Source organism: Cytobacillus firmus DS1, assembly GCF_000565285.1.
Lineage (GTDB): Bacteria > Bacillota > Bacilli > Bacillales > Cytobacillaceae > Cytobacillus > Cytobacillus firmus_A.
Genome location: NZ_APVL01000020.1, coordinates 1 through 55848, shown reverse-complemented (window position 1 = coordinate 55848; position 55848 = coordinate 1). Strand labels below are relative to the sequence as shown.

Annotated in this window: 72 protein-coding genes and 2 other annotated features (1 of these 74 only partly in view); of the genes, 70 read left to right on the top strand and 2 right to left on the bottom strand. The window is 43.7% G+C overall.

Annotated features, from left to right (window positions below):
• The 68 genes from PBF_RS20305 to PBF_RS19965 form a co-directional block, all read left to right on the top strand.
• Positions 1–459, top strand: the end of a protein-coding gene (locus PBF_RS20305; protein ID WP_035332335.1) for a PIN/TRAM domain-containing protein. 630 nt of this gene lie to the left of the window's left edge; only the last 459 of its 1089 coding nucleotides appear in the window; its start codon lies off the left edge, out of view; it ends in the stop codon at positions 457–459.
• Positions 460–827: 368 nt separating this feature from the next.
• On the top strand, positions 828–1514 hold the full coding sequence (gene ispD / locus PBF_RS20300; protein WP_035332333.1) for a 2-C-methyl-D-erythritol 4-phosphate cytidylyltransferase: 687 nt from the start codon (positions 828–830) through the stop codon (positions 1512–1514).
• Between the two features lie 14 nt (positions 1515–1528).
• Positions 1529–2014 carry a 2-C-methyl-D-erythritol 2,4-cyclodiphosphate synthase gene (gene ispF / locus PBF_RS20295; RefSeq protein WP_035332332.1) on the top strand — a complete coding sequence of 162 codons (486 nt, stop codon included), beginning with the start codon at positions 1529–1531 and terminating at the stop codon, positions 2012–2014.
• Between the two features lie 86 nt (positions 2015–2100).
• On the top strand, positions 2101–3558 hold the full coding sequence (gltX, locus tag PBF_RS20290) for a glutamate--tRNA ligase (protein ID WP_035332331.1): 1458 nt from the start codon (positions 2101–2103) through the stop codon (positions 3556–3558).
• Positions 3559–3604: 46 nt separating this feature from the next.
• Positions 3605–3833 (top strand) — a binding site (T-box leader).
• A gap of 106 nt (positions 3834–3939) precedes the next feature.
• Complete coding sequence (gene cysE, locus PBF_RS20285) at positions 3940–4608, top strand: serine O-acetyltransferase (RefSeq protein WP_035332329.1); 669 nt, start codon at positions 3940–3942, stop codon at positions 4606–4608.
• On the top strand, positions 4589–5992 hold the full coding sequence (gene cysS, locus PBF_RS20280; protein WP_035332328.1) for a cysteine--tRNA ligase: 1404 nt from the start codon (positions 4589–4591) through the stop codon (positions 5990–5992). Before cysE ends, cysS begins: the two co-directional genes overlap by 20 nt.
• 3 nt (positions 5993–5995) lie before the next feature.
• Positions 5996–6421 (top strand): Mini-ribonuclease 3, encoded by a 426-nt coding sequence (locus PBF_RS20275; protein WP_035332327.1) that lies wholly within the window; start codon positions 5996–5998, stop codon positions 6419–6421.
• Positions 6418–7161 carry a 23S rRNA (guanosine(2251)-2'-O)-methyltransferase RlmB gene (gene rlmB, locus PBF_RS20270; RefSeq protein WP_035332324.1) on the top strand — a complete coding sequence of 248 codons (744 nt, stop codon included), beginning with the start codon at positions 6418–6420 and terminating at the stop codon, positions 7159–7161. Before PBF_RS20275 ends, rlmB begins: the two co-directional genes overlap by 4 nt.
• A 2-nt stretch (positions 7162–7163) precedes the next feature.
• Positions 7164–7673, top strand: coding sequence for an NYN domain-containing protein (locus PBF_RS20265; RefSeq protein WP_035332323.1), 510 nt, complete (start codon positions 7164–7166; stop codon positions 7671–7673).
• 70 nt (positions 7674–7743) lie between these two features.
• A complete protein-coding gene (gene sigH / locus PBF_RS20260; protein ID WP_009336536.1) occupies positions 7744–8400 on the top strand; it encodes an RNA polymerase sporulation sigma factor SigH in 657 nt (218 codons plus the stop codon).
• A gap of 99 nt (positions 8401–8499) precedes the next feature.
• On the top strand, positions 8500–8643 hold the full coding sequence (gene rpmG / locus PBF_RS20255; protein WP_035332321.1) for a 50S ribosomal protein L33: 144 nt from the start codon (positions 8500–8502) through the stop codon (positions 8641–8643).
• Positions 8644–8778: 135 nt separating this feature from the next.
• Positions 8779–8961, top strand: coding sequence for a preprotein translocase subunit SecE (gene secE, locus PBF_RS20250; protein WP_035332319.1), 183 nt, complete (start codon positions 8779–8781; stop codon positions 8959–8961).
• A gap of 132 nt (positions 8962–9093) precedes the next feature.
• Positions 9094–9627, top strand: coding sequence for a transcription termination/antitermination protein NusG (gene nusG, locus PBF_RS20245; RefSeq protein WP_035332317.1), 534 nt, complete (start codon positions 9094–9096; stop codon positions 9625–9627).
• A 211-nt stretch (positions 9628–9838) separates the two neighbouring features.
• Positions 9839–10264, top strand: a complete 426-nt coding sequence (gene rplK, locus PBF_RS20240; RefSeq protein ID WP_009336545.1) for a 50S ribosomal protein L11 — start codon at positions 9839–9841, stop codon at positions 10262–10264.
• Between the two features lie 111 nt (positions 10265–10375).
• Positions 10376–11119: a 50S ribosomal protein L1 gene (gene rplA, locus PBF_RS20235; protein WP_319003814.1), complete on the top strand. Its 744-nt coding sequence runs from the start codon at positions 10376–10378 to the stop codon at positions 11117–11119.
• Between the two features lie 50 nt (positions 11120–11169).
• Positions 11170–11309, top strand: a sequence feature (ribosomal protein L10 leader region).
• A gap of 35 nt (positions 11310–11344) precedes the next feature.
• Entirely contained in the window at positions 11345–11845 is a 501-nt protein-coding gene (gene rplJ / locus PBF_RS20230) for a 50S ribosomal protein L10 (RefSeq protein WP_035332314.1), read from the top strand.
• A 57-nt stretch (positions 11846–11902) separates the two neighbouring features.
• On the top strand, positions 11903–12268 hold the full coding sequence (gene rplL, locus PBF_RS20225; RefSeq protein ID WP_035332312.1) for a 50S ribosomal protein L7/L12: 366 nt from the start codon (positions 11903–11905) through the stop codon (positions 12266–12268).
• Between the two features lie 479 nt (positions 12269–12747).
• Positions 12748–13350 (top strand): class I SAM-dependent methyltransferase, encoded by a 603-nt coding sequence (locus PBF_RS20220; protein ID WP_035332310.1) that lies wholly within the window; start codon positions 12748–12750, stop codon positions 13348–13350.
• Between the two features lie 375 nt (positions 13351–13725).
• Complete coding sequence (gene rpoB, locus PBF_RS20215; protein WP_035332308.1) at positions 13726–17280, top strand: DNA-directed RNA polymerase subunit beta; 3555 nt, start codon at positions 13726–13728, stop codon at positions 17278–17280.
• A 130-nt stretch (positions 17281–17410) separates the two neighbouring features.
• Entirely contained in the window at positions 17411–21010 is a 3600-nt protein-coding gene (gene rpoC / locus PBF_RS20210; protein ID WP_035332306.1) for a DNA-directed RNA polymerase subunit beta', read from the top strand.
• Positions 21011–21166: 156 nt separating this feature from the next.
• Positions 21167–21415, top strand: a complete 249-nt coding sequence (locus tag PBF_RS20205) for a 50S ribosomal protein L7ae-like protein (protein ID WP_035332304.1) — start codon at positions 21167–21169, stop codon at positions 21413–21415.
• A 103-nt stretch (positions 21416–21518) separates the two neighbouring features.
• Entirely contained in the window at positions 21519–21941 is a 423-nt protein-coding gene (rpsL, locus tag PBF_RS20200; RefSeq protein WP_035332302.1) for a 30S ribosomal protein S12, read from the top strand.
• A 42-nt stretch (positions 21942–21983) separates the two neighbouring features.
• Positions 21984–22454 carry a 30S ribosomal protein S7 gene (gene rpsG, locus PBF_RS20195; RefSeq protein ID WP_009336565.1) on the top strand — a complete coding sequence of 157 codons (471 nt, stop codon included), beginning with the start codon at positions 21984–21986 and terminating at the stop codon, positions 22452–22454.
• 51 nt (positions 22455–22505) lie between these two features.
• Positions 22506–24584 (top strand): elongation factor G, encoded by a 2079-nt coding sequence (fusA, locus tag PBF_RS20190; protein WP_035332301.1) that lies wholly within the window; start codon positions 22506–22508, stop codon positions 24582–24584.
• Positions 24585–24703: 119 nt separating this feature from the next.
• Positions 24704–25891 carry an elongation factor Tu gene (gene tuf, locus PBF_RS20185; protein ID WP_009336569.1) on the top strand — a complete coding sequence of 396 codons (1188 nt, stop codon included), beginning with the start codon at positions 24704–24706 and terminating at the stop codon, positions 25889–25891.
• Between the two features lie 495 nt (positions 25892–26386).
• On the top strand, positions 26387–26695 hold the full coding sequence (gene rpsJ / locus PBF_RS20180) for a 30S ribosomal protein S10 (protein WP_009336571.1): 309 nt from the start codon (positions 26387–26389) through the stop codon (positions 26693–26695).
• 40 nt (positions 26696–26735) lie between these two features.
• Positions 26736–27362, top strand: coding sequence for a 50S ribosomal protein L3 (rplC, locus tag PBF_RS20175; protein ID WP_035332300.1), 627 nt, complete (start codon positions 26736–26738; stop codon positions 27360–27362).
• 28 nt (positions 27363–27390) lie between these two features.
• Positions 27391–28014, top strand: a complete 624-nt coding sequence (gene rplD / locus PBF_RS20170) for a 50S ribosomal protein L4 (protein WP_035332298.1) — start codon at positions 27391–27393, stop codon at positions 28012–28014.
• Positions 28014–28298 carry a 50S ribosomal protein L23 gene (gene rplW / locus PBF_RS20165; protein WP_035332296.1) on the top strand — a complete coding sequence of 95 codons (285 nt, stop codon included), beginning with the start codon at positions 28014–28016 and terminating at the stop codon, positions 28296–28298. Before rplD ends, rplW begins: the two co-directional genes overlap by 1 nt.
• A 30-nt stretch (positions 28299–28328) precedes the next feature.
• Positions 28329–29159 (top strand): 50S ribosomal protein L2, encoded by an 831-nt coding sequence (gene rplB, locus PBF_RS20160; RefSeq protein WP_035332294.1) that lies wholly within the window; start codon positions 28329–28331, stop codon positions 29157–29159.
• 60 nt (positions 29160–29219) lie between these two features.
• On the top strand, positions 29220–29498 hold the full coding sequence (gene rpsS / locus PBF_RS20155) for a 30S ribosomal protein S19 (RefSeq protein ID WP_009336580.1): 279 nt from the start codon (positions 29220–29222) through the stop codon (positions 29496–29498).
• A gap of 18 nt (positions 29499–29516) precedes the next feature.
• Entirely contained in the window at positions 29517–29858 is a 342-nt protein-coding gene (gene rplV / locus PBF_RS20150; protein ID WP_009336582.1) for a 50S ribosomal protein L22, read from the top strand.
• A 3-nt stretch (positions 29859–29861) separates the two neighbouring features.
• The gene (rpsC, locus tag PBF_RS20145) at positions 29862–30518 is read left to right on the top strand and encodes a 30S ribosomal protein S3 (RefSeq protein WP_035332293.1); all 657 of its coding nucleotides are present in this window, start codon (positions 29862–29864) and stop codon (positions 30516–30518) included.
• Position 30519: 1 nt separating this feature from the next.
• On the top strand, positions 30520–30954 hold the full coding sequence (rplP, locus tag PBF_RS20140) for a 50S ribosomal protein L16 (protein WP_009336587.1): 435 nt from the start codon (positions 30520–30522) through the stop codon (positions 30952–30954).
• Positions 30944–31144: a 50S ribosomal protein L29 gene (rpmC, locus tag PBF_RS20135; protein ID WP_009336588.1), complete on the top strand. Its 201-nt coding sequence runs from the start codon at positions 30944–30946 to the stop codon at positions 31142–31144. Before rplP ends, rpmC begins: the two co-directional genes overlap by 11 nt.
• Before the next feature lie 21 nt (positions 31145–31165).
• Positions 31166–31429, top strand: a complete 264-nt coding sequence (gene rpsQ / locus PBF_RS20130; protein WP_009336589.1) for a 30S ribosomal protein S17 — start codon at positions 31166–31168, stop codon at positions 31427–31429.
• Between the two features lie 41 nt (positions 31430–31470).
• On the top strand, positions 31471–31839 hold the full coding sequence (gene rplN / locus PBF_RS20125) for a 50S ribosomal protein L14 (RefSeq protein ID WP_009336590.1): 369 nt from the start codon (positions 31471–31473) through the stop codon (positions 31837–31839).
• A 37-nt stretch (positions 31840–31876) separates the two neighbouring features.
• The gene (gene rplX / locus PBF_RS20120) at positions 31877–32188 is read left to right on the top strand and encodes a 50S ribosomal protein L24 (protein ID WP_035332291.1); all 312 of its coding nucleotides are present in this window, start codon (positions 31877–31879) and stop codon (positions 32186–32188) included.
• Positions 32189–32214: 26 nt separating this feature from the next.
• Entirely contained in the window at positions 32215–32754 is a 540-nt protein-coding gene (gene rplE / locus PBF_RS20115; protein WP_009336592.1) for a 50S ribosomal protein L5, read from the top strand.
• 25 nt (positions 32755–32779) lie between these two features.
• Entirely contained in the window at positions 32780–32965 is a 186-nt protein-coding gene (rpsN, locus tag PBF_RS20110; RefSeq protein WP_009336593.1) for a 30S ribosomal protein S14, read from the top strand.
• Positions 32966–32994: 29 nt separating this feature from the next.
• The gene (gene rpsH / locus PBF_RS20105; RefSeq protein ID WP_035332289.1) at positions 32995–33393 is read left to right on the top strand and encodes a 30S ribosomal protein S8; all 399 of its coding nucleotides are present in this window, start codon (positions 32995–32997) and stop codon (positions 33391–33393) included.
• A 31-nt stretch (positions 33394–33424) separates the two neighbouring features.
• A complete protein-coding gene (gene rplF / locus PBF_RS20100) occupies positions 33425–33961 on the top strand; it encodes a 50S ribosomal protein L6 (protein WP_035332287.1) in 537 nt (178 codons plus the stop codon).
• A gap of 32 nt (positions 33962–33993) precedes the next feature.
• Positions 33994–34356 carry a 50S ribosomal protein L18 gene (gene rplR / locus PBF_RS20095; protein WP_035332285.1) on the top strand — a complete coding sequence of 121 codons (363 nt, stop codon included), beginning with the start codon at positions 33994–33996 and terminating at the stop codon, positions 34354–34356.
• A gap of 24 nt (positions 34357–34380) precedes the next feature.
• The gene (gene rpsE, locus PBF_RS20090) at positions 34381–34881 is read left to right on the top strand and encodes a 30S ribosomal protein S5 (RefSeq protein ID WP_009336597.1); all 501 of its coding nucleotides are present in this window, start codon (positions 34381–34383) and stop codon (positions 34879–34881) included.
• 13 nt (positions 34882–34894) lie between these two features.
• Entirely contained in the window at positions 34895–35077 is a 183-nt protein-coding gene (gene rpmD, locus PBF_RS20085; RefSeq protein WP_009336598.1) for a 50S ribosomal protein L30, read from the top strand.
• Positions 35078–35109: 32 nt separating this feature from the next.
• Positions 35110–35550, top strand: coding sequence for a 50S ribosomal protein L15 (gene rplO, locus PBF_RS20080; RefSeq protein ID WP_035332284.1), 441 nt, complete (start codon positions 35110–35112; stop codon positions 35548–35550).
• A complete protein-coding gene (secY, locus tag PBF_RS20075) occupies positions 35550–36845 on the top strand; it encodes a preprotein translocase subunit SecY (RefSeq protein ID WP_035332282.1) in 1296 nt (431 codons plus the stop codon). Before rplO ends, secY begins: the two co-directional genes overlap by 1 nt.
• 58 nt (positions 36846–36903) lie before the next feature.
• Complete coding sequence (locus tag PBF_RS20070; protein WP_035332280.1) at positions 36904–37554, top strand: adenylate kinase; 651 nt, start codon at positions 36904–36906, stop codon at positions 37552–37554.
• A complete protein-coding gene (gene map, locus PBF_RS20065; protein WP_035332279.1) occupies positions 37551–38297 on the top strand; it encodes a type I methionyl aminopeptidase in 747 nt (248 codons plus the stop codon). Before PBF_RS20070 ends, map begins: the two co-directional genes overlap by 4 nt.
• A gap of 16 nt (positions 38298–38313) precedes the next feature.
• Complete coding sequence (locus PBF_RS20060; RefSeq protein WP_035332277.1) at positions 38314–38646, top strand: KOW domain-containing RNA-binding protein; 333 nt, start codon at positions 38314–38316, stop codon at positions 38644–38646.
• A complete protein-coding gene (infA, locus tag PBF_RS20055; protein ID WP_009336604.1) occupies positions 38628–38846 on the top strand; it encodes a translation initiation factor IF-1 in 219 nt (72 codons plus the stop codon). The genes PBF_RS20060 and infA overlap by 19 nt, the downstream gene beginning before the upstream one ends.
• Positions 38847–38881: 35 nt before the next feature.
• On the top strand, positions 38882–38995 hold the full coding sequence (rpmJ, locus tag PBF_RS20050; RefSeq protein WP_000868344.1) for a 50S ribosomal protein L36: 114 nt from the start codon (positions 38882–38884) through the stop codon (positions 38993–38995).
• A gap of 23 nt (positions 38996–39018) precedes the next feature.
• The gene (rpsM, locus tag PBF_RS20045; RefSeq protein ID WP_009336605.1) at positions 39019–39384 is read left to right on the top strand and encodes a 30S ribosomal protein S13; all 366 of its coding nucleotides are present in this window, start codon (positions 39019–39021) and stop codon (positions 39382–39384) included.
• A 22-nt stretch (positions 39385–39406) separates the two neighbouring features.
• A complete protein-coding gene (gene rpsK, locus PBF_RS20040) occupies positions 39407–39796 on the top strand; it encodes a 30S ribosomal protein S11 (protein WP_035332274.1) in 390 nt (129 codons plus the stop codon).
• Between the two features lie 173 nt (positions 39797–39969).
• Positions 39970–40914: a DNA-directed RNA polymerase subunit alpha gene (locus tag PBF_RS20035; protein ID WP_035332273.1), complete on the top strand. Its 945-nt coding sequence runs from the start codon at positions 39970–39972 to the stop codon at positions 40912–40914.
• Between the two features lie 76 nt (positions 40915–40990).
• Positions 40991–41353, top strand: coding sequence for a 50S ribosomal protein L17 (gene rplQ, locus PBF_RS20030; protein ID WP_035332271.1), 363 nt, complete (start codon positions 40991–40993; stop codon positions 41351–41353).
• A 756-nt stretch (positions 41354–42109) separates the two neighbouring features.
• The gene (locus PBF_RS20020; RefSeq protein ID WP_035332267.1) at positions 42110–42949 is read left to right on the top strand and encodes an energy-coupling factor ABC transporter ATP-binding protein; all 840 of its coding nucleotides are present in this window, start codon (positions 42110–42112) and stop codon (positions 42947–42949) included.
• Positions 42925–43794, top strand: coding sequence for an energy-coupling factor ABC transporter ATP-binding protein (locus PBF_RS20015; RefSeq protein WP_035332265.1), 870 nt, complete (start codon positions 42925–42927; stop codon positions 43792–43794). The genes PBF_RS20020 and PBF_RS20015 overlap by 25 nt, the downstream gene beginning before the upstream one ends.
• Positions 43791–44588: an energy-coupling factor transporter transmembrane component T family protein gene (locus PBF_RS20010; RefSeq protein WP_035332263.1), complete on the top strand. Its 798-nt coding sequence runs from the start codon at positions 43791–43793 to the stop codon at positions 44586–44588. Before PBF_RS20015 ends, PBF_RS20010 begins: the two co-directional genes overlap by 4 nt.
• 12 nt (positions 44589–44600) lie before the next feature.
• On the top strand, positions 44601–45359 hold the full coding sequence (gene truA / locus PBF_RS20005; RefSeq protein ID WP_035332262.1) for a tRNA pseudouridine(38-40) synthase TruA: 759 nt from the start codon (positions 44601–44603) through the stop codon (positions 45357–45359).
• A gap of 212 nt (positions 45360–45571) precedes the next feature.
• The gene (gene rplM, locus PBF_RS20000; RefSeq protein WP_009336613.1) at positions 45572–46009 is read left to right on the top strand and encodes a 50S ribosomal protein L13; all 438 of its coding nucleotides are present in this window, start codon (positions 45572–45574) and stop codon (positions 46007–46009) included.
• A 20-nt stretch (positions 46010–46029) separates the two neighbouring features.
• On the top strand, positions 46030–46422 hold the full coding sequence (gene rpsI / locus PBF_RS19995) for a 30S ribosomal protein S9 (protein ID WP_009336614.1): 393 nt from the start codon (positions 46030–46032) through the stop codon (positions 46420–46422).
• 354 nt (positions 46423–46776) lie between these two features.
• Positions 46777–47619 (top strand): pyrroline-5-carboxylate reductase, encoded by an 843-nt coding sequence (gene proC, locus PBF_RS19990; protein WP_035332260.1) that lies wholly within the window; start codon positions 46777–46779, stop codon positions 47617–47619.
• Between the two features lie 35 nt (positions 47620–47654).
• Positions 47655–48773 (top strand): glutamate 5-kinase, encoded by a 1119-nt coding sequence (gene proB / locus PBF_RS19985; protein ID WP_035332258.1) that lies wholly within the window; start codon positions 47655–47657, stop codon positions 48771–48773.
• Positions 48774–48792: 19 nt separating this feature from the next.
• A complete protein-coding gene (locus PBF_RS19980; protein WP_035332256.1) occupies positions 48793–50061 on the top strand; it encodes a glutamate-5-semialdehyde dehydrogenase in 1269 nt (422 codons plus the stop codon).
• Between the two features lie 444 nt (positions 50062–50505).
• The gene (locus PBF_RS19975; protein ID WP_035332254.1) at positions 50506–50949 is read left to right on the top strand and encodes a YbaK family protein; all 444 of its coding nucleotides are present in this window, start codon (positions 50506–50508) and stop codon (positions 50947–50949) included.
• A gap of 103 nt (positions 50950–51052) precedes the next feature.
• Entirely contained in the window at positions 51053–51775 is a 723-nt protein-coding gene (gene cwlD, locus PBF_RS19970; protein ID WP_035332253.1) for an N-acetylmuramoyl-L-alanine amidase CwlD, read from the top strand.
• A gap of 121 nt (positions 51776–51896) precedes the next feature.
• Positions 51897–52955: an Mrp/NBP35 family ATP-binding protein gene (locus PBF_RS19965; RefSeq protein ID WP_035332251.1), complete on the top strand. Its 1059-nt coding sequence runs from the start codon at positions 51897–51899 to the stop codon at positions 52953–52955.
• 48 nt (positions 52956–53003) lie between these two features.
• Here the strand turns inward: PBF_RS19965 and gerD are convergent, their stop codons facing one another.
• Positions 53004–53645 carry a spore germination lipoprotein GerD gene (gerD, locus tag PBF_RS19960; RefSeq protein ID WP_035332249.1) on the bottom strand — a complete coding sequence of 214 codons (642 nt, stop codon included), beginning with the start codon at positions 53643–53645 and terminating at the stop codon, positions 53004–53006.
• Positions 53646–53792: 147 nt separating this feature from the next.
• On the opposite strand from gerD, the gene PBF_RS19955 reads away from it, so the two are divergent.
• Entirely contained in the window at positions 53793–54425 is a 633-nt protein-coding gene (locus PBF_RS19955; protein WP_035332247.1) for a KinB-signaling pathway activation protein, read from the top strand.
• A gap of 94 nt (positions 54426–54519) precedes the next feature.
• Here PBF_RS19955 and pdaB read toward each other — a convergent pair whose 3' ends face one another.
• Positions 54520–55272 (bottom strand): polysaccharide deacetylase family sporulation protein PdaB, encoded by a 753-nt coding sequence (gene pdaB / locus PBF_RS19950; protein WP_035332245.1) that lies wholly within the window; start codon positions 55270–55272, stop codon positions 54520–54522.
• Positions 55273–55418: 146 nt separating this feature from the next.
• Between pdaB and PBF_RS19945 the strand changes: the two genes are divergently transcribed.
• Positions 55419–55649 carry a hypothetical protein gene (locus tag PBF_RS19945; RefSeq protein ID WP_035332242.1) on the top strand — a complete coding sequence of 77 codons (231 nt, stop codon included), beginning with the start codon at positions 55419–55421 and terminating at the stop codon, positions 55647–55649.
• Positions 55650–55848: the final 199 nt, after the last annotated feature.

Here is a 55848-nt window from a genome sequence, read left to right as displayed (position 1 = left end):
CGCAACCGAGGCAGACGGGGTCTGGATATATTAAACCGGATCCAAAAAGAGCTTTCGATCAATGTGGAAATTTATGAAGGCGATTTTGAAGAAATTCAAGAGGTGGACAGCAAGCTGGTAAAGCTGGCTAAGTTAACGAATGGCGTTGTTGTAACCAATGATTTTAACTTAAACAAAGTTTGTGAACTGCAAAAAGTGGCAGTCCTTAATATTAATGACCTGGCTAATGCTGTGAAACCGGTTGTGCTTCCAGGAGAAGAAATGAAGGTACAGGTAATAAAAGACGGCAAGGAACAGAATCAGGGGATTGCATATCTGGACGACGGCACGATGATCGTGGTGGAAGAAGGCAGAAATTATATTGGCAAACATATTGACGTGCTTGTCACAAGTGTTCTGCAGACATCAGCAGGAAGAATGATTTTTGCAAAACCCAAGCTTCTCGAAAAAGCTTTATAATGTATGATGGAAAGTAGGACAGAACGTGCAGGGAGATTGATTTCCCTGCCTTTTTGCCTGCTTTTTTAACAAATAAGAAAGAATAAAATTTTAAACGTCGATAACTGTCTAGCGCAAGCAGCCTACCCCCTCGAGGTCACAAGCATGTCTTGTTGCGGCTCCTAGGGACTCGGGGTCATAAGCCGTTTCCTTTCAGAAGGAAGAACGCCGAACCGTCTTATGCCTGAGTCCCGCAGGACAAGGAAGGCTTCGTCAGCATAATCATCGCACGACCCAAAGCGACAGCTTTTGGGAGGACGTGGCGTTCTTAGTCTGCGTTCCTTCGTGAGCAAGGCGCTTGCGCTTTTCTAAAAAGAGGAGTCAAGAATATGAATTATCAAGCGATTCTCCCGGCAGCCGGCCAGGGGAAACGAATGGGAGCAGGAAGGAATAAGCTTCTTCTGGAAATTGGGAATGTCCCTGTGTTTATACATACGTTAAGAGTGTTTGAGAGTGACCCGGAGTGCACGGGTATTGTCCTGGCCATTAACCAACAGGATGAGGAAGAAATGCGCGCTCTCTTAAAAAAGCATCATATTACGAAAGTGGCTGCTATGGTAGAAGGCGGGAAGGAAAGGCAGCATAGCGTCTATAATGCGGCCAAAGCGGCTTCGGGTGAGGAAGTAGTGCTGGTTCATGACGCTGCCCGCCCTTTTATTACCCGGGATTTACTGCAGCCTCTGGTGAAAGCAGCGCGGGACGAGGGGGCAGCTGTTCTTGCAGTGCCGCTGAAGGATACCGTTAAAAAAGCTGACGGGCATTTAATCACAGAAACACTTGAACGTTCCTGCCTGTGGGCTGTTCAAACTCCACAGGCCTTTCGTGTTTCTTCCTTGCTCGAGGCACACCGCAAGGCCGAGGAAGACGGCTTTTTAGGAACAGATGATGCGAGCCTCGTGGAGCGGTTAGGCAAAGAAGTGGTGATTGTTGAGGGAAGTTACGATAATATTAAGCTGACTACGCCGGAAGATATTTATTTTGCGGAAGCAATTATAAAGAAAAGAAGTCATATGTAAAGGGGATTGTTATCATGTTTCGGATTGGACAAGGTTTTGATGTTCATCAGTTTGCTGAAGGACGCCCGCTGATTATCGGGGGTATTGAAATACCATATGAGAAAGGGCTCTTAGGGCATTCAGATGCAGATGTCCTGCTGCATACAGTGGCAGATGCCTGCCTTGGTGCCATTGGAGAAGGGGACATTGGACGGCATTTTCCTGATACCGATCCTGAATTCAAGGATGCCGATTCGGCAAAGCTGCTGCAGCATGTGTGGAGAATCGTAAAAGAAAAAGGGTATGAGCTGGTTAATGCAGACTGCACCATCATTGCCCAGAAGCCGAAGATGGCTCCTCATATCGGTGAAATGCAGGAGCGGATTGCAGAGCTTCTGGAAACAGATAAAGAAAATATTAATGTGAAAGCAACCACTACAGAAAAGCTTGGTTTTACAGGACGGGGAGAGGGAATCGCCTCCCAGGCCGCTGTTTTGCTGAAAAAGAAAGAGAACCGTTAAAATTACCTTTCAGAAGAAAAACCTGAGTGTTAAAATATAGCTTACGATAAACTTAATAGATTTAAGATTTTAAGGAGGCAATCAGTATGTCAAATGAAATCCGCGTCCGCTACGCTCCGAGTCCGACTGGGCATTTACATATCGGAAATGCGAGAACGGCGCTTTTTAACTATTTGTTTGCAAGAAGCAAAGGCGGAAAGTTCATCATCCGCATTGAGGATACAGATAAGAAACGGAATATTGAAGGAGGCGAGGAAAGCCAGCTTCATTATTTAAAATGGCTTGGCATGGATTGGGACGAAAGCATTGACAGGGAAGGCGAATACGGCCCGTACCGCCAATCTGAAAGAAATCATATCTATGAAACCTACTACAAGGAATTGCTCGAAAAAGGGCATGCCTATAAATGCTATTGTACGGAAGAGGAGCTGGAAGCAGAACGTGAAGCTCAATCTGCAAAAGGCGATACCCCTGCTTATTCAGGAAAATGCCGCAATCTGACAGAGGATGAAAGAGCAGCACTTGAAGCTGAAGGCAGAAAGCCGAGCATCCGCTTCCTGGTGCCAAAAGGCAAGATGCTGACATTCAATGACATGGTAAAAGGGGAAGTGTCATTTGAGTCTGATGGATTTGGCGATTATGTCATCGTCAAGAAAGACGGCACGCCTACCTACAACTTTGCGGTAGCAGTGGATGACCACCTGATGCAAATTTCTCATGTCCTGCGCGGAGATGACCATATTTCCAATACGCCTAAGCAGCAGATGATTTATGAAGCATTGGGCTGGGACCTTCCGGTGTTTGGCCATATGACCCTGATTGTCAATGAAAGCCGCAAAAAACTGAGCAAGCGCGACGAGACGATTATTCAGTTCATTGAACAATATGAAGAGCTCGGCTATTTGCCAGAAGCACTCTTTAACTTTATTGCTCTTCTTGGCTGGTCTCCTGCAGGGGAGGAAGAGATTTTCTCCAAAGAAGAATTCATCGATATCTTTGATGAAAACCGCCTTTCAAAATCTCCGGCCCTTTTCGATAAGCAGAAGCTTGAATGGATGAATAACCAGTACATCAAGAAGCTTGATCAGGAGCGATTGGTGTCCATTTCAGCCCCTCACCTGGTGAAGGCAGGGAAAATCAGCGAAAACTGGCAGCAGGAAAACGAAGAATGGGTTAAAAGCCTGATCACTCTTTACCAGGAAAAAATGAGTTTTGGGGCTCAGATTGTTGAGCTTTCAGAACTGTTCTTCACAGAGGAAATGACCGTAGATGAAGAAGCGAAGGAAGTTCTGGCTGAAGAGCAGGTTCCTGAAGTGCTGTCTGCATTCCTGCAGGAAATTGATGCACTTTCTGAATTCAAAGCAGATGAAATTAAAGCGGCTATGAAGGCTGTGCAGAAATCAACAGGCCACAAGGGCAAAAAGCTCTTCATGCCTATCCGTTCCGCAACGACTGGCCAAACCCATGGACCGGATCTGCCGCAGGCCATCGAGCTTTTAGGACAAGAAAAAGTAAAAACTCGATTAATGAGCATTATTGGTTAACATCTTGGAGAAAATGTAATATAGTATTAAGTAAATTATTCTATATTGAAAAGTGTTGAAGAGGAAAAGTAAGAAAAAAGATGCTTTTTAGAGAGAACCATCACCGGCTGAAAGTGGTTTAAGCCTCTCTTTATTCTGAAGTGCGCCTCTGAGCCTCAACTCGAACGGACGCCATGCTTCCAAGTAGATTTGAGCGGAAACTTATCCGTTAACAAGTTAAAGTTGAGGCTGTTTTAGCCTAAACAGAGTGGAACCGCGCGTAAAGCGTCTCTGTCCGATTGTGGCAGAGGCGCTTTTTTATATGCAAAACCCGCAAGAAAATAGTATATGAGAAAAACATTTATAAAAATAAGAGATCTATGTCAGGAGGGGAAATGAACCATGTTTGCAAGAATGAAGGAAGATATCGAAGTGGTATTTGAACAGGATCCGGCAGCAAGAAGTTATTTGGAAGTAATATTAACCTACTCAGGATTGCATGCTGTCTGGTCACACCGCATTGCCCACGCACTTTTTAAGCGGAAGTTTTATTTTCTTGCAAGAGTGGTTTCCCAGATCAGCCGCTTTTTCACAGGAATTGAAATTCACCCGGGAGCAAAGATCGGCAGACGCTTTTTTATCGACCATGGCATGGGGGTTGTCATCGGGGAAACATGTGAAATCGGTGATAACGTAACAGTTTTTCAGGGAGTGACACTGGGAGGAACCGGGAAGGAAAAAGGCAAGCGCCATCCTACCATTAGGGACAACGCCCTGATTGCAACCGGCGCGAAGGTTTTGGGCTCTATTACTATTGGGGAGAATTCTAAGATCGGTGCAGGCTCTGTTGTTCTTCATGAGGTTCCGCCAAATTCAACGGTAGTCGGGATTCCTGGAAGAGTGAAAGTCCGGGATGGTGTGAAAATCAACAAAGATTTAAATCATTGTGATCTTCCTGATCCAATTGCTGACCGGTTTAAGGAATTGGAGGAGGAGCTGCGGGGATTAAAAACGGAAGTCGAAACATTGAGGAAAGAAAGGAGCCAGATTCATGGCCATTCAAATCTATAATACACTTACTCGTCAAAAAGAAGATTTTATTCCCTTAGAAGAGGGAAAAGTGAAAATGTATGTGTGCGGGCCAACCGTTTATAACTATATCCATATAGGGAATGCCCGCCCGCCGATTGTATTTGATACCGTAAGAAGATATCTTGAGTTCCGCGGCTTCGATGTAGAGTATGTTTCTAATTTTACGGATGTGGATGATAAGCTGATCCGCGTGGCCAACGAACTGGGAACGGATGTTCCGTCTGTTGCTGAACGGTTCATTAATGCCTATTTCGAGGACGTTTCTGCGCTTGGCTGCAGAAGAGCCGATGTCCACCCGAGAGTAACAGAAAGCATCGATATCATTATTGAATTTATCCAGACATTGATTGATAAAGGCTTTGCGTATGAGTCAGAGGGAGATGTCTATTACCATACCCGGAAATTTGATGAGTACGGCAAGCTTTCCCATCAGTCCATTGATGAATTGCGAGTCGGAGCCCGCATTGCCGTCGGCGAGAAGAAACAGGACTCCCTTGATTTTGTTCTTTGGAAAGCGGCGAAGGAAGGCGAAATCGCGTGGGAGAGTCCTTGGGGGCAAGGAAGACCCGGATGGCATATCGAATGCTCGGCGATGGCGAAGAAATACCTTGGGGACATGATTGACATCCATGCTGGCGGTCAGGATCTGGCCTTCCCGCATCATGAAAATGAAATTGCCCAGTCGGAAGCACTGACAGGAAAAACCTTCTCACGCTACTGGATGCACAACGGCTATATTAATATCGACAACGAAAAAATGTCCAAATCACTGGGGAATTTCGTCCTGGTCCATGACATTATCCAAAAGCATGACCCGCAGGTTTTAAGATTCTTCATGCTGTCGGTTCATTACAGGCATCCGATCAACTACAGTGATGAGCTTCTGGAAAATACCCGGACAGGGCTTGAGCGCATTAAAACGTCTTATCATAATTTACTGCACCGCAGAGAAGCAAGTGTGAACCTGACCGATAATAATCAGGAGTGGCTGGATAAAATTACAGCTCTTCATGAGCAGTTCATTCAAGATATGGATGATGATTTTAACACAGCGAATGCCGTTTCCATTTTGTTCGAGCTGTCTAAGCTTGCGAATTATTATCTGATGGAGAAAAACACAGCTGTGGAAGTGATCGATGCTTTCACGAAAGAATTTGAAACGCTGTTTGATGTATTGGGTCTTTCACTTGAAGAGTCACATGCAGACCTTCTGGATGAGGAAATTGAACAGCTGATTGAAGAGAGGCAGCAGGCCAGAAAAGAGCGAAACTTCGAACTGGCAGACAAAATCCGCGATCAGCTGAAGGAAATGAATATTATCCTTGAAGATACTCCGCAGGGAATCAGATGGAAAAGAGGCTAAGCAATGCTTCACTATGATAATAAAGTAGATGAAAAACAATTGAATAGTCTTGCCCTGGCGTATATGGGGGATGCGGTATTTGAGACCTATATACGCCACCATCTCCTGCAAAATGGACGGGTTCGGCCTCATTTTCTCCATAAGGAGGCGACCCGGTATGTTTCTGCAAAAGCCCAGTCCCTGATCATTCATGAATTAATGGACTCAGAACGGCTGACAGAAGAAGAACTGGCAGTCGTCCGTAGGGGGCGGAATGCCAAGTCCGGTTCGGTGCCGAAAAATACAGATGTCCAAACATACAGATACAGCACAGCTTTTGAATCGCTGATCGGCTACCTGTTTTTAGCGAAAAGACAGGAGCGGATGGAAGAGCTGATTCTGGAATCCATAGATTTAGTTGAGAAAAAGAAAGGAGGAGCGGTGAAATGAGCCAGGATTTTATCATTGGGAAGAATCCCGTCATTGAAGCATTGAAGTCAGAGAGGGATATTAATAAGATTTTTATTGCAGAAGGTTCGCAAAGCGGACAGATGCAGCAGGTAATCGGTTTGGCGAAGTCCGCCGGGGTGCTGGTCCAGTTTGTACCCAAGAAAAAAATAGATGGGATGGCAGAGGGAAATCATCAAGGCGTCATCGCCCAGGTTGCTGCCTATCAATACGCAGAAATCGATGATCTGTTTGCTGCTGCGGAAAAGAAAAATGAAGCACCGTTTTTCCTGCTTCTGGATGAAATTGAGGATCCGCACAATCTGGGGTCCATCATGAGAACGGCTGATGCAGTCGGTGCACATGGAATCATTATTCCGAAGAGGAGAGCAGTCGGGCTGACAGCAACGGTAGCTAAAGCATCCACAGGAGCGATAGAGTATATTCCGGTTGTCCGTGTTACCAATATGGCAAGAACGATTGATGAATTAAAAGAAAGAGGCGTCTGGATCGCCGGTACAGATGCAAAAGGGAAACAGGACTACCGCCAGATGGATGGAACGATGCCTTTAGGCCTTGTAATCGGCAGTGAAGGTAAAGGAATGGGCCGCCTGATCCGGGATAAATGCGACTTCCTCATTAACCTGCCTATGGCTGGACATGTTACTTCCCTTAACGCATCAGTTGCGGCTGCGCTGCTCATGTATGAGGTTTATCGGAAACGGCACCCGCTCGAGGGATAAAAATGGACATCCTTCTTGTTGACGGATACAACATAATTGGTGCTTGGCCAGAACTCAGGGAGCTCAAAAACAAGGATTTATCATCTGCCAGAGACCGACTGATTGAAAAAATGGCCGAGTACCAAGGATATTCCGGGTACAGAGTGATTGTCGTGTTTGATGCCCACTATGTAAAGGGCACGGAAAAAAAGTTTAAGAATTCAAAGATCGAAGTTATTTTCACGCGGAATAATGAAACGGCCGATGAACGCATCGAAAAATTAGCTATCGATCTCAGCAATATTAAAACCCAAATTCATGTGGCAACCTCCGATTTCACGGAGCAATGGGTCATATTTGGCCAGGGGGCGTTAAGAAAATCAGCGAGGGAGCTGCTGAATGAAATGAATTTGATTGAAAGCAGCATCGAAAAGAAAGTAAAAAAAATTCAGGAGAAAAAGCCAGTTTCCAAGATACCTCTCAGCGACGAAGTGGCAGAAATTTTTGAAAAATGGCGCAGAGGGGGCCAATGAGCGGTTGACGCTTGAAAAAACCGTGCTGTATAATGTTTCTAACCATGCTTGTACGGTCGGGGGGATCCTAGTGAGTGCTGACTTCAAGACAATCGACGAAAATCTTATAGACTTTATCCAGCTTGAGGACGAAGAAATAGTGGAACTCGTTCATAAGGGCGAGAGTGAGGCTCTGGATTATCTGATTCATAAGTACCGCAACTTTGTCCGGGCAAAAGCAAGATCCTATTTTTTGATTGGCGCAGATAAAGAAGATATTGTACAAGAGGGAATGATCGGCTTATACAAGGCGATCCGCGACTTTAAAGAGGACAAGCTGTCTTCGTTTAAAGCGTTTGCCGAGCTGTGCATCACCAGGCAAATCATAACCGCCATCAAGACAGCGACCCGCCAAAAGCATATTCCGCTGAACTCATATGTGTCTTTGGACAAGCCCATTTATGATGAGGAATCGGACAGAACGCTTATGGATGTTATCTCCGGGGCGAAGGTTATGGACCCTGAAGAGCTGATTATCAACCAGGAAGAATTTGATCATATTGAAGTGAAAATGTCTGAGCTTTTGAGCGACCTTGAACGTAAGGTGCTTGCTCTTTATTTGGATGGGCAGTCCTATCAGGAAATTTCCGAAGAACTGAACCGCCATGTTAAATCGATTGACAATGCTCTGCAGCGAGTGAAAAGAAAGCTGGAAAGATATCTGGAAGTGCGTGAATTTTCCCTGTAGACATAATTTCCCAACACCTTGCTTTTTTTGCAGTTATTGACATGTTTTAGGGTGCGTGTTAAAGTTTTAAGGGCGTAATGTGACTTAGTAGGTGGAAATATGATGAAAAAAGTAATACTGGCTTGCTCTGTATGTGGTTCCAGGAATTATTCCACTGCAGGCAAAAATGATGCTGTACGGCTGGAACTGAAGAAATTCTGCAGCACATGCAGTGCTCATACGATTCATAAAGAAACAAAGTGATTATATAGATAAGAAGTTTGTTCTTTTAAATAGACTGAAGCTGAGTGTTTTATGCAGATTGGAAGATCGGTCTGATTTGAAGCCGCTTTCGCTTCTTGTTAAAGGATATATCTTTTGAAAGTTGGGGGTTACGAAATGCAGCGCATCGTGAATTTTTTCCGTGAAGTTGGCCGGGAAATGAGAAAGGTCAGCTGGCCTAAACGCAAAGAGCTGACAAGCTATACTGTTACCGTTCTTGCTACAGTTACGTTCTTCGCTCTGTTTTTTGCAGTGCTTGACCTGGGAATTTCTGAATTGATTCGTATAATTCTTGAATAACCCCTGAGTTTCCATGGTATAATGGAGAATAACACAGGAAACATTTGCAAAGCCCGGAAACGGGTTTTTTAATTTGGAGAAAAATAATAAATTGTTGAATACAGGGAGGGAAGGACGAACAAGTCCTCGTAAATGGAAAAGAATTGGTATGTTGTTCATACGTACTCCGGCTATGAAAATAAAGTCAAAGCCAATCTGGAGAAACGTGTTGAATCAATGGGTATGCAAGATAAAATCTTCCGCGTGGTAGTTCCGGAAGAAGAAGAAACAGAATTGAAAAACGGCAAGAAAAAAGTAGTGAAGCGCAAGGTCTTCCCTGGTTATGTACTGGTAGAAATCGTTATGACAGATGATTCCTGGTATGTAGTAAGAAATACTCCGGGTGTAACCGGATTCGTAGGTTCGGCAGGTTCAGGCTCAAAGCCGACTCCGCTATTGCCTGAGGAAGTTACTCATATCCTTAAGCATATGGGTGTTGAAGAAGCCCGCTTTGACATCAATTTTGAGATCGGCGAAACCGTTAAGGTGAAAGAAGGTCCGTTTGCGAACTTCACAGGCTCGATTGAAGATATTGATAAAGATAAGGCGAAGATTAAAGTGCTTGTGAACATGTTTGGCCGTGACACTCCGGTTGAACTTGATTTTTCACAGATTGAAAAACTGTAAGAATCAGCCTTTTGTGAAAGTACTTTTATATATCTTTGTAAAAAAACTTGAAATTGGCTTTGAAAAGTGATAATATTTCAAAGGTCAGTATGTCTCGGACAAAGAGACTGGACAATAGTTAAAAGTTCTTTATCTTAATATAAAGACTATAAGTTGAGTGGGAGGGAACTTTCCCTATTACCACATCACGGACTTTAAGGAGGTGTGTCTCGTGGCTAAAAAAGTAATCAAACTTGTAAAGCTGCAAATCCCTGCAGGTAAAGCGAACCCTGCACCACCGGTAGGACCGGCACTAGGTCAAGCAGGTGTTAACATCATGGGATTCTGTAAGGAATTTAACGCTCGCACAGCTGAACAAGCTGGCTTAATCATTCCTGTTGAAATCACGGTTTTTGAAGACCGTTCATTTACATTTATTACGAAAACTCCTCCTGCTGCAGTTCTTCTTAAGAAAGCGGCTGGAATCGAGTCTGGTTCTGGTGAACCAAACCGTAATAAAGTAGCAACAGTCAAGCGTGACAAGGTACGCGAGATTGCTGAAACAAAGATGCCTGATCTAAACGCTGCAAGTGTAGAAGCTGCAATGCGTATGGTTGAAGGTACTGCACGCAGCATGGGTATCGTTATCGAAGACTAATCCATGTATGAAGCAGATTTAGGGATGAGGTTGCGACGTTGAATTTGGTTTCACTCGCAACCTTTGTTCTGTCAAGAGCAGGCGCCTTAATGGGCGCCTCCGCTTTTAAACGTGGGAGGTTATTCCGCTAAAACCACAATCAAGGAGGAAATAAAAATGGCTAAAAAAGGTAAGAAGTACGCAGAAGCTGTGAAGCTTGTTGATTCTTCAAAAGCTTACCCGATTGCTGAAGCAATTGAACTTACGAAGAAAACTAATTTTGCAAAATTTGATGCAACTGTTGAGGTAGCATTCCGCCTTGGAGTTGACCCTAAGAAAGCTGACCAGCAAATCCGTGGAGCGGTTGTTCTTCCAAACGGAACTGGTAAAACTCAGCGCGTTCTTGTATTCGCTAAAGGCGAAAAAGCGAAAGAAGCAGAAGCTGCTGGAGCAGATTTCGTAGGCGATTCTGAATACATCAACAAAATCAGCCAAGGCTGGTTCGACTTTGATGTAATCGTTGCTACACCTGACATGATGGGTGAAGTTGGTAAACTTGGCCGCGTATTAGGACCTAAAGGCTTAATGCCAAACCCTAAGACTGGCACAGTTACTTTTGACGTTCAAAAAGCAGTTAACGAAATCAAAGCAGGTAAAGTTGAATACCGTGTTGACAAAGCTGGTAATATCCACGTGCCAATCGGTAAAGTATCTTTCGAAGACGAAAAGCTTGTTGAAAACTTCAACACTATTTTCGACACAATGATGAAAGTGAAGCCTGCTGCTGCTAAAGGAACTTACATGAAGAACGTTTCTGTTACTTCTACAATGGGACCTGGCGTTAAAGTAGATCCTTCATCTGTTGCAGTAAAATAATACCAATTGACAATTGGAAATGCATATAGTAATATGTATTTTGTTGTTAAAATATAATAACATTTGTGCCGTAGACAGCAGGTGCTTAATTGCTTAATTTCCTGCCGAGGTATTACGATAGAATTGCTTTTTCTTGCTATTGTATACTTCCTCCATGTCTGCAAAGTCGTGGAGGTTTTTTATTGGACGGTATGAATGTAGAAAAATTCTACAGGAGGTGTAAGGATGAGCAGCATTATCGAACAAAAGAAACAAATCGTAGATGAAATTGCTGATAAGCTTAAATCAAGTTTATCAACAGTTGTTGTTGACTACCGTGGTCTTACTGTTGCTGAAGTTACTGAACTTCGTAAACAGCTTCGTGAAGCTGGCGTGGAATTCAAAGTATACAAGAATTCAATGACTCGCCGTGCTGCTGAAGCTGCTGAACTTTCCGGTTTAAACGATTCTTTAACTGGACCTAACGCAATCGCGTTCAGCACAGAAGATGTAGTTGCTCCAGCGAAAATCCTTAACGATTTCGCGAAAAAGCATGAAGCACTTGAAATTAAAGCAGGTGTAATCGAAGGAAATATCGCTTCAGTAGAAGAAGTCAAAGCTCTTGCTGAACTACCATCACGCGAAGGCTTGCTTTCTATGCTACTCAGCGTACTTCAAGCACCTATCCGCAATCTTGCTCTTGCTGCAAAAGCTGTTGCAGATCAAAAAGAAGAACAAGGCGCGTAAGTTAATTTTAGCGTTAAACTAATAGATTCAAACCAAAAATAAGGAGGAAACATAATCATGACTAAAGAACAAATCATTGAAGCAGTTAAATCTATGACTGTTTTAGAACTTAACGACTTAGTAAAAGCTATTGAAGAAGAATTTGGTGTAACTGCTGCTGCTCCAGTAGCAATGATGGGTGGAGCTGCTGCTGGTGGCGCTGCTGAAGAGAAAACTGAATTTGACGTTGTTCTTGCTTCTGCAGGCGACCAAAAAATCAAAGTTATCAAAGTGGTACGTGAAATCACAGGTCTTGGACTTAAAGAAGCGAAAGAACTTGTTGACAACACTCCAAAAGCTCTTAAAGAAGGCGTTTCTAAAGAAGAAGCTGAAGAAGTTAAAGCTAAGCTTGAAGAAGTTGGAGCTGGCGTTGAAGTTAAGTAATAGCCTTTATGAAAAGTCCGCTGCATAAGCGGGCTTTTTGTTTTGGGGAATTTTAAAATCGCGAATGTTATAACTATGTGGTTGAATTTGTCTGCGTCTAGCTTCAGCGCTTACCCCCTCGAGGTCACAAGCTTGCCTAGTTGCGGCTCCTAGGGACTCGGGGTCATAAGCCGTTTCCTTTCAGAAGGAAAAACGCCTTCTTCCAGGAACCTTCTTATGCCTGAGGCCAGCAGGACAAGGAAGGCTTCATCAGCATAATCATCGCACGACCAAAAGCGACAGCTTTTGGGTGGATGCGGGTCATGCAGACGTTGCAACAGGACGTGGCGCTCTTAGTCTGCGTTCATTCGTGAGCAAGGCGCTTACGCTTTTGTTTTAACTTTTTGCTTTTTAATGGGCAATCCTATATAATTCCTTCGAAACCACTTAATTTGTGATTCTCCTTTTTTCTTCTTATATATACTCCTGGAGGTGATTTCATGTCTGAACACTACTATTCCAAAACACAGCAAGTTGATAGCAGCCCTAAAACCTGGAGTTATACTCTAAAGGAATTCCCATTCCGCTTTAAAACAGACAACGGTGTTTTTTCGAAGGGTGAAGTGGATTTTGGATCTAAATTACTAATCGAGACATTTGAGCAGCCGGAAGCTGATGGGAACATTCTCGATGTCGGCTGCGGATATGGGCCTATCGGGCTGACAGCAGCGAAGCTGATGCCGGAACGGACTGTTCATATGGTTGATGTAAATGAAAGAGCGCTTGGACTGGCTAAAGAAAATGCTGAATTGAACGGCATAAGAAATGTCCAAATCTATGAAAGTGACCGCCTTGAAAATACGAAAGGCAATAAGTTTGCGGCTATCCTGACAAACCCGCCAATCCGTGCCGGGAAAAAGGTGGTGCATGATATTTTTGAACAAAGCTTTGAAGCTCTGATATCGGGTGGAGAGCTATGGGTTGTCATCCAGAAAAAGCAGGGTGCGCCATCTGCGATCGATAAACTGACAGAGTTATTCGGTGAAGTGGAGACAGCAGAAAAGAAAAAAGGCTATTTTATTTTAAGGGCAAAAAAAGATTGACTTGACTTTTTTGCTATGATAGTATTGTAAAATGCCAACATATTATATTTCTATTTATAACTAAATTTATCTAATAGTTGTATAAATTTGGTTTTAATGGGAAAGCTAACAAAATAATAGTCGTATTGTGAAAATGTGGTTTTTGAAGTGAAAACCCTTTTTCTTTTTGTCTTATAAGAATGGAGGTTTGGCTTATATCCCTGTGCTTTTTTGGGGGAGAAGCCCGGCTTCTGGGCCAGTTTACTGGCTGGCTTCGTGCGCCATCGGTTCCAGTTGCTAATACCTGCACCGATAGGCAGGCGCTCATCGCTTTTCTTATAGGATGATATAAATTGCTATTAGCAACAATAACGCTTGATTTGAGGGGTGAATCAGTTGACAGGTCAACTAGTTCAGTATGGACGACACCGCCAACGTAGAAGTTACGCACGAATCAGTGAAGTTTTAGAATTACCAAATCTAATCGAAATCCAAACCTCTTCTTATCAATGGTTTCTTGATGAGGGTTTACGAGAAATGTTCCATGATATTTCTCCGATTGAAGACTTTACTGGTAATTTGTCGCTTGAATTTATTGATTACAGCCTTGGCGAACCAAAATATTCCGTTGAGGAATCGAAAGAACGAGATGTTACATATTCTGCACCTTTACGTGTGAAAGTGCGTCTTGTAAACAAAGAAACAGGCGAAGTTAAAGACCAGGATGTCTTTATGGGTGACTTCCCGCTTATGACAGAGACAGGTACGTTCGTTATAAATGGAGCAGAACGTGTCATTGTATCCCAGTTAGTGCGTTCTCCGAGCGTATACTTCAGTGGAAAGCTTGATAAAAACGGGAAAAAAGGCTATACAGCAACCGTAATCCCGAACCGCGGCGCATGGCTTGAGTATGAAACAGATGCCAAAGACGTCGTATACGTCAGAATAGATCGTACTCGGAAACTGCCCGTTACGGTTCTTTTGCGTGCACTTGGGTTCGGCTCTGATCAAGAGATCATCGATTTGATTGGAGACAACGAGTACATTCGCAACACGCTTGAAAAAGACAATACTGAAAGCACAGAGAAAGCGCTCCTTGAAATTTATGAGCGTCTTCGTCCGGGCGAGCCGCCAACGGTCGAAAATGCGAAAAGCTTGCTTGTCTCAAGATTCTTTGATCCTAAGCGTTATGACCTTGCGAATGTTGGACGCTATAAGATCAATAAGAAACTTCATATTAAAAACCGCCTGTTTGGCCAAAAACTGGCTGAAACGCTTGTGGATCCGGAAACTGGCGAAATCATTGCGGAAAAAGGCGTTACACTTGACCGCCGTACATTAGACCGCATTATTCCTAACCTTGAGAAGGATATCGGCTTTAAAACCGTAAGCCTATTAGGCGGAGTAGTAGATGATGAAGTATTGCTTCAGTCTATTAAGATTTACGCGCCTAATGAAGATGGCGAAAAGGTTATCAATGTAATCGGCAATGCCTATGTGGAAGAAGCAGTGAAAAACATTTCACCTTCTGACATCATTGCATCTATCAGCTATTTCTTTAACCTTCTGCACTCTGTAGGAGATACAGATGATATTGACCATCTTGGAAACAGACGTCTTCGTTCAGTCGGAGAACTATTGCAGAACCAGTTCCGCATCGGGTTATCCCGTATGGAGCGTGTAGTCCGCGAGAGAATGTCCATCCAGGATACAAATACGATTACACCTCAGCAGCTGATTAATATCCGTCCTGTTATTGCGTCGATTAAAGAGTTCTTTGGAAGCTCTCAGTTGTCCCAGTTCATGGACCAGACAAATCCGCTTGCTGAACTTACACACAAGCGCCGTCTTTCTGCCTTAGGACCGGGTGGTCTGACGCGTGAACGTGCCGGCTTCGAAGTCCGTGACGTTCACTACTCTCACTATGGCCGTATGTGTCCGATTGAAACGCCGGAGGGACCAAACATCGGTTTGATTAACTCCTTATCTTCATTTGCGAAGGTAAACCGCTTCGGCTTTATCGAAACACCATATCGCCGAATCGACCCTGAGACCGGAAAAGTTACATCCCGCATCGACTATCTGACAGCTGATGAAGAGGATAACTATGTAGTGGCCCAGGCGAATGCACTTCTTGGTGACGATGGTTCATTCCTTGACGAAGAAGTAGTTGCCCGTTTCAAAGGTGAAAACACAGTTGTCAAACGCGACCGTGTTGACTACATGGATGTATCGCCGAAACAGGTAGTATCTGCTGCGACAGCATGTATTCCGTTCCTTGAAAACGATGACTCCAACCGTGCCCTGATGGGAGCGAACATGCAGCGTCAGGCTGTGCCATTGATGCAGCCGGAAGCGCCAAGAGTCGGAACTGGTATGGAATATGTATCAGGTAAAGACTCAGGTGCTGCAGTCATCTGTAAGCATGAGGGAATTGTTGAGCATGTAGAAGCCCGCGAAGTTTGGGTTCGCCGTATTCAAAATGTAGATGGCCAGGAAGTTAAAGGCGATCTTGATAAATACAGAATGCTTAAATTCATCCGTTCCAACCAGGGAACCTGCTACAATCAGCGTCCTATCGTCGCTGTCGGCAACCGTGTAACAAAGGGAGAAATCCTTGCTGACGGTCCTTCCATGGAACTTGGTGAATTAGCTCTTGGACGCAACGTTCTTGTAGCGTTCATGACATGGGATGGCTATAACTACGAGGATGCGATCATTATGAGTGAGCGCCTTGTAAAAGATGATGTTTATACATCCATCCATATTGAAGAATATGAATCAGAATCACGCGATACAAAGCTTGGACCTGAAGAGATCACAAGAGATATCCCTAACGTAGGGGAAGATGCACTGCGCAACCTGGACGAACGCGGAATCATCCGCACAGGTGCGGAAGTAAAAGATGGCGATCTTCTTGTTGGTAAAGTAACTCCTAAAGGGGTAACGGAACTGACAGCTGAAGAAAGGCTATTGCACGCAATCTTTGGTGAGAAAGCACGTGAAGTCCGTGATACATCCCTTCGTGTGCCACATGGCGGAGGCGGTATTGTACTGGATGTTAAAGTGTTTAACAGGGAAGACGGAGACGAGCTTCCTCCAGGTGTTAACCAGCTTGTACGTGTATATATCGTTCAGAAGCGTAAAATCTCTGAAGGTGACAAGATGGCCGGACGTCACGGCAACAAAGGTGTTATCTCCCGTATTTTACCGGAAGAAGATATGCCTTACCTGCCGGATGGCACTCCAGTAGATATCATGTTAAACCCTCTTGGGGTTCCATCGCGTATGAACATTGGACAGGTGCTTGAGCTTCACCTTGGTATGGCTGCCAGAGCTCTTGGCATCCATGTAGCATCTCCTGTATTCGATGGTGCCCGTGAGGAAGATGTATGGTCAACGATCGAAGAAGCAGGCATGGCGCGTGATGCGAAGACTGTCCTTTATGATGGACGTTCAGGCGAGCCATTCGACAACCGTGTATCAGTCGGTGTCATGTATATGATCAAACTGGCGCATATGGTTGACGATAAGCTTCATGCCCGTTCAACAGGACCTTACTCTCTTGTTACGCAGCAGCCATTGGGCGGTAAAGCTCAGTTTGGCGGACAGCGTTTCGGTGAGATGGAGGTTTGGGCACTTGAAGCATATGGTGCTGCTTATACACTTCAGGAAATCTTAACAGTTAAGTCCGATGACGTGGTTGGACGCGTTAAGACTTATGAATCAATCGTCAAAGGCGAGAATGTTCCTGAACCAGGTGTGCCGGAATCATTCAAGGTACTGATCAAAGAACTTCAAAGTTTAGGTATGGATGTTAAGATCCTATCCGGCGATGAAGAAGAAATTGAAATGCGCGACCTGGAAGATGAAGATGAAGTTCAGCAGGCTGAATCATTGACAATCGCACCTGAAACGCAAAACGAAGAGCAAGCAGTTACGAAAGAATAATTTCATATAAATTCCTTAATCCCTTGGCGCTCCGCCTCACACGGCGGATGCCGCTGGGGATATTATTGGCACTTTGCTGCTGTTTGAGCAATAAGGGTAAAACCCGGAGATCAAAAGGGAGGTAGGCCCCTTGCTAGATGTAAACAATTTCGAGTATATGAAAATAGGTCTTGCTTCACCCGATAAGATACGTTCTTGGTCACATGGTGAAGTTAAGAAACCTGAAACGATCAACTATCGTACGTTAAAACCAGAAAAAGACGGTCTATTCTGCGAACGCATTTTCGGACCGACGAAAGACTGGGAATGTCACTGTGGAAAGTATAAGCGTGTTCGATACAAAGGCGTGGTCTGTGACCGATGCGGCGTTGAAGTAACACGTGCGAAAGTCCGCCGTGAAAGAATGGGCCATATTGAACTTGCAGCCCCTGTATCCCACATTTGGTATTTCAAGGGCATCCCAAGCCGTATGGGTCTTGTGCTGGACATGTCTCCGCGTGCACTTGAGGAAGTTATTTACTTCGCTTCTTATGTTGTAACCGATCCTGGTGATACGGCTCTTGAAAAGAAGCAGCTGCTTTCTGAAAAAGAGTACCGTGCATATCGTGAAAAGTACGGCAACAAGTTCCAGGCATCCATGGGTGCTGAATCCATTAAGAAGCTTCTTTCTGACATAGATCTCAACAAAGAAGTAGATACCCTTAAAGAGGAACTGAAAACTGCCCAGGGCCAGCGACGCACTCGTGCAATCAAGCGCCTGGAAGTTCTTGAAGCTTTCCGCGGTTCTGGAAATGAACCGTCCTGGATGATTCTAGACGTTCTTCCGGTTATTCCTCCGGAGCTTCGTCCGATGGTACAACTGGATGGCGGACGTTTTGCCACTTCCGACCTCAATGATCTGTACCGCCGTGTAATCAACCGCAACAACCGCTTAAAGCGTTTATTGGACCTTGGTGCTCCGAGCATTATCGTTCAGAACGAAAAGCGCATGCTTCAGGAAGCTGTAGATGCGCTAATTGATAACGGCCGCCGCGGAAGACCGGTAACTGGACCAGGAAACCGCCCATTAAAATCCCTATCGCATATGCTGAAAGGGAAACAAGGACGTTTCCGCCAAAACTTGCTTGGTAAGCGTGTTGACTATTCCGGACGTTCGGTTATCGTCGTAGGACCAAACTTAAAAATGTACCAGTGTGGACTTCCGAAAGAAATGGCATTGGAATTATTCAAGCCATTCGTTATGAAGGAATTGGTGGAGAAGGGCTTAGCCCACAATATCAAATCTGCAAAACGCAAAATTGAAAGAGTACAGCCGGAAGTTTGGGATGTTCTTGAAAGTGTTATTAAAGAGCACCCTGTATTGCTTAACCGTGCCCCAACTCTTCACAGACTCGGCATTCAGGCATTCGAACCGACATTGGTGGAAGGACGCGCTATTCGTCTTCACCCGCTTGTATGTACTGCTTATAACGCAGACTTTGACGGTGACCAAATGGCTGTACACGTGCCGCTTTCAGCTGAAGCACAGGCAGAGGCCCGCTTGCTGATGCTGGCAGCACAGAACATCCTGAATCCGAAAGACGGTAAGCCAGTTGTTACTCCTTCTCAGGATATGGTATTAGGTAACTACTACCTGACACTTGAAAGAGCCGGCGCCGTTGGCGAAGGTATGATTTTTAAAGATACAAGCGAAGCTCTGCTTGCTTATCAAAATGGATATGTGCACTTGCATACAAGAGTAGCTGTCCATGCTGGATCCTTAAATAATCAGACTTTCACTGAAGAACAAAATAAAAAGCTTTTATTAACTACGGTTGGTAAGCTTATTTTTAACGAAATTCTGCCTGAAACATTCCCTTACATTAACGAGCCTACAAAAGAAAACCTTGAGATTGAAACTCCTGTGAAATATTTTGTAGAGCCTGCTACTGATGTAGCTGCCGTTATCAAGGAAATGCCGCTGGTAGATCCGTTTAAGAAAAAAATCCTTGGAAACATCATTGCGGAAGTATTCAAACGCTTCAAAATTACGGAAACGTCTAAAATGCTTGACCGCATGAAAAACCTTGGATTCAGGCACTCCACAAAAGCCGGTATCACAGTCGGTGTTGCTGATATCGTAGTATTAAGGGAGAAGCAGGAAATTATCCAGGAAGCACAGGGCAAGGTTGATAATGTATTGAAACAGTTCAGACGCGGTCTTATTACCGAAGATGAGCGTTATGATCGTGTTATTTCAATCTGGAGTGCAGCTAAAGATAATATCCAGGCAAAATTAATGAAGTCATTGGATAAATCCAACCCGATCTTCATGATGAGTGACTCCGGTGCCCGTGGTAATGCGTCCAACTTCACTCAGTTAGCCGGTATGCGTGGACTGATGGCCAACCCGGCTGGACGTATCATTGAATTACCGATCAAATCGAGTTTCCGTGAAGGCTTAACAGTACTCGAGTACTTTATTTCCACACACGGTGCCCGTAAAGGTCTTGCGGATACGGCTCTTAAAACAGCTGACTCAGGTTACCTGACTCGCCGTCTTGTTGATGTTGCGCAGGATGTCATCGTTCGTGACGACGATTGTGGAACTGACCGCGGCTTGCTTATCGCATCCCTTAAGGATGGCACTGAAGTCATTGAAGCGCTTGAAGAGCGTCTGATTGGCCGTTATGCAAGAAGAAATATCAAGCATCCTGAGACAAATGAAGTGATCGTGCCAGAAAATGGATTGATCACTGAAGATATTGCTGTCGAAATTGTTTCAGCCGGCATTGAAAAAGTATGGATCCGTTCTGCATTCACTTGCAACACCCGCCATGGTGTATGTAAGAAGTGCTACGGCCGCAACTTAGCTACCGGCCAAGAGGTTGAAGTTGGTGAAGCAGTAGGTATTATCGCTGCCCAATCCATCGGTGAACCAGGTACACAGTTAACGATGCGTACCTTCCATACCGGCGGGGTAGCAGGAGACGATATCACTCAAGGTTTACCGCGTATCCAGGAAATTTTCGAAGCGCGTAATCCTAAAGGTCAGGCAGTTATTTCAGAAATCAATGGGGTAGTAGTAGGCATCAACGAAGGCCGCGACCGTCAGCAAGAGATTGTTGTTCAGGGTGAAGTTGAGTCCAAGACCTACACAGCACCTTATACAGCCCGCTTAAAAGTAGCTGTAAACGACGAAGTAGTGCGCGGACAGGAACTGACTGAAGGTTCTATTGACCCTAAAGAGTTAATCAAAGTAAAAGATGTAACAGCTGTTCAAGAATACTTGCTGCGTGAAGTTCAGAAGGTATACCGCATGCAGGGTGTTGAAATCGGCGATAAGCACATCGAGGTAATGGTCCGCCAGATGCTTCGCAAAGTGCGTGTAATCGATGCGGCAGAAACAGATGTGCTTCCAGGTACACTGCTTGATATCCATCAGTTTACAGACGCCAATGAAAAAGCCCTTCTTGCTGGTAAAATGCCTGCAACAGGACGACCGGTTCTGCTGGGTATCACAAAAGCATCTCTTGAAACAGATTCATTCTTATCAGCAGCATCCTTCCAGGAGACAACAAGAGTTCTTACCGATGCAGCGATCAAAGGCAAGCGCGATGAGCTTCTTGGCCTGAAAGAGAATGTAATTATTGGTAAGCTTGTCCCTGCTGGAACAGGTATGCAGCGATACAGAAGAGCAGAGCCTTATACAAACGAGGAAGCTGCTGAAGATACTGTTACTGTAGAATAATTCAATCATTGCGGTGCTTGCGTATTTGACAGCAAGTACCGCATTTTAAAGTGAATAAACGAAATAAAAATCAATTTGCTTGTTGACATTGAAATATGAAGGTGTTACTATAGCAAAGGTGCTCCTATTCACCGGATACTTTGGAGGATGCCGTAAATGTCTTATGATAAAGTATTGCAGGCAAAAAGTATTATTGTAGGAACAAAGCAAACAGTAAAAGCTCTTAAACTGGGAACCATCGATGAAGTCGTAGTCGCCAGTGATGCTGATCCTAGGGTTACAGCTAAAGTGGTTAGTACAGCGAATGAGATGAACGTTCCGATTATGTATGTCGATTCGATGAAAAAACTCGGAAAAGCATGCGGAATCGAAGTTGGGGCAGCTGCTGTTGCCATATCTATTTAAAAACTGTTTTTGTAGATTGGTATCTGCAAGAACTTTGTTTTTGCTTCAAAATGAACCACCTGGATGTGTGGGCTTAAACAAATTCGAAGGGAGGAAAAATAAAATGCCTACTATTAATCAATTAGTGCGCAAGCCTCGTCAAACTAAGTCTGAGAAGTCAAACTCACCTGCTCTTAACAAAGGCTACAACAGCTTCAAGAAAGCTCAAACGAATGTAGCTTCACCTCAAAAGCGTGGTGTTTGTACTCGTGTTGGTACAATGACTCCGAAGAAACCGAACTCTGCATTACGTAAATATGCTCGTGTTCGTTTAACAAATGGTATCGAGGTTAATGCTTACATCCCTGGTATCGGGCACAACCTTCAAGAGCACAGTGTTGTTCTTATCCGTGGAGGACGTGTAAGAGACTTACCGGGTGTGCGTTACCACATCGTGCGCGGCGCTTTAGATACTGCTGGTGTTAACAACCGTATGCAAGGCCGTTCTAAATACGGTGCAAAGCGTCCAAAAGCAGCTAAAAAATAATTCTAATTAATAGACAACCATCTTTGAAAGGAGGAACAATCCATGCCACGTAAAGGTCCTGTAGCAAAAAGAGACGTATTGCCGGATCCGATTTACAACTCAAAGCTAGTTAGCCGTCTGATCAACAAAATGATGATCGATGGTAAGAGAGGTAAATCTCAAGCAATTCTTTACTCTGCGTTCGATATCATCAGCGAGCGCACTGGCAAAGAACCAATGGAAGTTTTCGATCAGGCGCTTAAAAACATCATGCCTGTACTTGAAGTTAGAGCACGCCGTGTAGGTGGTGCAAACTACCAAGTACCAGTTGAGGTGCGTCCTGACCGCCGTACTACTCTTGGTCTTCGCTGGTTAGTAAACTATGCGCGTCTTCGCGGTGAAAAGACTATGGAAGAGCGTTTAGCTAACGAAATCCTTGATGCAGCTAACAACACTGGTGCATCTGTTAAGAAACGTGAAGATACACACAAAATGGCAGAAGCGAACAAAGCGTTTGCTCACTACCGCTGGTAAGATATACAGCTTAACTAAAATAACACTCATACTAGGAAGGAGAAAGACCCAATGGCTAGAGAGTTCTCCTTAGAAAATACTCGTAATATCGGTATCATGGCTCACATCGATGCCGGTAAAACAACAACTACTGAGCGTGTACTTTACTACACTGGCCGTATCCACAAAATCGGTGAAACGCACGAAGGTGCTTCACAGATGGACTGGATGGAGCAGGAGCAAGAGCGTGGAATCACAATCACTTCTGCTGCGACAACTGCACAGTGGAAAGGCCACCGCGTTAACATCATTGACACTCCTGGACACGTAGACTTCACAGTTGAAGTTGAACGTTCACTTCGTGTTCTTGATGGTGCGGTAGCTGTACTTGACGCACAGTCAGGTGTTGAGCCGCAAACTGAAACAGTTTGGCGCCAGGCTACTACTTACGGAGTACCACGTGTGGTATTCGTAAACAAAATGGATAAAATCGGTGCAGACTTCCTGTACTCATTGAAGACTCTTCATGATCGTCTTCAAGCGAATGCAGCTGCAATTCAATTACCGATTGGTGCTGAAGATCAATTCGAAGGCATCATCGACTTAATTGAAATGAAAGCTACATTCTACGGAAACGATTTGGGTACTGATATCGAAGACCGTGAAATTCCAGCTGAATACGTGGATCAAGCAGAAGAATACCGTGAAAAGCTAATTGAAGCGGTAGCTGAACTTGATGAGGAATTAATGGAGAAATACCTTGGCGGTGAAGAAATCACTAACGAAGAGCTTAAAGCTGCTATTCGTAAAGGTACAGTAAACGTTGAATTCTACCCAGTAATCTGTGGTTCTGCGTTCAAAAACAAAGGTGTTCAAAAAATGCTTGATGCAGTAATCGACTACCTTCCATCTCCACTTGATGTACCTTCTATTAAAGGTACAACTCCGGATACAGAAGAAGAGGTTACTCGTCCTTCAAGCGATGATGCACCATTCTCTGCACTTGCATTTAAAGTTATGACCGACCCTTACGTTGGTAAACTTACATTCTTCCGTGTGTATTCCGGTACATTGAACTCCGGTTCATATGTACAGAACTCTACTAAAGGAAAGCGCGAGCGTGTAGGACGTATCCTGCAAATGCATGCGAATTCCCGTGAAGAGATCTCAGTAGTACACGCTGGAGATATCGCAGCTGCTGTAGGTCTTAAAGACACTACAACAGGGGATACTCTATGTGATGAAAAGAGTCTTGTTATTCTTGAGTCTATGGAATTCCCAGAGCCGGTTATCTCATTATCTATCGAGCCTAAATCAAAGGCAGACCAAGATAAGATGACAACTGCTCTTCAAAAACTTCAAGAAGAAGATCCTACATTCCGCGCTCATACTGACCAGGAAACTGGACAGGTTATCATCGCGGGTATGGGTGAGCTTCACCTTGACATCCTTGTTGACCGTATGAGACGTGAATTCAAAGTGGAAGCTAACGTAGGTGCACCTCAGGTTGCATACCGTGAAACTTTCCGTGGTTCAGCTCAGGTTGAAGGTAAATTCGCACGTCAATCCGGTGGACGCGGACAATTCGGTCACGTTTGGATCGAATTTAGTCCAAATGAAGAAGGTAAAGGCTTCGAATTCGAAAACGGAATCGTTGGTGGTGTCGTTCCTCGTGAATACATCCCAGCTGTTCAGGCGGGTCTTGAAGATTCGTTAGAAAGAGGAGTACTTGCCGGATTCCCAATGGTTGACATCAAGGCCCGTTTATTTGACGGTTCTTACCATGATGTTGACTCCTCTGAAATGGCGTTTAAGATTGCTGCATCTATGGCACTTAAAAACGCTGCGTCAAAATGTAACCCTGTAATTCTTGAGCCGGTTATGAAGGTTGAAGTCGTAATCCCTGAAGAATACATGGGAGACATCATGGGTGATGTAACATCACGCCGTGGACGCGTTGAAGGTATGGAAGCTCGCGGTAACGCACAAGTAGTTCGTGCGATGGTTCCACTATCAGAAATGTTTGGATATGCAACTTCATTGCGTTCTAACACGCAGGGACGCGGTACATTCTCAATGCACTTCGATCACTATGAAGAAGTACCAAAATCAATTTCTGAAGAAATCATCAAAAAAAATAAAGGTGAATAATTGATTTTACCTTTTCAATAAAGTATAACTACTATTGTAGGCTATAAGCGCTGTGGAAAGGGAAACCTCTCCACAGCATCAAATACTTAACTTTTATAATCTGAAGGAGGATTTTTCAAATGGCAAAAGCTAAATTTGACCGTTCAAAACCCCATGTTAACATCGGTACTATCGGACACGTTGACCATGGTAAAACTACTTTAACTGCAGCTATCACAACTGTTCTTTCTAAAAAAGGCGGCGGTGAAGCACGCGGATACGATCAAATCGACGCGGCTCCAGAAGAGCGCGAGCGTGGAATCACAATCTCAACTGCACACGTTGAGTACGAAACTGAAAACCGTCACTATGCACACGTTGACTGCCCAGGTCACGCTGACTATGTTAAAAACATGATCACTGGTGCTGCACAAATGGACGGCGGAATCCTAGTTGTTTCTGCTGCTGACGGCCCAATGCCACAAACTCGTGAGCACATCCTTCTTTCTCGTCAGGTTGGTGTTCCTTTCCTTGTTGTATTCATGAACAAGTGTGATATGGTTGACGATGAAGAACTACTTGAATTAGTAGAAATGGAAGTTCGTGACCTTCTTTCTGAGTACGAATTCCCTGGTGATGACATTCCTGTAATCAAAGGTTCTGCTCTTAAAGCTCTTGAAGGAGAAGCTGAGTGGGAAGCTAAAATCGAAGAACTTATGGCAGCTGTTGACGAGTACATCCCAACTCCAACTCGTGACACTGACAAGCCATTCATGATGCCTGTTGAGGATGTATTCTCAATCACTGGCCGTGGTACTGTTGCTACAGGACGTGTTGAGCGTGGACAAGTTAAAGTCGGTGATGTTATCGAAATCATCGGTCTTGCTGAAGAGCCAAAATCAACTACTGTAACTGGTGTAGAAATGTTCCGTAAGCTTCTTGACTATGCTGAAGCTGGAGACAACATTGGTGCCCTTCTTCGTGGTGTTGCACGTGAAGATATCCAACGTGGACAAGTACTTGCTAAGCCAGGTTCAATCACTCCACACACTAAGTTCAAAGCTGAAGTATACGTTCTTTCAAAAGAAGAAGGTGGACGTCATACTCCATTCTTCACTAACTACCGTCCTCAGTTCTACTTCCGTACAACTGATGTAACTGGTATCTGTAATCTTCCTGAAGGCGTAGAAATGGTTATGCCTGGAGATAACATCGAAATGACTGTAGAACTAATCGCTCCAATCGCTATCGAAGAAGGTACTAAATTCTCTATCCGTGAGGGTGGACGTACTGTTGGCGCTGGCGTAGTTGCTACAATCCAAGAATAATCTCAACTAAAAAAGACAGATGGGTGACGACCCATCTGTTTTTTTATGCTGCCTGAATGACTTAATACATGAAAAGAGGAATGTAATTAATAAAACATCTAATCAACTTCTATAAGATTTCTCGGAGTCTTGCTTTCAAATCCAGGAAAGAGATCACTCCTCCATTAACACTCCCCAGCCAAAACCGTTTTTCTTCTATATATATCACCATATATTTTTCTAAACAACTACCCACAGTGCAAATAGTTAGACTTCTTCCTATACTATTGAAAACTCAATGCGCAGCAGTTATAATAGTAAAAGTGTGCGGAACAAAAAGAAATAACATATATATGTTGCATTTCATTTATTGTTTCTGTATAATAGACAATGTTGGTCTTTGACTGCGATGATGTGAAAGGTTGCTGACACACCCGGCCGCTTTGCCATGGCGAGTGTGTGGGAAATTTTCACGGAGAATGTCTATATTAAAATAGGCGAAAAGGAGGGAAAATAATGGCAAAACAAAAAATTCGTATTCGTTTAAAAGCGTATGATCACAGAATTCTTGATCAATCAGCAGAAAAGATTGTTGAGACTGCAAAACGTTCTGGTGCGGCTGTTTCTGGTCCGATTCCATTACCAACTGAAAAGTCTATTTACACAATCCTACGTGCGGTTCACAAGTACAAAGACTCTCGTGAGCAGTTCGAAATGCGTACGCATAAACGTCTTATCGACATCGTTAACCCAACACCACAAACGGTTGATTCTCTAATGCGTTTAGACTTACCGTCAGGTGTAGATATCGAAATCAAACTTTAATCAATAAATAATCATAAGAAACTTAGGAGGTGTGACTGAAATGACCAAAGGAATCTTAGGAAGAAAGATTGGTATGACTCAAGTATTTGCTGAAAACGGTGATCTTATCCCGGTAACAGTAGTTGAGGCAGCTGCTAACGTTGTTCTTCAGAAGAAATCAGTTGAAACTGATGGATATGAAGCGATCCAGATTGGATTCGAAGACAAGCGCGACAAGTTGTCCAACAAACCTGAAAAAGGGCATGTTGCTAAAGCAAACACTGCTCCTAAGCGCTTCGTACGCGAATTCCGCGGAGCTGATTTAGGACAATATGAAGTTGGTCAAGAAGTCAAAGTTGATATTTTCGCAGAAGGCGATACTGTTGATGTAACAGGAATTTCAAAAGGTAAAGGATTCCAGGGTGCCATCAAGCGCCACGGACAATCCCGCGGCCCTATGGCTCACGGTTCCCGTTACCACCGTCGCCCTGGTTCAATGGGTCCTGTAGCTCCAAACCGTGTATTCAAAGGTAAATTATTACCTGGACGTATGGGCGGAGAGCAAGTGACTGTACAAAACCTTGAAATCGTAAAAGTTGATGTTGAACGCAACCTTCTTTTGATCAAAGGTAATGTACCTGGTGCCAGAAAAGCATTAGTAAAAATCAAAAGTGCGGTAAAAGCATAATAATTAAACCGGAAAGGAGGAAAACAGAATGCCGAAAGTAGCATTGTTTAACCAAAGCGGATCTAAAGTTGGTGATATCGAACTTAATGATGCGATCTTTGGTATCGAGCCTAACCAGCACGTATTATTCGAAGCCGTTGTTATGCAAAGAGCTTCATTACGTCAAGGGACTCATAAAACTAAAATTCGTTCTGAAGTAGCGGGCGGAGGACGCAAGCCATGGCGCCAAAAAGGCACAGGCCGTGCACGTCAAGGTTCAATCCGTTCACCACAATGGCGCGGAGGCGGTACTGTATTTGGTCCTGTACCACGCAGCTACAGCTACAAACTGCCTAAAAAGGTTCGCCGTCTGGCAATCAAATCTGCGCTATCTTCTAAAGTGTTAGAAGAAAACATCCTAGTATTAGAAGGCCTTGCTTTCGAAGCTCCTAAAACTAAAGACTTTAAAGGTGTATTAACTGGTCTTTCTGTTGATTCAAAAGCACTTATCGTAACTGCTGACCTAGATGAGAACGTAGCACTATCTGCTCGTAACATCCCTGGTGTAACAGTTGTGTCTGCTTCTGGAATCACTGTTTTAGATGTTTTAAACCATGATAAGCTTATCATGACGAAAGCAGCGGTTGAAAAAGTAGAGGAGGTGCTTGCATAATGGATGCACGCGATATCATTAAGCGCCCCGTAATCACTGAACGTTCTACTGACATTATGGCTGATAAAAAATATACGTTCGAAGTTGACGTACGAGCTAACAAGACTCAAGTTAAAGACGCTGTAGAGCAAATCTTTGGCGTTAAAGTTGAGAAAGTTAACATCATGAACTACAAAGGCAAGTTCAAGCGTATGGGCAAATTCGGCGGTTACACTAACAAACGCCGTAAAGCGATCGTTAAATTAACAGCTGAAAGCCAAGAAATCGAGCTATTTGAAGCTTAATCACTATAACTAGAAGAGGAGGGAAACGAAATGGCGATTAAAAAGTATAAACCTACCTCTAATGGTCGTCGCGGCATGACGGTTTCTGATTTCGCAGAAATCACGACTAACCAACCAGAAAAGTCTTTACTTGCTCCTTTAAAGAGAAAAGGCGGCCGTAACAACCAAGGTAAGTTGACAGTTCGTCATCAAGGCGGCGGTCATAAACGTCAATATCGTATCATCGATTTTAAACGTACCAAAGATGGCATTCCAGGACGCGTTGCCACAATCGAATATGATCCAAACCGCTCTGCAAATATTGCACTAATTAACTATGTAGATGGAGAAAAGCGTTACATCCTTGCACCTAAGAACTTACAGGTGGGCATGGAAGTAATGTCTGGTCCTGAAGCAGATATCAAAGTGGGTAACGCACTTCCACTAGCTAACATTCCAGTGGGTACAGTAATCCACAACATCGAATTAAAACCTGGTAAAGGCGGACAATTAGTACGTTCTGCTGGTACTTCTGCACAAGTTCTTGGTAAAGAAGGCAAGTACGTATTAGTTCGTTTAAACTCTGGTGAAGTTCGCATGATTCTTGCTGAGTGCCGTGCGACTGTTGGTCAAGTCGGAAACGAGCAGCACGAGCTTATTAACATTGGTAAAGCAGGTCGTTCACGCTGGTTAGGCAAGCGCCCAACTGTACGTGGATCTGTAATGAACCCTAACGATCACCCTCACGGTGGTGGTGAAGGACGTGCGCCAATCGGACGTAAGTCTCCAATGACTCCTTGGGGCAAGCCAACGCTTGGTTACAAGACACGCAAGAAGAACAACAAATCAGACAAATTTATCGTACGTCGTCGTAAAAAATAACGGGATTGTACTACGGTTCCAACTAAGAACCGTAGAGCAATCACGAAGGGAGGTTCAATCATGGGTCGCAGCTTAAAAAAAGGACCTTTTGTTGATGAACATTTAATGACAAAGATCGAAAAGCTTAATGAAACAGAAAGCAAGCAAGTTACTAAAACTTGGTCTCGCCGTTCTACGATCTTCCCACAATTCATCGGACACACAATCGCAGTTTATGATGGTCGTAAACATGTGCCTGTATACATCACTGAAGACATGGTAGGCCACAAGCTTGGAGAATTCGCTCCAACTCGTGCGTACAAAGGCCATGGCAATGATGATAAGAAAACAAGACGTTAATGAGAGGAGGGCATTCTAATGCAAGCTAAAGCTGTTGCAAGAACAGTTCGTATTGCTCCTCGTAAAGCTCGTTTAGTCGTAGATTTAATTCGAGGAAAGCAAGTAGGCGAAGCAGTAGCGATTTTAAACCTTACACCTAAAGCTGCTTCTCCAATCGTAGAGAAAGTTTTAAAATCTGCACTAGCTAACGCTGAGCACAACTACGAAATGGACGTTAACAACCTGGTAGTTGCTCAAGCATTCGTAGACGAAGGACCAACTTTAAAACGTTTCCGTCCTCGCGCTATGGGCCGTGCAAGCCAAATCAACAAGCGCACTAGCCATATTACTATCGTTTTATCAGAAAAGAAGGAGGGATAATCAGTGGGTCAAAAAGTAAATCCAGTCGGTTTGCGTATCGGTGTCATCCGTGATTGGGAGTCAAAATGGTACGCAGGCAAAGACTATGCTGATCTTTTACACGAAGACCTTAAGGTTCGTGAGTACATCACAAAGCGCTTAAGCGACGCTTCTGTTTCTAAAGTAGAAATCGAACGTGCTGCTAATCGCCTGAACATCACTATCCACACTGCGAAACCAGGAATGGTTATCGGTAAAGGTGGTACTGAGGTTGAAGCACTTCGCAAGTCACTTAACTCATTAACTGGCAAGCGTGTTCACATCAACATTCTTGAAATTAAAAGAGCGGATATCGATGCGAAATTGGTTGCGGAAAACATTGCTCGTCAATTAGAAAACCGCGTATCTTTCCGTCGTGCTCAAAAACAAACTATTCAACGTGCAATGCGCGCTGGCGCTAAAGGTATCAAAACAATGGTATCTGGTCGTTTAGGCGGTGCTGATATCGCTCGTTCAGAATCATACAGCGAAGGAACAGTTCCACTTCATACTCTTCGTGCTGATATCGATTATGCTACAGCTGAAGCTGATACAACTTACGGTAAATTGGGCGTAAAAGTATGGATCTATCGTGGAGAGGTCCTTCCTACGAAGAAGAAAACTGGGGAAGGAGGCAAATAATATGTTATTGCCAAAGCGCGTAAAATATCGTCGTGTACACCGCGGAAAAATGCGTGGTCAATCAAAAGGCGGAACTGAAGTAAACTTCGGTGAATATGGCCTTCAAGCTCTAGAAGCTTCTTGGATCACTAACCGTCAAATTGAATCTGCACGTATTGCAATGACTCGTTACATGAAACGTGGCGGTAAAGTTTGGATTCAAATTTTCCCTCACAAGCCTTACACTGCAAAGCCTCTAGAAGTCCGCATGGGTTCCGGTAAAGGTGCTCCTGAAGGATGGGTAGCAGTTGTTAAGCCTGGTAAAGTAATGTTCGAAATCGCTGGTGTATCTGAAGAGATCGCTCGTGAAGCATTACGTCTTGCATCACACAAACTTCCAGTTAAGTGCAAGTTTGTAAAACGAGAAGAAATTGGTGGTGAATCAAATGAAAGCTAATGAAATTCGTGACCTTACCACTGCCGAAATTGAACAAAAAGTAAAATCATTAAAAGAAGAGCTTTTCAACCTTCGCTTTCAATTGGCGACTGGACAACTTGAAAATACAGCTCGCATTCGTGAAGTACGCAAAGCGATTGCCCGCATGAAAACTGTTATTCGTGAAAGAGAAATCGGCTTTAGCAAGTGATATTGAGAGGAGGTTCGCACAATGAGTGAACGCAACCAACGCAAAGTTTACACTGGACGCGTCGTTTCTGACAAAATGGATAAGACAGTAACGGTTCTTGTCGAAACTTACAAAAAGCATCCACTTTACGGTAAACGCGTTAAGTACTCTAAAAAGTTCAAGGCTCATGATGAGCAAAACCAAGCAAAAACTGGCGATATCGTTCGTATTATGGAAACTCGTCCACTATCTGCGACTAAACGCTTCCGTCTTGTAGAAGTAGTTGAAAAAGCAGTTATTATCTAATTGTTCGGTTGGGAGATTTATCCCGAAGGGAGGTTACACACATGATTCAACAAGAATCACGTTTAAAAGTTGCTGACAACTCTGGTGCTCGTGAAGTACTTACAATCAAAGTTCTTGGTGGCTCTGGCCGCAAAACTGCTAACATCGGTGATGTTATCGTTTGTACAGTGAAACAAGCAACACCAGGTGGCGTTGTTAAAAAAGGTGATGTTGTTAAAGCGGTAGTTGTTCGTACTAAGAGCGGTGTACGCCGTAATGACGGTACTTACATTCGTTTCGATGAAAACGCATGTGTAATTATTCGTGATGACAAAGGACCACGCGGAACTCGTATCTTCGGACCGGTTGCCCGTGAACTACGTGAAAACAACTTCATGAAAATTGTATCTTTAGCTCCAGAAGTATTATAAATAACAAATCAAATTGCCTTTAAGGAGGTGCGCACAGATGCATGTGAAAAAAGGTGACAAAGTTATGGTCATCTCTGGTAAGGATAAAGGCAAAACGGGCGTTATTCTTGCAGCGTTCCCTAAACAAAGCCGAGTGCTTGTTGAAGGAGTTAACATTGTAAAGAAACACTCTAAGCCTTCTCAGATGAACCCGCAAGGCGGAATCATCAGCCAAGAGGCACCTGTTCATGTATCAAACGTTATGCCTGTCGATCCTAAATCTGGTGAACCAACTCGTGTAGGCTATAAAACGGTTGATGGCAAAAAAGTACGTGTTGCAACAAAATCCGGTGAAGTTCTAGATAAATAGTTCAAAGAAGAAGGGAGGTACAATGAATGAACCGCCTAAAAGAAAAGCATTCAAAAGAAATTACTCCTGCTCTAATGAGCAAGTTTAACTATAAATCAGTTATGCAAGCACCTAAGCTTGAAAAAATCGTTATCAACATGGGTGTTGGTGACGCTGTTCAAAACGCTAAAGCACTAGATAAAGCTGTTGAGGAATTAACTTTGATCACTGGTCAAAAGCCGGTTATCACTCGCGCTAAGAAATCAATCGCTGGCTTCCGTCTTCGTGAAGGTATGCCAATCGGTGCGAAGGTTACTCTTCGTGGAGAGCGCATGTATGAGTTCTTTGATAAGTTAGTATCTGTATCTCTTCCACGTGTACGTGACTTCCGCGGTATCTCTAAGAAGTCATTTGACGGCCGTGGTAACTATACTCTAGGTGTCAAAGAACAGTTGATCTTCCCTGAGATTGATTACGATAAAGTAAGCAAAGTTCGAGGTATGGATATCGTTATCGTAACTACAGCTAACACTGATGAAGAAGCTCGTGAACTTTTAACTCAATTTGGAATGCCATTCCAAAAGTAATCGCTAAATAGAGGGAGGCGAAAACGTGGCTAAAAAGTCAATGATTGCGAAACAAAAACGCACGCCTAAACACAAGGTACAGGAGTACACTCGCTGCGAACGCTGCGGACGTCCACATTCTGTATACCGTAAATTTAAGCTTTGTCGTATTTGTTTCCGTGAATTAGCATATAAAGGACAAATTCCTGGCGTGAAAAAAGCTAGCTGGTAAACCCCAAGCATGGGAAGGAGGTAAAAACAATGGTCATGACAGATCCAATTGCAGACTTGCTAACTCGCATCCGTAATGCGAACATGGTTCGTCACGAAAAATTAGAAGTTCCTGCTTCTAACATCAAGAAAGAAATTGCAGAGATCTTAAAGCGTGAAGGTTTTGTACGTGATGTTGAGCTTATCGAGGATAACAAGCAAGGCATCATCCGCATTTTCCTAAAATACGGTTCAAACAACGAACGCGTTATCACTGGTCTTAAGCGTATCAGTAAGCCTGGTCTTCGTGTATACGCAAAGGCTGATGAAGTACCTCGCGTACTTAACGGTCTTGGAATCGCACTAGTTTCTACTTCTCAAGGAGTTATCACTGATAAAGAAGCCCGCGCTAAACAAGTCGGCGGAGAAGTATTAGCATACGTTTGGTAATAGAGTTTTTCATGAATGGAGGTGCAATTAAATGTCTCGTATAGGTAAAAAACCAATCGAAATTCCAACTGGTGTTACTGTTACTAATGACAATAACACTGTTACTGTGAAGGGTCCTAAAGGTGAACTAACTCGTTCATTCAACCAGGATATCGAAATCAAGGTGGAAGACAGCGTAATCAACGTTTCCCGTCCATCTGATGCGAAAGAACACCGCGCATTGCACGGAACAACTCGCGCACTTCTAGCTAACATGGTTGAAGGTGTGTCAAAAGGATTCGAAAGAGGACTGGAGCTTATCGGTGTCGGTTACCGTGCTCAAAAACAAGGCAAAAAGCTTGTTTTAAACGTTGGTTACTCTCATCCTGTTGAAATCGAGCCTGAAGAAGGTATTGAAGTTGAAGTGCCATCTAACACAAAGATCATTGTTAAAGGTACTAACAAAGAGCGTGTTGGCGCATTGGCTGCCAACATCCGTGATGTTCGTCCTCCAGAGCCATACAAAGGTAAAGGTATCCGCTATGAAGGCGAATATGTTCGTCGTAAAGAAGGTAAAACTGGTAAGTAATGCCGCTTAGGTAAACGAAAGGAGTGACCGAAATGATTACGAAGGCTGATAAAAATGCAGTTCGTAAGAAAAGACATGCTCGTGTGCGTGCAAAACTTTCTGGAACTGCGGCTCGTCCTCGTTTAAATGTGTATCGTTCAAACAAGCACATTTATGCTCAACTTATTGATGATGTAAACGGAGTTACTGTAGCAAGTGCTTCTACACAAGATAAAGAAGTGAACCTTGATGCAACTGGCAACGTTGATGCAGCAGTTAAGGTCGGAGAATTAGTTGCAAAGCGCGCAGTCGAAAAAGGCGTTAAAGCTGTCGTTTTCGATCGTGGTGGCTATCTATATCATGGACGTGTTCAGGCTTTAGCTGATGCAGCACGTGAAAATGGTTTAGAATTTTAATAGACAAAGGAGGGACACAAAAAGATGCGTCGTATTGATCCAAACAAACTTGAACTTGAAGAGCGCGTAGTTACGGTTAATCGTGTAGCAAAGGTTGTTAAAGGTGGACGTCGTTTTCGTTTCTCTGCTCTTGTAGTAGTAGGTGACAAAAACGGTCACGTTGGCTTTGGTACAGGTAAAGCACAGGAAGTACCTGAAGCGATCCGCAAAGCTATTGAAGATGCTAAGAAAAACTTAGTCGAAGTACCTATGGTTGGAACTACAATTCCTCACCAGGTAATCGGTCACTTCGGTGCTGGAGAAATCCTTCTTAAGCCTGCTTCTGAAGGTACTGGAGTAATCGCCGGAGGTCCAGTTCGTGCGGTTCTAGAATTAGCTGGTGTTGGTGATATCTTATCTAAATCTTTAGGTACTAACACACCAATCAACATGGTTCGCGCCACTTTGAACGGTTTAACTCAATTAAAACGTGCTGAGGACGTAGCGAAATTACGTGGTAAATCAGTAGAAGAACTGTTAGGATAAGGAGGGATATCAAATGGCGAATAAACTAGAAGTAACCCTCACTCGCAGCGTGATTGGTCGCCCGCAAGACCAGCGCGAAACAGTTAAGGCTCTTGGCTTACGCAAAATGCACCAAACAGTTGAGCATCAAGATAATCCTGCTATCCGCGGAATGATCAACAAAGTTGCTCACCTTGTTGTGGTAAAAGAAAAATAAATCTATTCTTCTACAAATAAGGAGGTGCCAACATGAAACTTCATGAATTAAAGCCTGCAGAAGGTTCTCGTGGGGAACGCAAACGCAAAGGCCGTGGTATCGGTTCCGGTAATGGTAAAACTGCTGGTAAGGGTCATAAAGGTCAAAACGCCCGTTCTGGCGGCGGTGTCCGTCCTGGATTCGAGGGTGGTCAAACACCTTTATTCCAACGCTTGCCTAAACGCGGTTTCACTAATATCAACCGTAAAGAGTACGCGATTGTGAACCTTGATGCTTTAAACCGTTTCGAAGATGGAGCTGAAGTAACTCCAGCGCTTCTTATCGAAACTGGTGTAGTAAGCAACGAAAAAGCAGGAATCAAGATTCTTGCAAAAGGCAAAGTTGAGAAAAAGCTTACAGTAAAAGCTCATAAATTCTCCTCTGCTGCAAAGGAAGCTATTGAAGCTGCCGGCGGTCAAACTGAGGTGATTTAATGTTTCAGACAATCTCCAATTTTATGCGTGTGGGTGATATAAGACGAAAGATTATTTTCACCCTTTTAATGCTGATTGTATTTCGCATCGGTACATTTATCCCTGTACCGGGCGTAAATGCAGATCTATTAAAAGCCCAGGATGAACTAAATGTATTCGGTGTTCTGAATACATTCGGCGGCGGGGCGCTCCTAAACTTCTCAATCCTTGCAATGGGTATCATGCCGTACATTACGGCATCCATCATTGTGCAGCTTCTGCAGATGGATGTTGTTCCTAAGTTTACGGAATGGTCAAAGCAAGGTGACGTTGGACGCCGTAAGTTAGCTCAGTTTACCCGTTACTTTACTATCGTGCTTGGTTTTATCCAGGCTCTCGGTATGTCTTATGGGTTTAATAACCTAGCAGGCGGAATGCTGATTGAGAATCCGGGAATCACGTCTTATCTATTAATTGCCGTAGTATTGACTGCCGGAACTGCATTTCTAATGTGGCTTGGTGAGCAGATTACATCAAAAGGTGTAGGAAATGGTATTTCCATCATTATCTTTGCTGGTATCGTAGCTGGGATTCCTTCAACGGTTAACCAGATTTACGCTCAGCAGTTTGAAAATGCTGGAGAGCAGCTATTCCTTCGCATTGTGACAGTCGTGCTTATCCTAATCGCAGTCATTGCTATTGTTGTAGGAACGATCTTCATCCAACAGGCATTAAGAAAGATTCCTATTCAATATGCTAAGCGTGTAACAGCAGGACAAAATTCTGCTGGCGGACAATCAACTCATCTTCCGTTAAAAGTTAATGCAGCTGGTGTAATACCAGTAATCTTTGCGATTTCATTCATCATCACGCCAAGAACCATTGCCGGTTTCTTTGAGCAGAATGATGTTACTCTATGGATTCAAAGAATATTTGACTATACGTCTCCAATCGGAATGGTCATCTATAGTGCATTAATCATTGCTTTTACTTATTTCTATGCTTTCATTCAGGTGAACCCGGAACAAGTTGCGGAAAACCTGAAGAAGCAGGGCGGTTATATCCCGGGCATCCGTCCAGGAAATAACACGCAGGAATATCTGACTCGCGTCTTATACCGTTTAACTTTTGTCGGTGCGCTATTCCTGACAGTGATTTCAATTCTGCCGGTATTCTTCATTAATATCGCCGGATTGCCTGAATCTGCGCAAATTGGAGGCACAAGCCTGCTGATTGTTGTCGGTGTTGCACTGGAAACGATGAAGCAGCTTGAAGCACAGCTTGTTAAACGTCATTATAAAGGTTTCATTAAATAATTTGGTTGTAGGGGACGCATGTTCCCTTATACCATTTAGAGACTAGGGGGAAATTGACGTGAATTTAGTTTTAATGGGGCTCCCTGGTGCCGGTAAAGGTACACAAGCCGAGAAGATCGTCCAAAAATACGGCATCCCTCATATTTCTACCGGAGATATGTTCCGTGCGGCTATTAAAGACGAAACGGACCTAGGCCTTAAAGCAAAATCATTCATGGATAAAGGCGAGCTTGTTCCTGATGAGGTAACAATCGGCATTGTACGTGAACGATTAAGCAAGGATGATTGCGAAAAAGGCTTTTTGCTGGATGGCTTCCCAAGAACGGTTGCCCAAGCAGATGCCCTTGAAAACATCCTTTCTGATTTGAACAAGAAAATTAATTATGTTATTAATATTGATGTTGATCAGAGTATTCTAATGGAACGTCTTACAGGACGCCGCATCTGTAAAGACTGCGGAGCAACTTATCATTTAGTATTCAATCCGCCAGCGATAGACGGAGTGTGTGATCGCTGCGGCGGTGAGCTGTATCAGCGTGCTGATGATAATGAAGCGACTGTTCAGAATAGACTTGACGTTAATATTAAACAAACCAAACCGTTGCTTGATTTCTACGAAACGAAAGGTTATCTTCGCAATATTGATGGTCAGCAGGATATTAATAAAGTATTTTCTGATCTTGATGCATTGCTCGGGGGCTTACAATGATCATTTGCAAAACCCCGCGTGAGCTTGAAATAATGCGTGAGGCCGGCAGAATCGTAGCACTTACACATCAGGAGCTGAAAAAACATATTGCACCCGGAATCACAACCCGCGAACTGGATGTTATTGCTGACCGGTTTATAAGTAAACACGATGCAATTCCATCATTCAAAGGGTATAATGGTTTCCGCGGCAGCATCTGTGCTTCAGTTAACGATGAACTTGTTCATGGCATTCCTGGTGGTCGAGTTTTAAATGACGGTGATATAATCAGCATTGATATCGGTGCTAAATATAACGGTTATCATGGTGACTCAGCCTGGACTTATGCTGTTGGCCAAATTGATGAGGAATCCGAGCGTCTGATGGATGTGACAGAGGAATCGTTATATAAGGGCCTTGAAGAAGCAAAACCGGGTGAGCGCTTGTCGAACATCTCCCATGCTATCCAAACGTATGCGGAATCTAATGGCTTTTCCATTGTACGCGAGTATGTTGGCCATGGTATAGGGCAAGACTTACATGAGGATCCTCAAATTCCTCATTATGGACCCCCTAACAGAGGGCCGCGTTTAAAGCCGGGAATGGTACTTGCTATTGAACCTATGGTGAATGCAGGAAGTCGTTATGTTAAAACCTTAACCGATAACTGGACAGTTGTAACGGTTGACGGTAAAAGGTGTGCACATTTTGAGCATACAATAGCGATCACTGAATCCGGTTATGAAATACTAACAAAAGCCTAAGGTGCAGGTGATTCCATTGGTTGGATCTGATACGAATCCGCAGCATGGTCAAATTGTTTTGATCAAAAGTGGGCGTGATGCTGGTCAATATGCTATAATTATAAGGTTGTTGGATGAAAGGTATGTTATGCTTGCTGACGGCGGCAGAAAAAATTTCGATCGCCCGAAGAAAAAGAACGTCCAGCATCTGCAATTGCTTAATTATATCTCTCCAGAAGTTCAGACCAGTCTCGAGGAGACCGGCCGTGTAACAAACGGAAAGTTACGCTTTGCGCTTGCAAAGTATGTAAATGAATTCGTATATGACATGAAGAAGGGAGAAAAAGTTCAATGGCGAAAGACGATGTAATCGAAATAGAAGGCACAGTTGTTGATACTTTGCCAAATGCAATGTTTAAGGTAGAATTAGAAAATGGTCATACAGTGCTAGCTCATGTATCCGGTAAGATCCGCATGCACTTCATCCGTATTTTACCTGGAGATAAAGTAACAGTTGAGCTATCTCCATATGATTTAACACGCGGTAGAATCACATATCGTTTTAAATAATCATTGCACTCCGTACTATTAAGGAGGTTAGGATAATGAAAGTAAGACCATCAGTTAAACCAATCTGCGAAAAGTGTAAAGTTATCCGCAGACGTGGAAAAGTAATGGTTATCTGTGAAAACCCTAAACATAAACAAAAACAAGGTTAATTTGAAGGAGGTGCGCTTATACAATGGCACGTATTGCTGGTGTAGATGTTCCACGTGAAAAACGTGTAGTAATCTCATTAACTTATATCTTTGGTATTGGTAAATCTACAGCTCAGAAAGTTTTGGCTGAAGCTGGTGTTTCTGAAGACACTCGTGTTCGTGATCTTACAGAAGATGAACTTAACAAAATCCGTGACATCATCGACAAATTGAAAGTTGAAGGTGACCTTCGCCGTGAGGTTTCACTAAACATCAAACGTCTAATGGAGATCGGAAGCTATCGCGGTCTACGTCATCGCCGTGGTTTACCGGTTCGCGGACAAAACACTAAAAACAACGCTCGTACACGCAAAGGTCCTCGTAAGACTGTAGCGAACAAGAAGAAATAATCGGTAAAGGAGGTAACTTTAAATGGCTCGTAAAACTAATACACGTAAGCGTCGTGTGAAAAAGAATATTGAACAGGGTATTGCACATATCCGTTCTACTTTCAACAACACAATCGTAACTATCACTGATGTTCATGGAAATGCTATTTCATGGTCAAGTGCTGGAGCTCTTGGATTCAAAGGTTCTCGTAAATCTACTCCATTCGCAGCACAAATGGCAGCTGAAACTGCAGCTAAAACTTCTCAGGAACACGGTATGAAATCCCTTGAAGTAACTGTTAAAGGACCTGGTGCAGGACGTGAAGCTGCAATCCGTGCTCTTCAAGCTGCTGGTCTAGAAGTTACTGCTATCAGAGACGTAACTCCAGTTCCTCATAACGGATGTCGTCCGCCAAAACGCCGCCGTGTATAATTTTTCTGTATAGAATTTGTATCCTTGTCTATAATGGGATATGATACTAATTTTTTAGTTATACAGAACAATTATTCCAGTTGTTGTGCACAAAACGGGAACGTATACATGGGGGAATTTCGGTTAGAGATTGCTAGCCGGGGTTTCGACGTTTTGAAGGAGGGTATATTTTGATGATCGAAATAGAAAAACCAAAAATCGAAACGGTTGAGATCAGCGATGATGCCAAGTACGGCAAGTTCGTCGTCGAGCCACTTGAGCGTGGATATGGTACAACTTTGGGTAACTCCTTACGTCGTATCCTTTTATCCTCACTCCCAGGTGCCGCTGTCACATCGATCCAAATTGATGGGGTACTTCATGAGTTCTCAACAATTGAAGGCGTCGTAGAAGATGTAACATCTATCATTTTAAACATTAAAAAACTAGCACTTAAAATCTACTCTGATGAAGAAAAAACATTGGAAATCGATGTTCAGGGTGAAGGTGTAGTGAAGGCAGCTGACGTAACACATGATAGCGATGTTGAAATCCTTAATCCGGATCTTCATATTGCTACTCTTGGTTCGAATGCCCATCTGCGCATGCGTTTAACTGCAAGACGCGGAAGAGGCTATACACCAGCTGACCAAAACAAGAGAGAAGATCAGCCAATCGGTGTGATTCCGATCGATTCCATCTACACTCCAGTAGCTCGTATTTCTTACCAGGTAGAGAATACACGTGTGGGTCAAATGACTAACTATGATAAGTTAACATTCGATGTTTGGACTGACGGCAGTACAGGTCCTCAAGATGCGGTTGCACTTGGAGCGAAGATCTTAACTGAGCATTTGAATATCTTTGTCGGTTTAACTGATGAAGCTCAAAATGCCGAAATCATGGTTGAAAAAGAAGAAGACCAAAAAGAGAAAGTACTTGAGATGACAATTGAAGAACTTGACTTGTCTGTACGTTCTTACAACTGCTTAAAGCGCGCTGGCATCAATACTGTTCAGGAATTAGCCAATAAGACTGAAGAGGATATGATGAAGGTCCGCAACCTTGGCAGAAAGTCACTTGAGGAAGTAAAACATAAATTAGAAGATCTTGGACTGGGCTTACGCAAGGACGATTGATTAATGAAGATTAATTGATTATCTGCATGTTTGCTTTCAGCAGATTGAATGACTTCAACAAAGGAGGGAAACTTTCATGGGATACAGAAAGTTAGGACGCACTAGCTCACAACGTAAAGCTATGCTGCGTGACTTAGCAACAGATCTAATCATCAATGAGCGCATCGAAACAACTGAAGCTCGTGCGAAAGAACTTCGTTCAGTTGTTGAGAAAATGATCACTCTTGGAAAGCGCGGCGACTTGCATGCACGCCGTCAAGCAGCTGCATTTGTTCGCAACGAGGTAGCTAACGCTGAAACTGACCAGGATGCAGTTCAAAAATTATTCAGCGACATCGCGTCTCGTTATGAAGAGCGCCAAGGCGGATACACTCGTATTATGAAACTTGGACCTCGTCGTGGAGACGGTGCGCCAATGGTAATCATCGAGTTAGTATAATTTTTTAAGGAAAGGGCGCGGGACGGTTTCATTGAACTTGTTCTTTGCCCTTTTTCTATAAAGGCGGCTGTTTCCTTAATTTGTCAGAAACGCCGATATCAGGCCAAAAACGAGCGTTACGATGAGCATGTACAGCTAGTAAACAGGGATGGTTGAGCGATAGATTCCCCATTGCCTGGTACATTTGACTCGTCTAGCTCATGCACCTCTTCCGGAAATAAGAAATGCGCCCGGCAGTTTACTGCCTGACGGAAAGAGGTGCAGGCTTTTTTAAATTCAGTATGTTCATATACCATAAGGAAATCGAGGTCTCTGAACATTTATACAATAGCAGGAACCAACCACCATACTGCGTCAGTATGAGCTTTTAATAGGGAGGCATAATAGGCATCCAATAAGCTTAGATAGCAGAAATCCAGATTTTCTTGTGTTTTACAAGTGTGGGAGAATGGTATCATTCAACGCTTGCTATCCGGAACATAACCTATTATCGAACTATTTAAAGCTCGCCAACAATGGCGGGTTTTTTCATTATATAAGAAACTATATAATATTGAACGATGGGAACATCTCTGTGGAAGGGTGTTTGCATCTAGCTTCAGCGCCTACCCCTCGAGGTGTCGGGGTGTGCACCAAGGAAAAGCTTCCTTGGATGTTCTTCGCAGGAACAATCTTTTTTGCTTGTTCCGAAGGCGCTTCCGCTTTTGATAAGAGCAGAGCTGAAATAGAGAAGCAGAGCCGAGAGGAGGACTTCAAATGACCGAGCCGCTGGTAGAATTGAAAAATGTTTCGTTCAAGTACGATGCAGAAGCAGCATATGCGCTGGATAATATCTCATTTAATATATTTAAAGGAGAATGGCTCGCAATAGTCGGGCATAATGGCTCCGGAAAATCAACACTTGCTAAATTGCTTAACGGCCTCCACTTTCCCCTGGAAGGCAGCATTACAGTAGGCGGAATTTCATTGAGCGAAGAGACGGTATGGGAAACGAGAAAGAAGATTGGCATGGTTTTTCAAAATCCGGATAACCAGTTTGTCGGAACGACCGTACGGGATGATGTGGCTTTTGGTTTAGAAAACCATGGAATTGAAAGAAATGACATGGTTCAGCGTGTTACAGAATCACTGGAGAAGGTCAAAATGTCATCTTTTCTTAATCAAGAGCCGCACCATCTTTCCGGCGGCCAGAAACAAAGGGTGGCCATTGCCGGCGTTATTGCCTTAAGGCCGGATATTATTATTCTCGACGAGTCAACCTCTATGCTGGACCCAAGAGGGCGTGAAGAGGTGCTTGAAACCGTCAGAGAGCTCAAGCGGGATTATCACATGACCGTCATCTCCATCACTCATGACCTGGAGGAAGCTTCAAAGGCTGACCGCATCGTGGTTATGAACAAAGGAGAGTTATATCGGGAAGGCACACCTGAGGAAATCTTCCAAATGGATGAAGAGCTTGTAAAACTCGGCCTGGATATTCCTTTTCCTGTGAAGCTGAGCAAGATATTAAGAGAAAAAGGGTTGCCGTTATCAAGGCATTATTTATCTGAAGAAGAGTTGGTGGAAGAATTATGGACATCTCACTCCAAAATGTAGAATACCGTTATCAGGTTAATACGCCATTTGAACGTCTCGCAATAAAGGATGTCTCCATCGATATTCCATCTGGCACGTTTCTCGCAATCATCGGTCATACCGGATCAGGCAAATCGACTGTCCTCCAGCATTTAAATGCCCTGCTTAAGCCGACAGAAGGCCAGGTATTGATTGGAGAGCGGAAGATCACCCCGGAAAAGAAACAAAAAAACCTGAAGGAAATCCGTCAAAGGGTTGGAATCGTATTTCAATTTCCCGAGCATCAGCTGTTTGAGGAAACGGTCGAGAAAGATATTTGCTTTGGCCCGATGAACTTCGGAGTGTCAGAGGAGGAAGCCAAAAAAAGAGCCAGAGCAGCTATAGGCCAGGTGGGCTTGCCGTTAGAAATTTTAAGCAAATCCCCATTTGACTTGTCAGGCGGTCAAATGAGACGTGTAGCCATAGCTGGAGTGCTGGCAATGGAGCCTGATGTTATTGTCCTGGATGAGCCTACTGCAGGTCTTGATCCGCGGGGCCGAAAGGAAATCATGGATATGTTCTACAGCCTGCATGGGACAAGGGGGCTATCGACGGTGCTTGTGACACATAGCATGGAGGATGCTTCCCGCTACGCTGATCAGATTGTCATCATGCACAACGGTGAAGTATACAAAAAGGGAACGCCGAAAGAAATTTTTTCTTCTCCGGAAGGCTTGCTTAAGCTTGGCCTCGATGTTCCGGAGGTTGTCCGCTTTCAGCTGAAAATGGAAAAATCACTTAATATCCGTCTTTCAAAAACTTGCCTGACAATGGATGAGCTGACGGATGAGATTGCTGCTGTGATGAAAAGGGGGACAGCCACATGATGGACAAGATGATTTTTGGGCGCTATGTTCCGGCCGAATCTGTCATCCATAGGATGGATCCCCGTTCAAAGCTTGTCCTTATATTCTTATTCGTGTGCATAGTCTTTTTGGCAAATAATTTGCTGACATACGGATTACTGACGGTTTATACCTTTTTTATGATTGCTTTATCTAAGGTGCCGATCCGGTTTATCTATACAGGATTGAAGCCGGTCCTTCTGCTTGTTATTTTCACTTTATTCCTTCATCTGTTTCTGACAAAAGAGGGTGAAGTGCTCTTCCGGTTTGGATGGATTACGATCTATGAGGAAGGTTTGAGACAGGGGATATTCATCTCACTGCGCTTTTTCCTGCTCATACTGATGACTTCTCTTCTGACATTAACCACGACTCCGATTGAAATAACGGATGGCCTGGAAAGTCTGCTTAATCCATTAAATAAAGTGAAGTTTCCAGTGCATGAACTGGCTTTGATGATGTCGATTTCCCTTCGCTTCATTCCGACACTCATGCAGGAAACCGATAAAATTATGAAGGCCCAGACAGCCAGGGGAGCCGATTTTACAAGCGGCCCCCTCAAAGAGCGTGTTAAAGCCATTATACCTCTTTTAATTCCTTTGTTTGTCAGCTCGTTCAAGCGGGCTGAAGAGCTTGCTGTGGCGATGGAGTCACGCGGCTATAGAGGCGGGGAAGGCAGAACAAAATACAGGCAGCTTAGCTGGGGCCTGAAGGATACAGCAATGTTCGCCATGCTTGCAGCCCTGTCCCTGGTGTTAATCCTGCTGAGAACGTAACGGGGTGACCTTATGCAAAGATTTAAATGTATTGTGACGTATGACGGCACCCTTTTTGCAGGCTATCAGGTGCAGCCTGGCAAGCGGACTGTGCAGGGAGAGCTGGAACGGGCCTTAAAGAAGATTCATAAAGGAGAAGACATCAGGGTGACTGCCTCAGGCAGAACCGATGCAGGTGTCCATGCAAGGGGCCAGGTGATTCATTTCGATTCCCCATTGAATATTCCGATTGAAAAATGGGAAATCGCCCTTAATTCCCTGCTTCCGGATGATGTGGTCATCATCGGGACGGAGACAGTGTCAGATGACTTTCATGTCCGCTTTGATGCAAAAGGGAAGGAATATCGGTACTTCGTGCACCGATCCTCCAGGAGAGACCCGTTTAATCGCCATTATGCCTATCAGTACCCGTACACAATAAATACGGATGCGATCAGACAGGCGGCAGCGTATTTAATAGGAACCCATGATTTTACAAGCTTCTGCTCCGCCAAGACGGAAGTGGAGGATAAAGTCAGGGAACTCCAGGAGATAGATGTGCTTGAAGAAGGGAATATGCTCATCTTCCGCTTTAGAGGCTCTGGATTCTTATATAATATGGTCCGGATCCTGACAGGCACCCTTCTGGAAGTCGGCTCAGGGGAAAGAGCCCCCGATTCCATGCCATCTGTCCTTAAGGAAAAAAACAGATCAGCTGCAGGAAAAACAGCTCCTCCCCAAGGTTTATATTTGTGGAAAGTTTTTTATAAAAATTTTGGAAAAAATAGTTGAGGAACCGCGGGGGCGCGTTGTAAAGCCAAACTCATATAAAAAAAGATTTCAAAACAACTAAACCAGGTGTAACATTCGCTTGACATTAGACTGTCAAAGTTATATTATAGCATATGGTATTATTATTAAAACCACGATAAGCCCCGGAACTTATTGTGTCGAATAGATAAACCAAAAATTGATTATGAATGGAACTATTAGGAGGGAAACTGATGCGTACAACGTTTATGGCGAATTCAAACAATATCGAACGTAAATGGTACGTGATTGATGCTGAAGGCAAAACTCTTGGTCGTCTTGCTAGTGAAGTAGCGTCAATCCTACGTGGTAAACATAAACCAACTTATACACCACATGTTGATACTGGTGATCATGTAATTCTTATCAACGCTTCAAAAATCGAACTTACTGGGAAAAAGCTTACTGACAAGATCTACTACCGTCACAGCATGCACCCAGGCGGTCTAAAAACAAGAACTGCTCTTGAAATGCGTACAAACTACCCTGAGAGAATGCTTGAGCTTGCTATCAAAGGCATGCTTCCAAAGAACTCTCTTGGCCGTCAAATGTTCAAGAAATTACACGTATATGCTGGTAGCGAACATAAGCACCAAGCACAACAACCTGAAGTTTACGAACTTCGTGGATAATTTTTAGGGAGGTTATTAACTTGGCACAGGTTCAATATATTGGTACTGGTCGTCGTAAGAGCTCCGTTGCACGTGTTCGTTTAGTTCCAGGCGACGGTAAAATCATCATCAATGGTCGTGAAATCACAGATTACATTCCTTTTGCAGCTTTACGTGAAGTTGTAAAACAGCCGCTTGTAGCTACTGAAACAGTTAACAGCTACGACATTCTTGTAAATGTAAACGGCGGTGGATACACTGGTCAAGCTGGCGCAATCCGCCACGGCATCGCTCGTGCATTGCTTCAAGCTGATCCGGAATTCCGTCCAACATTAAAGCGCGCAGGACTATTAACTCGTGACGCACGTATGAAAGAACGTAAGAAATACGGTCTTAAAGGTGCTCGTCGTGCTCCTCAGTTCTCAAAGCGTTAATTATTGCTTACCAAAGCTCTCAGCCATTTTGGCTGGGAGCTTTTTTCTTATTTTATTTAACTTCTGCTCCCTTTATTCCTGCAGCTCAGCCGGCTGGGTGTGCTTAATTTCTGCAGACGTGAGAAACTGGAAATTAAATTATTGCAAAAATCGGGCTGAGAGAGGATTATTCACGCTGAGAGAGCCTCAGCGGAACTGTGGCCGCATATGTCAGCGTTTTCATTCACTATCTCGCCCTTATCCTCCCGTCTTTCCCTAATACCCTTGAATCTGAATTTGAGCATGTTAATATAGATAACGTTGATAAAATACGAACGGATATACGAACAGTTTTTCATCTAAAGGAGGATGTCCATGTTAGCCAATAAAACAATCGCATTTTTAGGAGCAGGGTCAATGGCGGAATCCATGATTTCAGGAGTCATTACAGCTGAAAAAATGTCACCTGATCGGGTTTTCGTAACGAACAGGAGCAATGCAGACAGGCTGGAAGAGATTCATGAGCAGTATGGTGTAAGTGCCATGCCGCAAAACGAGCTTCCGTTTGAGGAAATTGATTTATTTATTTTAGCCATGAAGCCAAAAGGGGCAGAAGAAGCCCTGCGTTCGATTAAAGACAAATTATATCCCGGCCAGGTGATTCTTTCAGTTTTGGCAGGCATTACAACAGAGTTCATGGAAGAACATTTAAATCCTGGACAGCAGGTTGTGCGTGTGATGCCGAATACATCAAGCATGATTCAGGAATCTGCGACTGCTGTCGTGGCTGGAAAGAATACGAGCATGGCCAATGTGGAAATGGTTAAGGAATTGCTGGAATGCATGGGGGAAGTGTATATCATCGATGAAGACCAGATGGATGTTTTTACGGGATTAGCCGGAAGCGGCCCTGCTTACTTCTATTATCTGATGGAAAACATGGAGCAGGTAGGGGTGCAAAATGGAATGGATGAAGAGACTGCCCGCAAAATTGTCGCTCAGACGATTTTTGGAGCAGCTAAGATGGTGCTTGAAAAAGAAGAAGCGCCAACTTCTCTAAGAGAGAAAGTGACCTCTCCTAATGGTACGACCGCCTCAGGACTCGAAGCGTTAAGGAGATACAACGGAGGCGAAGCCATCACACAGGCAGTCGAGCATGCCGCCAAACGGTCGAAGGAGATCAGCAAAGAGTTGGAAGGCGCCCTTGTCACTTCCTAAGGGAAATGGATTTTCAAGTTCACAGGAGGTATTGGATGTTGATTAAAGAGAAGCAGATAAAAAGAGTTGTTATTAAGATTGGAAGCAGCTCATTAACAAGCATGCACGGGGAGATCAGCCGCAGGAAGCTTGAAAAATTTGCAGAGCAAATTGTCGAGCTGAAGGATGCCGGGTATGAAACGGCTGTTGTGTCATCAGGTGCTGTAGCAGCAGGATATAGGAAGCTTGGCTGCCTTGACCGGCCTTCTTCTCTTCCGGAAAAACAGGCTGCGGCTTCTATTGGCCAGGGGCTATTAATGGAATCTTACTCAGAACTCTTTTTATCTCATGGTTATGTAGCTTCACAAATCTTAATTACCAGAAGCGATTTCTCCGATGAAAATCGCTATGGCAATATGCATAACACTATGAATGTACTGCTGGAGCGAGGCATCATCCCAATCATAAATGAAAATGATACGGTTACGGTCGACCGCTTGCGCTTTGGGGACAACGATACTTTGGCTGCAAAAGTGGCTGGTCTGATTGATGCAGATTTACTGATTATTTTATCTGACATTGACGGCCTCTATGACAGCAACCCGAATGATAATCCTCATGCAACTCTTCTGGAGAGGGTTCACAGCATTACACCTGAAATTGAAGCTGCTGCAGGAGGATCTGGAAGTGCTGTAGGAACAGGCGGCATGAAGTCAAAAATCCAGGCAGTGAAAATTGCAATGGCTGCGGGAATTGATTCCTTTTTAGGAAAAGCAGGAACGGAAAATATTTTAATGGAAGCTGTGGAAAACAGAGCGAGAGGCACCTTCTTCACGCCGGAGCCGGATGCATTTAATCTGGATAATGAAAAGCAGTGGATTGCATTCCACTCAGGCCCTGAAGGAAAGGTGACCATCAATTCCCATGGAATAGAGGCTATTGTGGATCATCAGGAAAACCTGTACTGCTCTGATATACAGGAAGTCAAAGGGCGATTTAAGGATGGAGCAGTCGTCCGCATTTTGGATGAAGAGGGAAAAGAAATCGGTCTCGGCCGAATTAATTATTCAAATGAACAGTTAAGCGGCCATACAGCAGATGAAGAGCTTGAACCGGCCATAGCTCAGGAAACGTTTGTATGCTCCCGCGACTTTAAGCTGCCGGCACTTGTTTAAACTTTTTAGGAGGGATTCAATGACTACTGCATCAGCAGTAAAGTTAAATAATATAGAAGAACAGGCAATAATGGCAAAAAAGGCTGCCAAAGCATTAAGTATATTAACAACGGAAGAAAAGAACGAAGCACTCCATACAGTTGCAGATGCGCTGGAGACAGGATATGAATCCATTCTTGCAGCTAATATGGCCGATCTTGAAAATGGCAGGGAAAAAGGATTCGAAGAGGCTTATATGGATCGGCTGTCATTATCGAAGGAGCGTGTTTATGAATTTGCAGACGGCCTTCGCCAGGTAGCTATACTTCACGATCCGATTGGAGATGTTATGTCGGGCTGGACTTTGGATAATGGGCTGAAGGTGGAAGAGGTCCGTGTCCCGCTTGGTGTCATCGGCATGATTTATGAAGCGAGACCTAATGTAACTGCCGATGCGGCAGGTCTTGCGCTGAAATCCGGAAATGCCATAGTTTTAAAAGGCGGATCATCAGCACTGAATTCGAATCAGGCTATCGTTGAGATTATTCATGATGCTCTTGAAAAAACGAAGATACCTAAAGAAGCTGTCCAATTCATTGCCACAGCAGACAGAGAAGCGACAAAGCAGCTGTTCACCATGAAAGAACATATTGATGTCTTAATTCCGAGAGGCGGCGCATCCCTCATTAAAGCAGTGGTTGAGAATGCGACGGTGCCTGTACTTGAAACAGGAGTTGGCAACTGCCATATCTATGTAGATAAGGAAGCAGATCCGGAAAAAGCGATCAATATCCTGATTAATGCCAAAACCGACCGTCCCGCAGTCTGTAATGCGGCAGAAACGCTGATTGTACATGAAGCATGGCTGGATCAGCATAAAGAATTGCTTGCAGAAGCTTTGAAGAGTCACGGGATAACCGTGCATGGTGATAAATCTGCAGCAGCTTCATTGCCTGATGTGATACCCGCGGCTGATAGCGATTGGGCAAATGAATATTTAAGCCTGGACTTAGCTGTGAAAACCGTGAATAGTCTTGAGCAGGCCATTGATCATATTGATCAATATGGAACAAAGCATTCAGAGGCAATCATTACCGAAAATGGGGAAACAGCCAAAAAGTTCATGCAGCTGACAGATGCTGCGGCGCTGTACCATAATGCTTCGACCAGATTCACGGATGGAGGCGCTCTTGGCTTTGGAGCTGAAATCGGCATTTCCACACAGAAGCTCCATGCGAGAGGGCCGATGGGACTGCCTGCATTAACAACCCGCAAATATCTTATGTCCGGAAATGGGCAGATTCGATAAAAAACGTTAAAAAGCATCAGCTCCGGCTGGTGCTTTTCTAAAAAAATAAGAATTAATCCTCTAGCTTCATGCGCCATCTGCTCTCGGGTCTAAGCCGTTCTCTTCCAGAAGGAAAGAACACCTTCTTGCAGGGACCGTCTTATGCTAGTCGTCCCTGGGCAGTTGCCTCCACATTTCTTTCAATCCGTCCAAAAGGTTAAAGAACAACCTTTCAGCCGGTTTGTCTTATGCTTGAGGCCCGCAGGACAAGGTAGGCTTCGTCAGCATAAACATCCCACGACCGAAAGCGGCAGCTTTTGGGAGGACGTGGCGGTTTTAGTCTGCCTTCCTTTATAAGCGGGCGCCTTCTGCTTTTCTGATAAAAAATTGGCAGCCCATTTCGCGGCTGCTTTTTGCATTTCTCTCCCGCTGCAGATAAAGAATATCTACAAGGGGTGAGAAAGCGTGACTGTCATAACGACGTTCAAAGAGAAAAAAAGAGAAAAGCAGATCAAATATGAAAAATCAATCCTTCGGGAAATTTCAATAAAAGCCTTAAAGGAAAAAGTACAGCAATTTTTTGGTTCTTCCAGATTTGTCTCCGGTCTGATGATGAATGCCGGAATTGAGGAGGCATGCTATGATGTAGCGATTGAAGCCTATTTGCTGGGGGCCAACTACAGCCGTTTTGGACGCTTTGGTGAATCGCTGGATCAAGTCCGCAATAGATGTGATAAAGAGCATAAGCATTTAGTGGATACCTTATATAACTTTTTTCTTTATTGGGGCCATGGTTCGGAAGCGGCCATGAGTGAATCCCTGTATTATATGTGCGAGCAATATGTAAACAGCTGGTGGTCGGAAGGATTCAATAAAGGGGAGAGAAGGCATAAATTGCGCCTCCACTAAAAAGTGAATTGATTTAAAAGAGCTGTCCTGATCAAAGTTCTAGATCTCCGCCTTGTCCCATATATTGAATTGAGGATAAGCAGGAGGGGACTGATTAGGACGTATGAAGAAAAAATTAAAAATAGGCGGGTTTGCGATCGGGCTTATCGTCCTTTTTCTTATTTTACAATATGACTTTACGGATGATGATTCCTGGGAATCGTGGAATCTGCCTTTAACAGGGAAAATCATCTTGCTTGATCCCGGCCATGGCGGTCCGGATGGCGGTGCAGGTGACGAAGGGGCACTGGAGAAAGATATTGCGCTGGATGTATCATTAAAAATCAGGGATTATCTCCAGGAGCAGGGAGCGCTTGTTCTGATGACGAGGGAGGACGACAAGGACCTCGCACCCGAGGGAACAAGGGGATACAGCCGGAGAAAAGTAGAAGATCTGAAGAAACGGCTTGAACTGATCAATACGTCTAATTCTGATTTTTATGTCAGCATCCATTTAAATTCCATTCCTTCTCCCCGATGGAGCGGGGCGCAGACGTTCTATGCACCTGGGATTAAAGAAAATGCCAAAGCCGCAAAATTCATACAGGACGAACTCCGCCGCAACCTGGAAAATACGAAGCGGAACTCCAAGCCTTTAAATAATGTATTTATCTTAAAGTACGCCAAAAAGCCCGGTGTCTTAGTAGAAGTGGGGTTCTTATCAAACCCGGGGGAACGTGCTAACCTGAAAACGGATGAATATCAGGATAAAATCGCTGCCTCCATCTATAATGGAATTATGCGCTACTATACCAATGAAAAAGAATTGACCGAAACATGGGAATGAAAAGGTGCTGAGAAAGTGCCTTTTCTTTTTTGAATGTTTTCTGGTGTGATAGAATTAACTGTAAAGAATTTTCAATATGTTATACTGAAATGGAAACGAATTCAAAAGGCGGGTGCAATGTATGTTAACTGAACAGAAAGTCAGAGAAGCTTTAAGCGGCTTGAAGGAACCATTTATACATAGAACATTGGGCGAACTTAACGCCATTGAAGAAATTAAAATCAAGGAAGAAAAGAATCATGTCAGCGTTAAGATTCAAGTTGCCAAGACAGGTACTGCTGAACAGCTTCAGCTTCAGACGGAAATCGTCAATCTTTTAAAAGAAGCAGGAGCGGCGACCGTCGGCATCCGCTTCAGTGAGCTTCCGGATGAAGTGCTTTCACAATATAGAGAGGCAGCGGCTGAAGAAGATAACGGTCTGCTTTCTCCTGGTAATAAGACGGAATTTATTGCTATTGCCAGCGGAAAAGGCGGAGTCGGTAAATCCACCGTTTCAGTCAACCTGGCTGTATCCCTGGCAAGGCTGGGTAAAAAGGTTGGATTGATCGATGCTGACATTTATGGATTCAGCGTTCCGGATATGATGGGCATTACGAAGCGTCCCGTGGTCAGAGGAGAACGAATTCTGCCGGTTGAACGTTTTGGTGTAAAAGTAATTTCAATGGGATTCTTTGTGGAAGATAATGCGCCGATTATCTGGAGGGGGCCGATGCTTGGCAAAATGCTGAACAGCTTCTTCAATGAAGTTGAGTGGGGTGAATTAGATTACCTTCTTCTTGATTTGCCTCCGGGAACAGGAGATGTTGCCCTGGATGTGCACACAATGCTACCTTCCTGCAAGGAAATTGTTGTGACAACTCCGCATCCTACAGCCGCATTTGTTGCTGCTAGAGCCGGTGCAATGGCACTTCGCACAGAGCATGAAATCCTGGGTGTTATCGAGAACATGGCCTACTTCGAGAGTCAATTGACTGGAGAAAGGGAGCACGTATTTGGTCAAGGCGGCGGTGAAAAGCTTGCTGATGAACTGCGGACAGAAGTGCTGGGCCAGCTGCCTCTTCAGCAGCCTGATTGGAATGAAGAAGATTTTGCTCCTTCCATTTATGATGAGGACCATAAGCTTGGTCAAATCTATACGGATATTGCCCGTAAAGTAATCCAAACAATTGAAAGCAAATAATGAGAAAAAGCCTCTTCCGAATTGGAAGAGGTTTTCTTCTTATAGGGGTTATGCACCGCCACCCTGACCGCCACTGCCGCCCTGGGCTTCACCCTGGCCGCCGCCTTCACCCCCGCTTTCTTGTCCGCCTTGCTCACCGCCGCTTTTTGTTTCCGCTGCTGCTTTCAGAAGGATGTCCTGAATTTTTGCTTTAAAGAGCGGACTTTCAAATGTCTCAGTCATTACTTTCTGGATGTGCTCCCGATATTCCTTGCTTTTAAGGACATCTGTAACTTCTTTTTCAAGCTCGGGATCTTTAAGTACTTCTATCATCATTCCCCGGTATTCGGGGTCTTTCATAAGGTCTTTTAAAAGCTGCTCATTTTCCTTTTGCATACTTTTTGCCATGCTTTCGGCAAATTTTGGATCGTCAAAAGACTTCTTCCAAAACTCTGTGCCCTTATCGGAAGTTAAAGTTTTTTCAATGGTCTCACTTACAACCTTTTGGTCCATGACCATCTTTTGCTGCATTTTTTCATCAGCCATCAATTCTTCGAGTGCTTTTTTTCCTTCATCTGTCTTTAATATATCGACAACCATTTTTTTAGTTTGCTCATAATCCATTTGGCCGGAGCCCGATTCACCCTGGCCGCAGCCTGATACGAAAAACACTAGCGCTAATGGAAGGAGCAAACGGAATTTTTTTTTCATGGTGAAGCTCCTTTCAGAGGTGTCCTTACCTTTAGAATGAAGATTTTCAGCAAATATTATGCGCTGGAAATACAATGCCTAGATTTTTCAAACTTTGGTTGGTACAATCAATAAGAATGAATTTATTTATTATGGGGGAAAAATAAATTGACTAGCCGTAATTGGGTAAAGCTTTTTATAACAACTCTTTTAGTCGGGGGAATAACGACTGGAGTTGTCGGGTTTATTGTGCGCTGGGATGAATTTGCGCCTATTTTTACTGACTTTGATTTCCTGGAGATTCTGTCAGTATTGTTCTGGCTTATCGGTGTAGGATTAATCTTCAGTATTATTAGCCAAATGGGCTTTTTTGCTTATTTGACAGTACACCGCTTTGGATTGGGGATTTTCAAAGGATTATGGAATCCTATTCAGATTGTCCTTATTTTATTTGCTTTATTTGACTTGGTTTATTTCCGCTATAAGGCTTTTGCCGGTGCGGGTGACAGCATGCTTCCGTATATTGGCGTTGCAGCATTTCTTCTTATAATCGCTCTTGTGGTCGCAGCAATTAAAACCAAACAGACCAACCAGCATGCATTTATTCCTGCAGTCTTCTTCATGGTGGTCGTAACCGCCATTGAATGGGTGCCGGTATTAAGGGTAAACGAAGAAAGCTGGCTATATCTAATGCTGATTCCGTTATTAGTCTGCAACACCTATCAGTTGCTTATTCTTCATAAACTGAATGAAGATTCCCAAATACAAAGAAGCCATATAGCTAAAAAGCCATCCAAATAACGGATGGCTTTTGTTTATTTTATAGCAGTCTAACGGGCAGTAAGACCCCCGCTTCAAGACGCAGAAATGTCAAAGGATAAGCAGGGGGGCAGTTTCACTTTATTTCATTCGTTTTTGTCTCGGCATTAGCAATCATTTCTGAGACGGAAACGAAGTTTAGCCCCTTGGATTCTACATCATTTAAAATGATCGGAAGAGCTTTGGCTGTTTGTTTGGCAGAATCTGATGCATGCAAAAGTACGATATCTCCTTTTTTGGCCTTTGATACATTTTCGGCAATCCTATCGACACCCGGATTTGTCCAATCCTTTGAATCGACGCTCCAATGGACAACAGTGAAACCCATCCGGTCAGCAACCTTTAAGGTTTTCTGATCAAAATGTCCTGTTGGGGCGCGCACAAGCTTAATGTCTTTAATATTCAGCTTTCTAAATGCCTCCTGCGCCTTTGCAAGGTCCCTCCTGATTTTATCCTCTTCAAGCTCTGTATAATCTTCATAGCCATAGCCCAGAATTCCGATTTCATAGCCTTCTTTTGCGATCCTTGAAACTAAATCCGGATGGCGTTCCGCCCAGGAACCGGCCAGAAAAAAGGTCGCAGATTTAACATTCTCTTTTTTAAGAATATCCAATATGGGCTCTGCTTTAACATCCCCCCATCCTATATTAAAGGTGAGGGCTAAATCCTTTTCCCCTTTGTATATTGCCTTAGGACCGTCTTTGGCTGAAAAAGCAGGCAAGTGGACAATACTCTGCATGAAAAGGAACCATGCCGTGAAAAATGCTGCAATGACAACCAGCGAAATTTGTTTTAAAGACTTACCATTCAATACGTAAAAAAAGTTCATTATTGTTCACCTCGTCCGATACCTTCCTAGTCTCATACCTATGCTGAACTTGTCTCTTCCATGTATAAAAAAATTTATTCATAAAAAATCTTAATTGGAAAAATACTACAAAAAACAAATTGAAAAATGTATTGGAGGCAATCAAAATGATGGGAATGCTTTTAAGCCAAAAAGAGCTAAAAGAAATGGAATATCTGATCAAGCGGGAAATGGACGAAATATTATTTGATTTAAAAGATGACAGAATCGATCACATTGTCAAAAGAGCCATGGAGGAACGATATAAGATTTTATTTTCATTATTTCAGCGTATGGCAGCGCCAGCAGATTGCCTGAAATACATGCGTTCCCGCCAGCATAATGAAAAGAAGGGATAATAATTTTTGGTGCTGAAGAAAAAAACTCAAAAAGATTGTTGACTTCCTATTGGTATCTTGGTATATTAATAAACGTCGCTGATGACGGAAAGCACCAATAAAAACAACTTAAAAAAAGTTGTTGACGTCGAAGTTGACATGTGATATATTAATAAGGTCGCTTCTGAGCGGCGGATTGATCTTTGAAAACTGAACGAAC

Coding starts and splice junctions, on each gene's coding strand:
- rpsS (WP_009336580.1), top strand. CDS start 29,220: ATGGGTCGCAGCTTAAAAAAAGGACCTTTTGTTGATGAACATTTAATG.
- cysE (WP_035332329.1), top strand. CDS start 3,940: ATGTTTGCAAGAATGAAGGAAGATATCGAAGTGGTATTTGAACAGGAT.
- rplJ (WP_035332314.1), top strand. CDS start 11,345: ATGAGCAGCATTATCGAACAAAAGAAACAAATCGTAGATGAAATTGCT.
- ispF (WP_035332332.1), top strand. CDS start 1,529: ATGTTTCGGATTGGACAAGGTTTTGATGTTCATCAGTTTGCTGAAGGA.
- PBF_RS20010 (WP_035332263.1), top strand. CDS start 43,791: ATGATGGACAAGATGATTTTTGGGCGCTATGTTCCGGCCGAATCTGTC.
- rpsM (WP_009336605.1), top strand. CDS start 39,019: ATGGCACGTATTGCTGGTGTAGATGTTCCACGTGAAAAACGTGTAGTA.
- PBF_RS19980 (WP_035332256.1), top strand. CDS start 48,793: ATGACTACTGCATCAGCAGTAAAGTTAAATAATATAGAAGAACAGGCA.
- ispD (WP_035332333.1), top strand. CDS start 828: ATGAATTATCAAGCGATTCTCCCGGCAGCCGGCCAGGGGAAACGAATG.
- PBF_RS19965 (WP_035332251.1), top strand. CDS start 51,897: ATGTTAACTGAACAGAAAGTCAGAGAAGCTTTAAGCGGCTTGAAGGAA.
- proC (WP_035332260.1), top strand. CDS start 46,777: ATGTTAGCCAATAAAACAATCGCATTTTTAGGAGCAGGGTCAATGGCG.
- infA (WP_009336604.1), top strand. CDS start 38,628: ATGGCGAAAGACGATGTAATCGAAATAGAAGGCACAGTTGTTGATACT.
- PBF_RS20205 (WP_035332304.1), top strand. CDS start 21,167: ATGTCTTATGATAAAGTATTGCAGGCAAAAAGTATTATTGTAGGAACA.
- PBF_RS20035 (WP_035332273.1), top strand. CDS start 39,970: ATGATCGAAATAGAAAAACCAAAAATCGAAACGGTTGAGATCAGCGAT.
- gltX (WP_035332331.1), top strand. CDS start 2,101: ATGTCAAATGAAATCCGCGTCCGCTACGCTCCGAGTCCGACTGGGCAT.
- gerD (WP_035332249.1), bottom strand. CDS start 53,645: ATGAAAAAAAAATTCCGTTTGCTCCTTCCATTAGCGCTAGTGTTTTTC.
- rplE (WP_009336592.1), top strand. CDS start 32,215: ATGAACCGCCTAAAAGAAAAGCATTCAAAAGAAATTACTCCTGCTCTA.
- PBF_RS20265 (WP_035332323.1), top strand. CDS start 7,164: ATGGACATCCTTCTTGTTGACGGATACAACATAATTGGTGCTTGGCCA.
- rpmD (WP_009336598.1), top strand. CDS start 34,895: ATGGCGAATAAACTAGAAGTAACCCTCACTCGCAGCGTGATTGGTCGC.
- rpsJ (WP_009336571.1), top strand. CDS start 26,387: ATGGCAAAACAAAAAATTCGTATTCGTTTAAAAGCGTATGATCACAGA.
- rpsL (WP_035332302.1), top strand. CDS start 21,519: ATGCCTACTATTAATCAATTAGTGCGCAAGCCTCGTCAAACTAAGTCT.
- PBF_RS20015 (WP_035332265.1), top strand. CDS start 42,925: ATGGACATCTCACTCCAAAATGTAGAATACCGTTATCAGGTTAATACG.
- rlmB (WP_035332324.1), top strand. CDS start 6,418: ATGAGCCAGGATTTTATCATTGGGAAGAATCCCGTCATTGAAGCATTG.
- rpmG (WP_035332321.1), top strand. CDS start 8,500: ATGATGAAAAAAGTAATACTGGCTTGCTCTGTATGTGGTTCCAGGAAT.
- rplB (WP_035332294.1), top strand. CDS start 28,329: ATGGCGATTAAAAAGTATAAACCTACCTCTAATGGTCGTCGCGGCATG.
- PBF_RS20275 (WP_035332327.1), top strand. CDS start 5,996: ATGCTTCACTATGATAATAAAGTAGATGAAAAACAATTGAATAGTCTT.
- rplF (WP_035332287.1), top strand. CDS start 33,425: ATGTCTCGTATAGGTAAAAAACCAATCGAAATTCCAACTGGTGTTACT.
- rpsK (WP_035332274.1), top strand. CDS start 39,407: ATGGCTCGTAAAACTAATACACGTAAGCGTCGTGTGAAAAAGAATATT.
- PBF_RS20220 (WP_035332310.1), top strand. CDS start 12,748: ATGTCTGAACACTACTATTCCAAAACACAGCAAGTTGATAGCAGCCCT.
- rpsQ (WP_009336589.1), top strand. CDS start 31,166: ATGAGTGAACGCAACCAACGCAAAGTTTACACTGGACGCGTCGTTTCT.
- secY (WP_035332282.1), top strand. CDS start 35,550: ATGTTTCAGACAATCTCCAATTTTATGCGTGTGGGTGATATAAGACGA.
- cwlD (WP_035332253.1), top strand. CDS start 51,053: ATGAAGAAAAAATTAAAAATAGGCGGGTTTGCGATCGGGCTTATCGTC.
- rpmC (WP_009336588.1), top strand. CDS start 30,944: ATGAAAGCTAATGAAATTCGTGACCTTACCACTGCCGAAATTGAACAA.
- rplR (WP_035332285.1), top strand. CDS start 33,994: ATGATTACGAAGGCTGATAAAAATGCAGTTCGTAAGAAAAGACATGCT.
- fusA (WP_035332301.1), top strand. CDS start 22,506: ATGGCTAGAGAGTTCTCCTTAGAAAATACTCGTAATATCGGTATCATG.
- pdaB (WP_035332245.1), bottom strand. CDS start 55,272: ATGAACTTTTTTTACGTATTGAATGGTAAGTCTTTAAAACAAATTTCG.
- rplN (WP_009336590.1), top strand. CDS start 31,471: ATGATTCAACAAGAATCACGTTTAAAAGTTGCTGACAACTCTGGTGCT.
- rplW (WP_035332296.1), top strand. CDS start 28,014: ATGGATGCACGCGATATCATTAAGCGCCCCGTAATCACTGAACGTTCT.
- rplP (WP_009336587.1), top strand. CDS start 30,520: ATGTTATTGCCAAAGCGCGTAAAATATCGTCGTGTACACCGCGGAAAA.
- PBF_RS20020 (WP_035332267.1), top strand. CDS start 42,110: ATGACCGAGCCGCTGGTAGAATTGAAAAATGTTTCGTTCAAGTACGAT.
- rplD (WP_035332298.1), top strand. CDS start 27,391: ATGCCGAAAGTAGCATTGTTTAACCAAAGCGGATCTAAAGTTGGTGAT.
- rpsH (WP_035332289.1), top strand. CDS start 32,995: ATGGTCATGACAGATCCAATTGCAGACTTGCTAACTCGCATCCGTAAT.
- secE (WP_035332319.1), top strand. CDS start 8,779: ATGCAGCGCATCGTGAATTTTTTCCGTGAAGTTGGCCGGGAAATGAGA.
- rplM (WP_009336613.1), top strand. CDS start 45,572: ATGCGTACAACGTTTATGGCGAATTCAAACAATATCGAACGTAAATGG.
- cysS (WP_035332328.1), top strand. CDS start 4,589: ATGGCCATTCAAATCTATAATACACTTACTCGTCAAAAAGAAGATTTT.
- rplL (WP_035332312.1), top strand. CDS start 11,903: ATGACTAAAGAACAAATCATTGAAGCAGTTAAATCTATGACTGTTTTA.
- proB (WP_035332258.1), top strand. CDS start 47,655: ATGTTGATTAAAGAGAAGCAGATAAAAAGAGTTGTTATTAAGATTGGA.
- rplO (WP_035332284.1), top strand. CDS start 35,110: ATGAAACTTCATGAATTAAAGCCTGCAGAAGGTTCTCGTGGGGAACGC.
- rplX (WP_035332291.1), top strand. CDS start 31,877: ATGCATGTGAAAAAAGGTGACAAAGTTATGGTCATCTCTGGTAAGGAT.
- rpmJ (WP_000868344.1), top strand. CDS start 38,882: ATGAAAGTAAGACCATCAGTTAAACCAATCTGCGAAAAGTGTAAAGTT.
- rplQ (WP_035332271.1), top strand. CDS start 40,991: ATGGGATACAGAAAGTTAGGACGCACTAGCTCACAACGTAAAGCTATG.
- tuf (WP_009336569.1), top strand. CDS start 24,704: ATGGCAAAAGCTAAATTTGACCGTTCAAAACCCCATGTTAACATCGGT.
- truA (WP_035332262.1), top strand. CDS start 44,601: ATGCAAAGATTTAAATGTATTGTGACGTATGACGGCACCCTTTTTGCA.
- rplC (WP_035332300.1), top strand. CDS start 26,736: ATGACCAAAGGAATCTTAGGAAGAAAGATTGGTATGACTCAAGTATTT.
- rpsE (WP_009336597.1), top strand. CDS start 34,381: ATGCGTCGTATTGATCCAAACAAACTTGAACTTGAAGAGCGCGTAGTT.
- map (WP_035332279.1), top strand. CDS start 37,551: ATGATCATTTGCAAAACCCCGCGTGAGCTTGAAATAATGCGTGAGGCC.
- rpsG (WP_009336565.1), top strand. CDS start 21,984: ATGCCACGTAAAGGTCCTGTAGCAAAAAGAGACGTATTGCCGGATCCG.
- nusG (WP_035332317.1), top strand. CDS start 9,094: ATGGAAAAGAATTGGTATGTTGTTCATACGTACTCCGGCTATGAAAAT.
- rplV (WP_009336582.1), top strand. CDS start 29,517: ATGCAAGCTAAAGCTGTTGCAAGAACAGTTCGTATTGCTCCTCGTAAA.
- PBF_RS19945 (WP_035332242.1), top strand. CDS start 55,419: ATGATGGGAATGCTTTTAAGCCAAAAAGAGCTAAAAGAAATGGAATAT.